The sequence below is a fragment of the Seleniivibrio woodruffii genome (assembly GCF_029267515.1).
GTDB lineage: Bacteria > Chrysiogenota > Deferribacteres > Deferribacterales > Geovibrionaceae > Seleniivibrio > Seleniivibrio woodruffii_A.
Map to the genome: position 1 here is coordinate 1 of NZ_JAJUIS010000005.1, position 57,671 is coordinate 57,671.

Below are 57,671 nucleotides of genomic sequence, written 5' to 3' on the forward strand. Positions count from 1 at the left end.
CGAAGAAATGTTTGGGATAGAGAATGATATGGGTAAAAAACAGCTATTTGCCGCAATATAAATCAGAAAAAGAGAATAAAAAGATAAAGAGACAAAAAACGCCGTACTTCTTTCGAAATACGGCGTTTGTCAGCAATCTGAGTGGGGCATCAGCCCCACTTTCAGTTACATATTAAACAGTTTCAGCCATTATCTTCGTTAACAATGAAGCGAATCTTGCGGTGTCCGCCGGCATGTTGCCTTCCAGTATAAGTGCCTGATTATAAAGGAGTTCGCTTATATCAGCCACTTTCCGGCTGTCTGCATTTTTTTCAAACTCCGCGTTCAGTTTTTCTATAAGTGCGTGGGCGGGGTTCAGTTCAAGAATTTTACTTCTTTTAGGTACAGGCTGTCCCATCTGTCTGAGCATTGCCTCAAGGTTCGGGTCGATGTCGGAATCGCCTGAAACAAGCACACAGGGTGAGTCTTTAAGTCTTGAGGAGAGCCTTACCTCGCTGACGCTGTCGCCGAGAACAGACTTAACCTTTTCGGTAAGTTTTGCAAAGTGCTCTTTCGCTTCTTTCTTCTCCTCTTCCTTGCCAAGGTCTATGTCCCCTTTCAGGATGGATTTGAATTTTTTGCCCTTATATTCCATCAGACCGGAAATTATTATGTCGTCCACCTCGTCCGTCATGAACAGCACTTCGAGTTCCTTCTCTTTCAGAGCCTCAAGATAGGGGGATTTTTCCAGTTCTGCCCGGCTTTTGCCTGTGATATAGTATATCTCCTGCTGTTCGGTTTTCATGCGTGCAAGATAATCGTCAAGACATGTTACTTTCCCGTTTTCCGTATCCGTTGACTCCATAACCATAAGAGACGCTATTTCCTCTTTACGTTTGAAATCAAAATGGACACCTTCTTTCAGCACTCTGCCGAACTCTTTAAAAAATGCCAGATATTTGTCCGGTTCAGAAGACTTCATTTTCGCTAAAGTTTCCAGAACCTTTTTGGTGATGTTGTTTTTAATGGTTTCAACCTGTCTGTTGTTTTGCAGTATCTCGCGGGAAACGTTCAGCGGCAGGTCGGAAGAATCCACAACACCTACGATAAAACGCAGCCAGTTGGGTATAAGCTCACCGCAGTGCTCCATTATCTGCACACGGCGCACATAGAGCGCGGGACCGGATTTAAAATCTGCATAAAGAATGTTCATGGGCGCTTTTGAAGGGATGAAAAGCAGCGCCGCAAACTCGGAAGTACCCTCCGCCCTGAAATGTATTGTTGCAGCCGGATCCTGATAGTCGTGGGAAACGTGGCGGTAGAACTGGTTATACTCATCCGCCTGAACCTCGCTTTTATCCTTCAGCCAGACAGCTTTCATGGAGTTAAGCGCCTCTTCAGTGACAACATCTTTGTCGTCTTCTTTCTTTGTTGTGTCCATCACAACCGGATAGCTTATATAATCAGAATATTTCCTGACGATCTCTTTTATCTCCCATTCGTCGGCATATTCTTTGCAGTCGTCTTTCAGATGCAGAACTATCTTTGTTCCGCGTTCGTTCTTTTCATATGGTTCAACAGTGAAAGAACCGTCGGCTGTGGATTCCCATTTTATACCGACGCTGGCATCTTCGCCCGCTTTTCTGGAATATACTGTGACTCTATCCGCCACCATGAACGAGGAATAAAAACCTACGCCGAACTGACCGATAAGCTCAGGGCTGTTCTCCTTTTTCTCAAGAAGCTGCATGAACTCTTTTGTACCGGAATGGGCAATGGTTCCGAGCGCTTTGACAGCTTCATCCTTTGTCATACCGATACCGTTGTCAATAACTGTGAGTGTGTTTTTGTCCTTGTCGGCAATGAGCTTTATCCTGTAATCAGCGTCGCCCTCTATAAGAGAATCGTTTGTCAGCGCATGAAAGCGAAGTTTGTCGATTGCATCGGACGCGTTTGAGATAAGCTCCCTGAGAAAAATCTCTTTGTGCGAGTAGAGCGAATGAATCATCAGCTCAAGAAGTTTATTCACCTCGGTTTTGAACTGCATTCTCTCCTGTGACATCTGGAAACCTCCTGATAATAATTTTTTACGCTTCTGAATATTATGTTTTTTATCAAAAAAATCAAGTTTGAGTTGAATAATTAAGAGAGATCGCCGCGTCGCTGTCGCTCCTCGCGAAGACAGTTGGCGGTCAGATGCAAGCAGAACAAGGAAAAACTTCCGAGCGGGCTGTGAGCATACAAGTAAGTATGTGAGCAGTTCCGAGGAAGGGGTGACACAGTTATGCGATGCATATCACCGCCAACCGTAAAAAACAAACGGGCACGGTGGTTAGTCGTGCCCGTGTTCCTCCAGTAATTAGGAGGGAGGAGGGTTATGTTTTACTGCCGGTTATTGCTATGTATCAATATATAACCTGCCATTCTTGTGTCAATGGTTTGTTTTATGTAAAAAATTAGTGTAGGATGTGTGTTTTACAGAGGAGAAGGATTCTGGACGGACTGACACTCACCAAAGCGGTGAACACTATAAAACAGAGATACGAAGGCGTACAGGTGACAAAAATCAACGTCACCGAGAACAGCGTCACCATCGGGCTGTTCGCGCCGGACAGAAAAAACCTGCACGTTCGCATCACTGGCGGCGCTCCCGCGCTGTTCACATCCGACACTCAGGAAGGCGTACCAGACCCGTTTCTGGACAGACTTTCCGGCGGAAAGATAGTCGAGATAGGCGGAAGACGCTACGACCGTCTTTTCTGGCTTTCCATAGCCAAGCGCAGACCAAGCGGCAAGATTGAGACCCATAAGCTGATATTCGAGCTTATAGGCAAGATGTCGAACGCCGCGCTGGTGAACGAAAACGGAAACATCATCTGGCTTTTTGCAAAGAACAACGCCGACCCCGACAGAAGTTTTTTTGTGGGCGACAGGTACCATGCGCCGAGGCTCAATAAGCGGGACACCCTTGAAAAGTATGCAGCAGGCAACTTTGCCGACCTGCTGGGGTTCTACCCTGTCACGGTGAAACACGCGGAAACCTACACGGCGAACGGATACAGCTTTGCGGAGACCGCCGCGCTTATAAACGAAAGCCTCACCGACGGCATCTTCCATGAGGATTCGCAGGGACGCGTAATCCCTTTTAAACCGTACGAAGACGGCGAAACCATCACCATAGACGACCTGAAAGACAGGATGTACAAGCCTGCTGTGAAAAAAGACGACGGCATCAGGATACGGCTCACCCGCTTTTTCGAGAAGCAGGCGGAAAAGTATATGGTGCTGAAAGACAAGCTGAAAGAAGAGTTTGCAGAGGCGGAAACTTTTCCTAAGGTTCGCACCAAGGCTGATTTGCTGAAAAGCAACCTGCATCTGCTGAAAGGCGGAAAAGGACGCGTCGAACTCACCAGCTACACCGAAAACGGCATAGAGACAGTGCCGTTTGACATACCGGAGCTTTTCGATCCTAACAAAGAGGTCAACAGACTGTACCGCCGCGCGGATAAGCTGGAACGCTCCGTGGCGCTCCTTACTTCACGCATGGGAGAAGTTGACAACATGATAGATTCCGCACTGGAACAGCTCTACTACATTGAGATATCGGCGAAGGAGGACGAACTGCGCGAGCTTGCCCTTGAGATGAAAAAATCCGAGCCGAAACAGAAAAAACAGATAAAGGAAAAGCAGTTCATACGCCTTGAGATAGGCGGCGGAACGGCATACATAGGGCGAAACTCCGTCAGCAACCACAGGCTTGTCTTCCAGTTCGCAAACCCCGAAGACATGTGGTTCCACGCTCAGAAGATACCCTCTTCCCACCTCATATTCCGCAAAAGCGGCGGCATAACGCAGGACGAGATCGGGCAGTGCGCCGCAATCGTAGCCGGAATGAGCAAAGCGAAGCAAAATCTGAAAGTTACCGTTGACTACACACAGAAAAAAAACGTAAAAAAGCCTAAGAACACACCGCCCGGCTTCGTCATATACCACAGGTTCAGGTCGGTGACGGTCACACCCGTTCATATTGACGAAAACAATGATTGATATATATTGCTAAACGGAGACACACATGGAAAGAATGGAAGCACTCAGGAAAAAAGCTATTTTTCAGGCGGCGCGCCGCGCGATACTGGAAAATGAGATGTTCCTTCGTGATTATGTCACAAATCACCTGCCCGAAAGCTACACAGAGGAAGACCTTGAAAACTTCATAGCCATGCTGGTGAGGATGTTTGACAACGATCTGTTCGACCTTGTGATGGGCGTTAAATCTGCGGAAGACCTTCAGCATCTTTATGACTACAGATTCATCAAAGATATACAGGACTTCGCCGAACAGCGCCGTACTGAAATTAAAAAAGCGAAGGGACTTATATAAAATGAACGAACGCTGGATGGCTGTTTTCGAAGATATGACATGGTACGACGCAAAACTCGACTGTGAAGGCGATGCCTGCGAACTGTACATCTATAACAAAAAACAGAAAATCAAAACAAAAAAGCTGAAAGAAAACGACTTCACAAAGGTTATCCGCCTTCAGGACAGAATGAGCGGCGACACCATCGACCTTGTGGATTTCAACGAAATGGACAGGTTCTTTGAACAGAATATGGTGATTTTTAAAAACAGACAGGGTCTGCACAAAGAAGTACGCAGATATATAGATTTCAGTCTTAAATAATGTCGAAAGTAGGATTCACAACAACAATTCCGGTTGAAATTGTTCTGGCGGCGGGGAAAACACCCGTTGACCTCAACAACGTGTTCATTACCGACGAAGACCCCGTTAAAATGGCGGAGGCGGCGGAGGATGAAGGTCTGCCCAGAAACCTCTGCGCGTGGATAAAAGGCATATACACCGCCGTTAAACAGGCGGAGATAGACGAGGTTGTCGCCGTTACTCAGGGCGATTGCAGCAACTCACACGCTCTGGCGGAGCTCTTTATCAGCGCCGGAATAAAAGTGCACTCGTTCAGCTATCCCTTTGAAAAAGAGAACAGATACGACCAGCTCAGGACAGAGATGGAGCGTTTCGCAAAATCTCTGGGAACCACACTGGATGCGGCTGTGGAATATACAAAAGTCACTGACCCTGTGCGCGAAAAACTGCGCAGACTGGACAGAATGACCACGGAAGGTCAGGTGACAGGCTTTGAAAACCACCTCTGGCTGGTAAGCTCCACCGATTTCAATACCTGCCTTCAAACATACGAAAAAGACCTCGACGACTTCCTTTCAATGACCGAAGGACGGTTTCTTGAGGAAGATGGTTTACGAATAGGCTTCATAGGCGTTCCGACTATATTTTCAGATATATACCAGTTCATAGAGTCAAAGGGTGCGCGGGTGGTCTATAACGAAATCCAACGGCAGTTCGCTATCCCGTCAGACGATCCGGACTACGTTCAGCGCTATGCAGACTACACCTACCCATATGACGTTTTCGGCAGGGTTGAAGACATACAGAAGGCTGTGGAAGAGCGGCAACTGGACGGTATAGTCCATTACGTTCAGTCATTCTGCTATCGCCAAATGCAGGATATCACCATCCGAAGGAACATCAAATGCCCAATCCTCACCATTGAGGGCGACGCACCGGGTGGCATAGACGCGCGCACGAAAATACGCATCGAATCGTTCCTTGAGATGCTTGAGGCGAGGAAAAAATGAAACTCGGCATAGACCTTGGCAGCAGATTCGTTAAAATTGCAGTGCAAAATGGCGAAACCGTCGAATTTCACCGTGAAGATACGGTGTTTTTCTATAAAAACCGCGTAAAACGGGATGAAAAAGGCGTAAAAATAGATCTTTCAGCATACGGAGCGGACGAAAATACCGTCATAACTGCAACCGGATACGGACGGAATATGCTGACGTTTGCGAACGCAAATGTGATATCCGAGATAAAAGCCCACTATCAGGGGGCATTGCAATCCACCGGCGAAAACGAGTTCATCCTCGTTGACGTTGGCGGGCAGGACAGCAAGGTAATCTATGTGCGGGACGGCTACATCGAAGATTTCGTCATGAACGATAAATGCGCAGCCAGCACAGGCAGATTCCTTGAAAACGCCTGCCGCATACTGGACATCACCCTTGAAGAGCTTTCCGGCATGACCGAAAACCCCGTTAAAATGAACTCCACCTGTGCGGTGTTCTCCGAAAGCGAGCTTGTGGGCAAAATAGCCGAGGGCATCCCCATGGAGCATATCGGCGCAGGGGTCAACGAGAGCATAGCCCGCCGACTGTTTCCGCTTATCCGCAAATACCGCCATAAGAAGCTGTATGCAGCGGGCGGTGTCGCAGAAAACAGAGGACTCATCCGCCTGCTTTCAGAGATGGCGGAGAGCGAGATTCAGGTCATCAAAAACCCGCAGTTCAACGGCTGTTTCGGGTGTTTATATTATTAATTGAGAGGTTTTAGATGTGTGACAAAACATCTGATACTAAAAATAGCCTTTATCAAGAACACTACAACAAGTGTTACACAAATATCAGAGAATCTGAAATGTTGATAGATAAAAATATTTTGTATTTATCATCAGGTGCTTTGGCAGTAACACTGGGAACGGTATCTCAATTGTCTGACAATTCGCATAAATACTTAATCATTTCTGCTTGGGTACTGTTTGTTTTAGCAATTTTGCTAACTTTTTTCTCTTTTTTCACAAGCATAGAAGCACATCAAAAATCAATAATTGATGCCGAAAATATATTAACTAAGGACAAAGAAACTGATACTGCAAAAACATATAATATAGCTACAAAAATTTTATCAATCTTAAGCTTTATGATTTTTGTTGCAGGTCTCATATGTACAGGGATATACTATACAATAAATCTCAAAGAGGGCACTCAAATGCCTAATACCAAAACTACTCAATTAACAGAAGGTTTTTCAGCGCCTAAAATTCAAGCAACCTCTATCGATAAAGGGCTATCTACTCCTAAAGTTCCATCAACATCAGGAACATCATCTGATAATAGTAATGGTGGTAAAAAGTAATACATTTTTAATTGGAAACCCTTTTTCTGTTATCTTGCATACCTTAATGTAAGTCTTAGTAACTCCAAATTAACAATAATGCAGCAACCGTAAAAACTCCTTTAACTTTAAAATTTAACACTTTATTTCCGATTCGTTTCCCGTATAATCCTATATGGAACTTATTCGCATAATTACGGCGGGGATAGCGTCCATGGCGATGGCGATGGGCATTGCGCGGTTCGCATACACCCCCATGATACAGATAATGACGGAAAGCGGCGTACTCACCGTTGCACAGGCGGGCGGTATCGCCTCGCTCAATTATCTGGGCTATCTCGCCGGCTCAATCTTCTTCATGGTTAAACCGATACGCAGCAAAAACGTATGGTTTGCCGCCATGTATTTCATAAACGCCACCACCCTCGGTCTTTTCGCACTCACTCAGGACATATACATATGGTCGGTTCTGCGCACGGTATCGGGCTTTGCCAGCGCCGGGATGTTCCTGCTCATGTCCGTTATTGTTTCAGAAGCCCTTGCAGCGAAAGGGCATTTACGCTTAGCCGGACTTATCTTCACAGGCATCGGCATCGGTATACTTATTTCCGGATTCACTGTGCTGGTGTTCGGCAATTTCATGGGATGGAAAGGGCTTTGGATAGTATTTTTCATCGGGATGCTGCTTACATCCCCCCTCTGTTTTTTTAAACAGGCAAATCCGCACGCAAATACTCAAACGGCTTCCGCACAGGAAGAGCCTATGCACCCGTTCATCTATTTCCTGTCCGCCGCATACTTCCTCATGGGCACGGCATACATAGTTTCCGGCACTTTTCTGGTACTTATCATCGGACGCGCCGGATTCAGCGGCTATTGGGCATGGATGATAACCGGACTGTGCGCCGTACCGGGCATAATATATTTCACCCTGAACGCCGGACGCACAGGATTTATTAAAAATCTCATTCCGGCATACGTCTTTCTGGGTCTGAGCTGCGCCCTGCCCGCACTTTACAGCTCTGCGCCAGCGCTGTTTCTCGCGGCGGGGATATACGGCGCAACCTTTCTCGGCATTGTGGCGCTCACTGTGGGATTTGCAAAAAAACTTGCAGGCTCCCACACCGCATACGCCATAGGGCTTGTAACGGTTGCATTCAGCATAGGACAGGTCATAGGTCCCGCTGCGGCTGGCTGGTCGGCGGAAAAGACGGGTAATTTCTCATATTCCCTGATGGCGGCATCCATACTCTGTGCCGCGGCGATTCTGATACTTCTGGCAGGATGCTTTATATATAGAAGGAGGTCAATATGCCGTATGTAAATATCAAGATAACAAAGGAAGGCGTTACGAAGGAGCAGAAGGACGAGCTTATCAAACGCGCCACACAAATGCTCGTGGACGTTCTGAACAAGAACCCCGAAACCACCGTGGTAGTCATTGACGAAGTTGATACGGACAACTGGGGAATCGGCGGAATAGCCGTTACGGAGCGGCGCAAGGCTGCGAAGTAAAAAGACCCCGCCTAAGCAAGCGGGGTCCGCACCGGAGAACTGCACCGTTTTTGTGTGTGTTTAATATAAGGCACAGTCTCAATTTATCCTGAACATTCGGGTAACGCTCATCTGGTCGTCCGCCTGCTTCTGCAGGTCGGCAACAGTCGCCGAGACCTGACTCAGCGCCGCCGAGCTTTGTTCCAGACCGGATGAGATTACCTGTGTATTGTCGTTTATGTTGTTAATTGCAGCAGTCTGTTCCTGCACCGCAGTGGTAATCATAAGGCTTGCGCTGCTGATTTCCTCGACAGCGCGCACTATCTTTTCGAAGATCTCATCCGTTGTGGCGAGTCTTTCCACGCCCTCGTTCACCCATGTTCCGGCAAGCTGCATGTCCTCGTTGGTCTTGTTGGTTTCAACCACAAAGGACGAAATAATCCGTTCAATTTCCGAAATGGACTGCTGTGTACGCTCCGCCAGTTTGCGTACTTCATCGGCAACAACGGCGAAACCTCTGCCGTGTTCCCCAGCTCTAGCCGCTTCTATTGCTGCGTTAAGCGCCAGCAGGTTCGTCTGGTCTGCGATATCGTTTATGACAAGCAGTATACTGCCTATCTCCTGCGATGATTTTGAAAGCCCTTCGACAGTGCTGCTCAGTGTGCTGACATTCTGCTGAATGTTGCTCATCACACTGTTCGCCATGACTATGCACTCCTTACCCTCGTCGGTAAGCTCTTTCGCCGCCTGAGATTTCTTTGTGACGTCGTTGATGGAAACAAGCACATGAGCGGATGTTGCGCTTATCTCCTCCACAGCGGATGCAACACCGCTGACCTGCCCCGTCTGCTCTGTAAAGGTGCTTGACAGCTCCTCTGTTGTGCTTGCAAGTTCAGTGCTGCCGGATGCCAGAGTGTTCGATGAGTTCACGATTCCCTCTATCACCTCATGGAGCTTCCCTTTCATATTTTCAAGGGAGCGGGCAAACTGCCCTATCTCGTCCTTCTGGTCTATATCCATCCTGACGGTAAAATCTCCATCTGAAAGCCTGTCTGCAAACCCAACAGCCTTTGCCATGGGCACAGTAACCGACTTCGTGATTATAATTCCGATGATTATTCCGCACACTATAGCTATAACAGAGAACACCCCCACAAACATCAGAGCAACTTTTATGGACGAATCCATGGCAGTGCGCTCCTGTGCGGAAACATCGCCGCATATCTTCTGGGCCGCCATGGCACTTTCCATCATGACCGTCTGATATTCAGCGCGCTTTCCAAGGCTTCCAGCGAGATTATGGAAATCAGCATCATAGCTTTTAAGCGATATTGTGAGTTTACCGATGTCCGTTGATGCGTCCTGCGACATGGGGTTTGCAGTTGCAGCGGTAAATGCCTTTTCATAGCTTTTCTGCTGCGAATCGAACAGATCCTGTTTCTGATACATTATATATCTGAACGCAAACAGACGCATCTGAAGCAGATGCTTTATTATATCGTCGGAACCTATCCTGTCGGCAATAGCAAAAACATTCTCAGCAGAGGCGTTCAGCCTTTCTCTCAGCCTGACTTCTTCTTTCGATTCATCAACATATCTGTTGAAATTATCTTTATATTGGTTAATACGCGCAGTAATCTCAGTTAACTTTTCCGCGTCATTTCCGGTTGCGTATTTCGCAAGGTCAATGCGGGCAATATTAACGGCGTCGTCCAGATTGTTAAGGACGGCGGAAATGTACTGTTCATCGTCAAACATTGTGAATTTTACCTGATTCAATCTTGCGTCATATATTAGCTTTTCAATATGTGTAAACATATCTCTCTTTTCAACCCGCTTGGAAACAGAGTACATTCTGCTGAAACTCAACAGACTTATAGCCGTTAGCAATGCCAGAACAAGCCCAAAGCCGACAAACAGCTTTCCTGAAAGTTTCATATTTTTCAACACATCTAACTCCTGAAAATACATACACAAAAGAACAATATAACACAGTGAATTTTAAGCTGTAACCGTAATACCCGTCATAATATTTTTTACACATAGCAAACACCATACCCCCAAGTGAAACTGCATTGCGTAAACTAAAACGTGATTTACTTTATCTCTGCAATATGATATAAGCGTTATGAAAGGATATAAATTAATTTTCTTACACCCTTATACATGGTCATTGAATTTATAGTGAACCTATTCACATGCTAGCCTCAAAAAAAGGACATACGTTGACCATAAACGTATAGACAATTAATTTGCATATTTAAGTTATTATCATAGGTTAAACCCTATGTCAAACCAAATATGACTCATTTTATCCTATTGGATATATCCCAGATAACGCTTATACATAGTGTCATGAGCAAACAAAATATACAAAACTCAACTCTTTTAATTTCAATCGGGGAGACCGTCAGAATGCTCAGAAAACAAAAAGGGTATTCACAGGAAAAACTTGCAGAAATGGCAGACCTGCACACGACCACCATCTCCGAAATTGAATGCGGAAAGAGCAACCTTACTATTATCAGTCTTGAGCGTATCGCACATGCGCTTGATTGTACTATTATTGCATTCTTCCCCAGTATTCAGGCGGAAGAGGACTCTGATTTTAACGAACAGATAAAAAGGCTGGTTTTAAACCATAGGCGTATGAAAGAAAGGGACAGACCCATCCACCAGAACGTTATTAAGGCGATAGCCGATGCATTCGACTGCCAGAAAGAGGCAAAAAAAAACCTGTCTTAAAGACAGGTTTTTCGAAAAGAGCGGGTAGCCGGACTCGAACCGGTGACCTCAACCTTGGCAAGGTCGCGCTCTACCAACTGAGCTATACCCGCGGGCGAGGTATTTTTATATTAGAATCTGCCCCGTGTGTCAACAACATTTTTAAGTTATTTGATAAGATTCTTAAATGTCGGCTTATAAAGGGAAAAGCCCGTCTTTGCCTTTCTCCTCATATCAACAACGGCAGAACCGTTTAGAACTCTGAAATACTGCGATTTCAGAGAATCACTTATCTTCATGAAGTCAAACCGCTCGGAACACGTTACACCTGATCCGGCGGGAACATTGCTGTAGTTTACCCTGAAATTATACGGGTCAATCTGTGTTACGGTCGTTGCATAAACATCCGTTTCAACAGTTTCAGCAACCATTTCTCCCTCGTCCAGAACAACCTGACCGCCATACTCAAAATAGAGGTCGTAATAGCTGTAATTACCGTCGTAAGCGTAATATGATGTGAACTCGGTGGTAAGAACGTCCGTGGACTTAACATCAACACCGTTAGTACAGGTCACGCTGGCATATACAATCTTATAAGTACCTTTAAGCGTGGCATCGTTGTCGAAATCGATTGCTGTCATGTTTGCATCCTGCTCAACAGCATCACCGGAACCACCGCCGGATCCGCAACCATAGAGAACAGCCATCAAACAAACTATCAGCAGTATCACATACTTTTTCATCTTGCACCCCCTGCATACCTTGTCCATATTATCTTCACATTTTTGGACAAATGTCAAATCAGTTTCAGATTGCAATCCGTTTATGGATTTATCTAAAGGAAATAAACATCCGTTCGATATGACCAATATGTCTTCATAATTTCTTCATATTGAGGCTTCATATGAAAATATCCGGTTCCGAAATATTCAATCATGTGAATCAGCCGGAAATCCAACTGACAAACAGCAGAAAGATATCTGCCAACCTGGTGCAGTCTGTGGGGCTTGAAACCGATATGATGCGCTCTGTCCGCCAGATGGTGGATAAGGTGGAGATAACCGCCATCCAGAAGATGAGGGCTGATTACAACACAGTAATTGTTGACGGCGGCGACGGGGACAATACGTTTAACGTATCAGATATAAAAAACTCATCGATTAAAAGCGGTAAAGGTGATGATACCTTCAATCTCTCCAACGTTCACAGTTCAGTCATTAACGGAGGGGACGGTGATAATGTTTTCAATGCATCCGACATACACAGTTCCAGCCTAAGAGGCGGAGACGGAAACGACACTTTTAACATTTCATCAGGACACAGCTCTGTTGTCAGAGGCGGAGATGGAGAAAATAATTTTTCTTCATCAAATACACAATCTTCTGTTTTTTTAGGCGGAAATGATAACGATACCTTTTCCCTTAAAAACCTGAGAAGTTCATCAGTAAATGGAGGAGAAGGCGATAACACATACACCGCATCCAATATGGAGTCTTCAGTTTTTATCGGTGGAAATGGCAGCGACACATTCGCATTATCAAAACTGGACAGTGTTGTCGTAAAAGGTGGAAACGGTGAGAACACTTACACCGGATCAAACTTTGAATACTCATCATTTAAAGGCGGAGAAGATGTCGATATTTATAATCTTTCAAAAGTATATGGGAGTGTTATAGACGGCGGTAACGGAAACAACACATACAATATTTCAAATACCAAAAGCACTGTATTTAAAGGCGGTAATGATGTTGATACATATACACTTTCAGATACAAGCTATTCAATTCTCAGAAGCGGTGACGGAAACGATATCATAAATGCCATAAATACAAATAGCTCCACTTTTGAAGTCGGCTCCGGGGACGACACCGTTCATCTCACAAATGTATCGGAGACTTCGGTTAAAGCAGATGAGGGAGACGATACGGTCATAATTGAAAATGCTGCAAACACAAGTATTTATGGAGGGGCTGGCAACGACTATCTGTCTTTGAGCGGATCTAATACGTCAATTGACGGCGGAGCAGGCGACGACACTATTATCGGTTCCGGCATGATCACAGGCGGCACAGGAAATGATTATATAACACTTGTATCAGCTTTAAGAAACGGTTCCGAAATACAAACATCAAACATGGTACGTTATGCAAAAGGCGATGGACACGACATATTGAATGCCGGAAGTCAGAACTTCGTCATGGATATGAGAAGTATGTCCAGGGATGATGTCGAAATCACAAATTCATTTAATGAAGAAACAGGAATGAACGAAACAATAATAAACATGAAAGACGGTAGCGGAAGTTTAACAGTAATATCTGACCCCAACAAGGATGCATTGAACGGTACTTCAACATTTCTCTTTTCGGAAAATATCAGAGCGACGGGAAACGGCACTCAAGATATTTTACTCACTAAACTCGCTATGTAATAAAAGAGGTCTATGGAAGCAAAAAATGATATGCTTTACGCAAACGCAGCCAAAGTAAGGAACGCACTTGAGGAACAGGGACTTATACCTGAAACACCGGATAAACCCGTTACCTTTATACCGGAATATATTCACTTCTCAGATGGTGTCGTTACGCTTGAGCGCTGAAAAGCTGACTTTAAAAAACTCCTTATTTACTGTATAGTGGATAAGGAGTTCATATTATGACTAACGATATCAGATGGATTCAACGTTTTTCAAACTTTAAAAAAGCTATGGAACAGCTCAGCGATGCTGTCGCCCTCTCCGAGCAGAGAGAACTCTCCCGACTTGAAAAACAAGGGATGATTCAGGCGTTTGAATTCACACATGAACTCGCATGGAAAACGATAAAAGATTTTCTCGTCAGCAGAGGGACAACATCTATTTTCGGCTCTAAAGATGCTACCAGAGAGGCGTTTAAACTTGAGCTTATCGAAGATGGTGAAGTCTGGATGAATATGATTAAAAGCCGCAACCTCACAGCACATACCTATGACGAAGCCACAGCAGACGAAATCGTCAAAGAAATTATATCCTCATACGCAGAAGCATTTGAAAAGATGCTGACGCGATTTTCCGAACTTGAAAAAGAAGAGAACGGACAATAATGCGTTTCGGACTGAAAGAAGAAACCATCAAAGCAATTAATGATGTTTTTGCGCAGTATCCGCAGATAAAAAAAGCTGTGGTGTTCGGTTCACGGGCAAAAGGTAACTACAGAGACGGTTCCGATATCGACATCTGCCTCTTCGGAGACATCGAACTGTCGCTTCTGCACCGCATAGAAGAATCATTGGACGAACTCTACCTGCCATATACCGTTGATTTGGTGGTCTACGACCGCATCCAGAATCAGGATTTGAAAGAGCATATTGATAGGGTCGGAGTCGGATTTTCATATTAAGTAGCACACTCCGCTAAAATCACGCATATTTATCCGTCATTTATCCATCATATCCGTCACCTATCCGTCAAAAATGACTAAATGAGCCTGTATATGGAGTTCTTTTTGTCTCCACTTCTAGTGATAAAGCCTTTATTCACAAGCTCTTCCAAGTCTCTTAGTGCTGTGCTGGGGGATACTTCATGTAATGAGCGATAAACAGAGTTGGTTAATTGCCCATTAGTTTTTAGATACAGCATAGCTGTGATTTGTCTTTGATTTAATCCTTTGTCTTTTAGTGACTGCTCGTTAAGTTGATCTTTGAATATAGTTATCTGAAAGCCGCCGAAAGCCTCAATAATTTCCGGTTCAGGCAAACCAGCTTCTTTACATGCATCAATGATTCTGGGGATCCCTGTTCCCCATGCTTCGATATAGCCAGCCTTAAGGCAAGCATCGGCTATCAGCCTGTTTCTTGGTCTGGAAGGGTGGCTCAGTTTGAGTGATTCTATAGTGAGTCCTTCAACAAGTTTGCCGTCATTCCAAATTTGTAATTTATCGTCATAAATACGAATTTGTGTCATGTTGCCCATGTAGTCTCTGTGTATCAAAGCGTTTAGAATTGCTTCACGAAGAGCAGGGAAGGGGAATTCAGGGGTTTCGATGCGGTGTACTCCTTCATAGGATATATTTTTTACAATGAATTTGGTCTCTATAATCTCAAACACTTTTTGTTGAAGAGTAATAATGTTACCTTCGATGATTTCATGGAATCTTGGGGATACTTCATTACCAACAAAACGCCCGATTTTGACATGGGAATGCGTATAAAAACTTTCAGGATTCTTGCCAAAAAGCATAATTGCGGCTCGCTTCAATTTGCCGTCTTTAAGCAGATTCAGTTGTGAAAAAAGCTCTTCAGTTGTGAGCTTGCCAGCATCGGGAATTCTTTTTGAACGTTCTGCATCTTTGAGATACAAAGCAACGCTTTCATTATCGATGTCATCGAATGTGGCGTTCTCTTCGATAACATCTCCCCATGTAATGCCTGATTTCTTAAGAAGGAATTCAGTCAAGGAATTGCCTGTAAGCTCTTTTGTGGTACTACCTGTTCTTTGGTAATACTGACCGCTAAGAGAGATCGCCATGTTGGACGGAGAAACCAGTATTTTTATATAATGCTTGTTATCAGATTCAAGCAATTCAACTTCCGCAAATATGCCGAGCTTGCTTTGAATCTTGTTTGGCAGGTCTTCCATCAGCTTTGCATAATTATCGACACCGATGATGTCGCCGTCGTCATTAATACCTATGAACATAGTGCCGCCTTGAGCATTGGCAAAACTACACAGTTGCTTCAGGTATTTATCATCCCAGCTGGCTTTATATTCGATGTTGATGTTTTCTGTCATAATGTACTTTTTATATCCAATGGCATAATTAATCAAACTAAAAAAATGACGCATATTTGATTTATGTGTATAATATTATAAGTTCGTGATAAGGATGATGGAGTAAAAGGAGCGACCATGTCAAAACATTATATAGGTAACAAAATTTCAGGTAAAGTAGGTTATGATAATAAGTTGTTTAAACCAAATAAGATGATATTTCCAAACACTAAAGCATTGGCATACTATAATTTCTATTCTCAAACAATCATGCTTAATTCCATAGAACAAAAAGATGTGATACTTCTAAATAATGCAGCAAATAATTATAATAAATTTGAAGCGGAAAAAAATATTTATACTCTTTACTATCATGAAGCATCACATTGGCTTGACCATACTTCAACTTATTGGGGAGTTAGACTTTTGGGAGAAATATATAGTATGAGTGAAAACCTTTTGAGAATACAAAAAGGACTTTTGAAAGAAAAAGAGTTTCATGATATAAAGAAATTTATAAACAAAATTGAGCTGATACATTTTCCTAAGTATTATTCAACAGTCCAGCAAAAAAGTATTAAAGATAATGTCTGGGGAATGAAAGAGACAGTTGGTCGGCTTTATGATGTGCATGGTCAAATATCAGAGCATCCTATTTTTTTTATAAATTTTAATAACACAGCTGGAAATATTGCAAGACAACCTTTTTCTCTTGCATCTATATTGGAGATGTCTGCAGTTGCTCAAGAAATCTCTTTTACAGAGTTAAAACTTAAATCTCTTTTGACTCCAGATGAACAACTTATTGAAGCAAAGCTATATAAAAAAGAGATAGAAAAAATATTATTATCACCAGAATTAACGACATATAGTGTGTCTGCACATTATACGGCCAATTATTTTAATTTAACGGATGCATTCGAAACTTATAAAATATGTGCTGTCTTAGGACGATTTGTATTAAATTTTCCTAATGACTTTTTTGATAAACTCAACGTTACCGATGTTGCACAAGTATATAGAGAACATTATAAAAAAGCATTTACATATAAGGATAGAGGGGCACTATTTAATTTTTTAGTGAGGGTTATAGCATCAAAAGCTGAAAAAAGAGTGACTTATAAAGATATTGTAGATTTAGTTTCAGATTACTTTCAACAATCAAATATAAGTCTGACTGAGATGTATGATGTTGTTCTTCATGAAATTAAGACAGTCTATAGTTCTCCTACAATGAAATATTATAATGGTCATATAGAGAACATAAGCATAAATAATTTTGAAATTCTTGGTTTATTTGGTAGTGCAGAATATCACTCGTTTGATGTGATCCTTCCTGATTGTATTCTTGGTGATGATTATATTTTATCGCCGTATGGACTCACAGATCCTTTCTTAGAAATTAGGCATTCAAAAATGTGTGACATTGAAATGATGATGAAAGAGTTTTCCGAAGCTTGCATAGTTTAATTGAATACTGGTTAGAAAAAAGGTTAGAAAAGTTGAAATAGAGATCTTCTAAGTCTTGTAACTTATTGATGTTTATGAAAGGCGACGCCCAGAATCGAACTGGGGTACGCGGATTTGCAGTCCGATGCCTAACCACTCGGCCACGTCGCCTTAAAAGGAAAAAAAAGACCGGTAAATCGAACCGGTCTCTTATGAAAAAGCGGGTAGCCGGACTCGAACCGGTGACCTCAACCTTGGCAAGGTCGCGCTCTACCAACTGAGCTATACCCGCGTGAGGTAGCTTTTATAACTTATCACAAACCTGTTGTCAACATCTTATTTCAAATTTTCTTTATTTTTGTCAGAACATAAAGCACGGTCAGACCTTATAAAAAACCGTACCCTCCTGAAAAGCGCCCTCCGGCTTAGGCGTCACCGTATACCGGAAACCCGCACGCACAAAGTCCTCCCTTATCTCCCTGCCGGAAGAGTAGGTAGCCGCCCTGCCAATGTCCGTGCAAAGCCGATAAACGTCTCTGAAAACAGCCTCCGTCCACATTTCAGGATTTTTCCGTTTGCCGAACGGGTCAAAGTAAACCACGTCAAATTTCAGCGGCATGTCGCGTATTATATTCCGCGCGTCGCCGATGGCGATATCAAGCCGCACATTCTCCGCCTGCCCATCACTGATAAGCCTTCTCAGAAGCTCATAGCCTCTGTACGGCCACATAAATCTGTTCTGTCTGATTGTATCAAAGAGCGATGATTGTCGCTCCACAGTGACGATATGGAGTCTGTGGCGGTGTTCAACGGACAGAAGGCGGTCAAGGGTAACGGCAAGGTTGCTGCCGCCTCCGAGGCAAATATCCAAAAGGCGCACGTCCTGCACCTGCAGAAGCTGCTCTATGCCGCTGGCGGTATAGAATTTGTGCAGGCTTTCGGTGAACGCGCCCACGCTTTTGGCTCTATACCCCTCGTTATAGTCCATACTATAGAGGGATATAGAGCCATCCGCTGTAATTAATGGTTTGTTCTTACTTTTTAACGGGATTAAATTCGGCATTATGGAAATAGATGTGCCAGTTGTCGGATATCCTGTCGGGATAGTCGTCTCTGTAGTGTCCACCTCTGCTGCCTTTGCGTTCGTCTGCAGCGGTCGCCATGAGCAGACCGACTGTCAGCATATTGCGTATCTCGGCTGTGGTTCTGTCTCTGGGTACATAGTTTTTGTATTTGGTAAGGTGCCCGCTCAGATATTCTTTCGCAATGGCAAGCCCTGCGGCATTGCGTGAAACGCTCACGCCATCCCACATACTCTCCTGAATCTCGCCAACCATGCCTTCGCCCTGCTCTTCGCTGACGGTTTCAAACTGAGGCATATCCACGGCTTTAACAACCCGGTCTTTGTTGTCAGCAGCGGCCGCGTCTGCGCTTCTTCCGCCGTATACCACGCCTTCGAGAAGGGAGTTGCTGGCGAGTCTGTTTGCGCCGTGAACGCCGTTGCAAGCCGCTTCGCCGCACGCATAAAGTCCTTTAAGACTGCTGCGTCCGAACTCGTCGGTGTATATTCCGCCCATATAATAGTGGGCGGCGGGGCTTACGGGTATGGGATTAACCGTGATGTCTATGTTATATTCCAGACATGTAGTGTAAATTTTCGGGAATCTGTTGCGCACAAAGTCTTTTTCAAGATGTGTCAGATCGAGGAAGACATGATCTGCATCTGTCTGCTTCATCTCGAAGAAAATAGCGCGGCTGACAACATCTCTTGGCGCAAGTTCGCCATCGGGGTGATACTTAGTTGCAAAGCGCTCCATATTTACGTTGCGCAGAATGCCGCCCTCGCCTCTCATAGCCTCGCTTAAAAGGAACGCAGGCGCGCCCTTAACGGAGAGTCCTGTGGGGTGGAACTGATAAAATTCCATATCGCGCATATCAGCACCCGCGCGGAAAGCCATGGCCATTCCGTCGCCTGTAACGACAGCGGGGTTTGTGGTGCGTCTGAAAAGTCTGCCCGCGCCGCCTGTGGCGACTATGACAGCCTTGGCGTAGTAGCATTTGAACTCGCCCGTTTTCTCGTCCAGAGCAAAAACACCGCATACGCTGTCAGGTGCATCTTTGATAAAATCAATGGCATAGGTATATTCAACTTTTTCTATATTGCTGAAATTTTTGGAATATTCTTTCAGAGTGCGCACAATCTCATGTCCGGTAGCGTCGCCTTTAGCGTGGATGATACGGTTGACGCTGTGCGCCGCCTCCCGTGAGAATTCCAGAACGCCTCCGTGCATGTCGAACTTCGCACCCCAAGAGATAAGCTGTTTGATATATTTGGGTCCTTCCTCAACCAGCGTCGAAACGGCTTTAAGATCGCAAAGCCCATCTCCTGCACGCAAAGTATCTTCAATGTGCAGAGTAATATCGTCGTCATCGGAAAGGGCGACTGCGACGCCGCCCTGTGCATACTCGGAGGAGCTTTCCCCCAGAAAACATTTTGTAACAACTGCAACGCTGCCGTATTCGGCAAGTTCAATCGCCGCACGGAGTCCGGCAACGCCGCTGCCAAGAACTATGTAATCGTAAAAGTAATTTTTCATTTAGAACCTGATGGCTGCTTTAAGCCCGTATTGGTTGACATCACCACCTCTTGCGGCTTCAATGTTAAGCACAATGAAGGGGAAGGGGCAGACCTGAAGACCGACCATACCTCTGACAGCATTAACGTTTTCGTCGTCAAGGTCAACGTTGTCGGAATCTTCGCTTGCCATTGTATAAACGTCCTCAACACCGGCATAGGGTGTCAGGATGAGAAAGCCCTTGCTGATGTATATTCCCACAAGACCGGACTGGAGGTCAACATCTTCCAGATCGAGAACTTTTGTATAGGCGGCTTTAACACTGACTGCGGGAGTCAGGACTGAACCCTCAAGGAGTGCGTACTTCGCTTCAAGGGTTACAGCAGTGAAGTCTATATTCGCGCCTTTCGTGATGCTCGCGCCAAGGTCAACTCCAAATGGCAGCCCCTTTTGGATATGTACTCTGTTCGCCCATATAGCGCTGTCGGGGTCGCCGTTGTCCCATGCGTTCTTCCATTTAGCGGAGTCTTCATCAATGTTTGTAAGCTGAGATTCGAGTGCAATGTCAAAGCCAAGACTACCGAGAGGTTCCGCAGGGCTGTTAGGCGTTGGTGTTGCAGCAAGGCTGATATCTTTCATAAGGTCGCTGAAATCATCCTGCGAAAGACCTGGCATCAGCTTAAAATCACCTGCAAATGCCGTCGCGCAGAGAAGTGTAAATACAATAACTAAAACCTTCTTCATTTAGTCCTCCTTTTCAGATCCGGCAGCCCGAAGTCCTTCTGAAAGTTCTCGCGGGTCCTGTTGAAATAGCCGAATTTCATATTTTTATGTTTCTTTTTTATCAGTTTCAGAAGATTTTTAAGTCCTAAAATCTCCTCTTTTTTGAATTTCATTCCGGCGAAAAGGAAATCCGGATCAATGTTCAGGTTGCGCAGTTGGATAAGGTCTATCCTGTACGCATCCAGAAAATCTATCAGTGTGTTCGCCTCGCTCTCCCTGTCGTTTATACCGGGCATAGTGAGGAAGTTCAGCGAGGTATACACGTTGTATCTGTTGGCAAGTTCAATGCTTTTCAGAACGTCGTCAAGTGTATAGCCCACAGGATTGTAATATGCGTCATATGTTGATTGTACCACTGAATTAAGGCTGACCCTAATACTATCTACACCAGCGTCGAAAATCATCTTCATTTTTTCAGGACTGGAGCAGTTCGAGTTGAAATTCACCGTGAGTTCCGGTGCCTGCGCCTTGATGATTTTTATAGCCTTTGCGATGGTGTCCGCAACGGTTATTGGGTCACCCTCACAACCCTGTCCGAAGCTGACGATTGGTTCCTCAGCCACCTCATAGTGGTTAAGAGCTACCTGAGCTATCTCCTCCGGTGTGGGTACGAATTTTATCCTGTCCTGCGGTGCGGTTATACGCTTGTCATCCTGCTTTGAAATACAGCCCATGCACCTGCTGTTGCAGGTGGGCGCTGTGGGCAGGGGGCATTCCCATCTGCCTATAAAGGCGTTCTTCGCCGCCGTGCAGTGGTATTCCAACGCGCAGGTGGAAAGCTGACCGTAAAGCCTGTTGTCCGGATACTTTTCAAGCATCCTGTCAACGGTGGGTTTGAAAGCGTCGGTATAGTCGAAGTTTGCGGGGTTCCATTTGCTGTCGTCGTCAACTTTTATGGCGGGAACAACGAACTTGTCGTTCAGCCAGCCAACGGCTGTGTATGCGTAAAGAGGGAGCACCTCTTCCGTGTTTTTTACATATGCGGGCAGAAACAGTCGGAGAAATCCGGGATCGAGGAACGCGCTCACCGCATAGCCGCCTGTGAAGGTCTCCATGCCCGCTGTCAGCGGGTTATATGCTACCGGATGGGTGTTCGGAACAAAATAAAGTCTTGAACATGGCGGCAGCTCAATAAGCTCCACCTCATAAGGAACGAAATTATAGTTCTCGCTCCTTACAGTCATTTTAAGATGCGGGTGATCATATATATTGCCCTGCCTGTCGGCAAAGAGAAGATTCGGAATAGCGTACATTGGCTGATGCTCCGTAGTTTTGAAAAATAATAGTTTTAGCGCGATGCAAAGTCAAGGTCATATAAACGGTTTTTTCATGGAGAAACACGCAAACTATAGGACGAATCTGATTTGATGTTGTTATTTTTCTTACTTTGTGCCTATAATTTATGGTTGAACATAGGGTGACACATAGTTCATTCCCCATAAACTTATAGAAAAATCAAATACATTCTAAGGAGACTTTTTATGACCGATATCATTGATGTTTTTGCCAGAGAAGTGCTTGATTCCAGAGGAAATCCCACTATCGAAGTTGACGTTGTAACAAGCGGCGGCGTTCTCGGACGTGCCATAGTTCCCTCCGGAGCATCAACAGGCGAATACGAAGCGGTGGAACTTCGCGACGGCGACAAAAGCAGATATATGGGCAAAGGCGTTCAAAAGGCGGTTCAGAACGTAAACGAGATAATCGCCCCCGAACTTGAAGGTATCGACGTTACCGAACAAAAGATGATCGACGAGATACTCATCGGGCTGGACGGAACAAAAAATAAAGGCAATCTCGGCGCAAACGCCATCCTCGGCGTATCGCTGGCATGTGCAAAGGCAGCAGCCGAATCTTGCGGTCTTCCCCTTTACAAATACATAGGCGGCACATTTGCAAACACCCTCCCCGCCCCCATGATGAACATCATCAACGGCGGCTCCCACGCAGACAACAACGTGGACATTCAGGAGTTCATGATAATGCCCCTCGGCGCTGAAAACTTTAAAGAAGCTCTGCGCATGGGTGCGGAAGTTTTCCATACTCTCAAGAAAGTTCTGAAAGACAAAGGTCTTAATACAGCAGTGGGCGACGAGGGCGGTTTCGCTCCCAACCTCGGTTCAAACGAAGAGGCTATCGAAGTTATCATCGACGCTATCAAAAAAGCCGGATACGAACCCGGAAAAGATATCTTCATCGCTCTGGACGCGGCTTCCAGCGAATTTTACAACAAAGAGAAAAAATGCTACGTTCTTGCTGCCGAGGCTAAACCCGAAAAAACGGCTGCGGAAATGGTTGCATATTATACATACCTTGTGGACAAATACCCCATCATCTCCATTGAAGACGGTCTTGACGAGAACGACTGGGACGGCTGGAAACTGCTGACAGAAGCTCTGGGCAAGAAAATTCAGCTTGTGGGCGACGACCTGTTCGTTACAAACACTGAAAAGCTGAAAATGGGCATCGAAAAAGGCATCGCAAACTCAATACTCGTCAAACTGAACCAGATAGGCACACTGACAGAGACTCTGGACGCTATCCAGACAGCGCGTGAGGCAGGATACACATGTGTTATCTCTCACCGTTCAGGCGAATCCGAAGACACAACAATTGCTGACCTCGCGGTTGCCGTTAACGCCGGACAAATCAAAACCGGCTCACTCTGCCGTACAGACAGAATCGCCAAATACAACCAGCTCCTCCGCATCGAAGAGGAACTGTTTGAGCAGGCTACGTTTAAGGGACTCAAGGGGTTCTATAACCTGAAAAAGTAGACTGTGAAAACAAGCCTGCACGATGCAGGCTCATGGAACGAAGTGAAATGTGAGGCTGGGCGGGCTTTGCCTGCCCAAGCCGTTGACGAAAATTTCTCAGGAAGGGAAATTTTCGCTGGTTATATGTGACAGGCTACGTTTAAGGGACTCAAAGGGTTCTATAACCTCAAGAAGTAGACTGCGAAAACAAGCCTGCACGATGCAGGCTCATGGAACGAAGTGAAATGTGAGGCTGGGCGGGCTTTGCCTGCCCAAGCCGTTGACGAAAATTTCTCAGGAAGGGAAATTTTCGCTGGTTATATGTGGCAGGCTACGTTTAAGGGACTCAAGGGGTTCTATAACCTGAAAAAGTAGACTGTGAAAACAAGCCTGCACGATGCAGGCTCAATGCAAAGTTTATAAACTATAACAAAGAGGCGGGGTTCAGCACCCGCCTTTTTCTTGTCTTGCATACCTGATAAAAATTATTATATAAATACTTAATCAATCTTATTACGGAGAATCATATGCAGTTAGAAAAAAAGATGGCAGACCTTATATGCGAATATTCCCTCAATCTGAAAGAGGATGACATATTTCTTATCCGCGCCGAAACGGTATCGGAGCCTCTGGTTAAAGCACTTATGGTGAAGGCGTTACAAATGGGCGCGCACCCTGTTCTGCGCATGGCGATTGCTGAGCAGCAGGCGGCATTTTACAGCCATGCCAACAACAAACAGCTTGAGTTCATAGCTCCAAGCATCATGGCAGACGCACACAATATCACCGCGCAGGTTTACATCGACAGCACAAGCAACACAAAACAGCTTACAAGAGCGGATAAATCGAAGATAGCACTTGCCAGCAAAACAATGCGCCAGGTACGCGACGTTCTCATGGAACGTGAGCAGAAAGGTGAATTCCGCTGGTCGCTCTGCCCCTACCCATCGCAGGCAATGGCGCAGGACGCTGAAATGTCGCTGGACGAATACACTGAGTTTGTCTACAACGCTTGCAAGCTGAACGAATCGGATCCAGTTGCGGCATGGCGCAAGGTGGACGAGTTCCAGAAAAAAGTTGTGGATATCCTCACAGGCACAAAAGAACTGCGCATCGTCGGCGAAAAGACCGACCTTACATATAACGTCGAGGGACGCAAATGGATAAACTGTAACGGTCACCACAACATGCCCGACGGTGAGGTTTTCACAAGCCCCGTTGAGGACGGCGTGAACGGTCAGATTTACTTTGACCTGCCCACATCATACATGGGTGTGGAAGCTGGCGGTATCCTGCTTAAAATTGAGAAGGGACGCATTGTTGAGGCATCCGCCGAGAAGGGCAATGACTTCCTGCAAAGCGTTCTGGAGACAGATGAAGGCTCAAGATTTATCGGTGAATGTGCTTTCGGTCTTAACGACAACATAGATAAACCCACGAAGAACATTCTGTTTGACGAAAAGATAGGACGCACAATCCACATGGCTGTGGGCGCAAGCTATCCCGAAGCAGGCGGAAAGAACAAATCCGGCATCCACTGGGATATGATAAAGTCCATGCAGGACGGAAAGGCATATGCAGACGGAAAGCTGATATACAGCGAAGGAAGATTTTTAGGTTTATAAGAGAGACTGCCGCGGGCTACGCCCTCTCAGGTACGAGAATGGTTTCAGGATGAAACCCGCTTGCGTAAGCGGAGTGAGGCTTCTGCCGAGCGGAGCGTTGGCGGAATTTCTCCAAGGACGGAAGAAGTTCCGTGGCGAATTGAGACTGCCGCGGGCTTTATTCGACAATTAATTAAAAGCGGACTCATTCAGCCTTCGGCTAGTGCCCCTCGCAGGGACGATGTATTAAAATTTGGCGGTTAGATGCGAGCAGAACAAGAAAGACCTTTTGAGCGGGCTGCGAGCATACTAAAGGTGTATGTGAGCAGTTCCGAAAAGGGTCTGACGCCGTAATGCGACGCATATAACCGCCAATAAAGTTATTTCGTTCCGAACAGCCTGTCGCCAGCGTCCCCAAGCCCGGGTACGATGTATCCGTTTTCATTGAGCCGCTCGTCAAGCCCTGCGGCAAACACCTTAACGTCAGGATACGCCTCACAGAACGCCTTAACACCTTCCGGTGCTGCTATCAGGCACATAAACTTGATGTTTTTAACACCCGCCTCTTTCAGCTTCGTAACGGCGGCAATAGCCGAACCGCCTGTGGCAAGCATCGGATCGATAAGTATAAAATCTCTGTCCTCGCTCTGGGGCGGTATTTTGAAATAGTAAGAAACAGGCTGGAGCGTTTCATGATCCCTGTAAAGACCGATATGCCCGACCCGTGCGGAAGGGATGAGCTTTAATATTCCGTCAACCATGCCGAGACCTGCGCGCAGGATAGGCACAAGAACAACCTTTTTGCCTGAAACTATCTTGGTTTTGGTTTTGCATATTGGAGTTTCGATTTCCACCTCTTCCAGAGGAAAATCCTTTGTTATCTCATACGCCATAAGCATGGCAACCTCATCCACAAGCTCCTTAAAGCCTTTTTTTGGGGTGGTCAGATCGCGTATGAAGGTAAGTTTATGCTCGATGAGCGGGTGGCTGATAACCTGAAAATTAGGGTAGTTCATTATTTATCCCTCGGAATTACAAGATTGAGCAGAATGCCCACGATACCGGAAAGACCGATGCCGCCAAGCGTCACGGAACCGAAAGTTATACTCATGTTTCCGATTCCGACAACAAGAACGACTGAAACTATGATAAGGTTGCGTGCTTTGGACATATCAAGGCGTTCACGGACTATTGTTCCGATACCTATTGCGGCAATCATGCCGAAAAGGAGTATCATGATACCGCCCATAACTGGAACAGGGATGGTTTTAAGCACTGCGCCCAGCTTGCCCACAAACGCAAGGATAATGGCCGTACATGCGGCGATGGTCATATAAACCACTCTGTATGCTTTCGTAAGAGCCACTGCGCCCGTAACTTCGGCATAAGTGGTATTGGGAGGACCGCCGCAAAGGCTGGCAAATGAGGTTGCAAGACCGTCGCCGATAAGGCTTCTGTGCAGTCCGGGTTCTTTTATGAAGTTTTTCCCTGCAACGTTAGAAATGGCGAGGATACCGCCAACGTGCTCAATAACCGGGGCTATAGCTACAGGCATAATATAAAGTATTGCCGCGATATCGAAAACGGGAAACGCGTATGTGCCGTGTTTAACAGCCTCAACCCACGGAATGGAAAACCATGCAGCGTCTTTTATGGGCTGAAAATTCACAACGCCGGCTGCAAGCGAAACAATGTAACCGACAATAACACCCATAAGTATTGGAATAAGACTGAGGAGTTTTTTTCCAAACATAACCGTTATGATTGCGGTTGCAAGGGATATCATTGCGATTATCATAGCTTTCCCGTCATAATTGCCTGAACCGTCGAAGCTCTTTGCCATGTTTACAGCAACCGGAGCAAGGTTAAGACCTATAACCATGATAACGGGACCTGTAACCACGGCGGGAATGTATCTGTCGATTATCTCAACCCCGCCCGCTTTAACTATGATTGCAAAAATGATATAAACAAGTCCTGCGCTTGCAAGACCGCCGAGTGTGGCGCCTATGCCGAACTGTTTGATACCGAACTGGATTGGAGCAATAAACGCGAAAGAACTTGCCAGAAAAACGGGAACCATCCGTTTTGTAACAACCTGATAAATCAGTGTTCCTGCGCCTGCCGTGAAAAGTGCAAGCGACGGATCCATACCTGTCAGCAGTGGTACAAGAACCAGCGCTCCGAAAGCGACGAACAGCATCTGCACACCGATAATAACGGTTTTCAGCTTGCTTTCTTCCATATAAAAACCCTCCGAAATATTAATTCAAACAATCAAGTTTAAAGGTTTTTCATATAGTTGTAAAGCCAAAACAGCACAGCACAAGATGCTGACAAATATAGTCTTTTTATGACCAAACTAATCCGTTGCCAATATTAACCGTTAATGCTATTATACCTCTTTTAAAACAAAACACAGGCATTATAAACATGGATATTTTATTTCTGAGCGACAACACAGCGCCCGCCGACCATAGAATTGTGCAGGCAGTGGCTGAAGCCGGTATTGGATATGCAAAATCATACGGCAGCGACAAATGGACAGACGAAGCGGACGAACTCTTTAAAAGAGAGTTCGGCGAACATACACTCTATTTCCCCGTGCTTACAGGCACAGGCGCAAACGTAATTTCTCTTGCGAGCGCTCTTTCGACATACCAGTCCATTCTCTGCGCGGAAACCGCACATATCGCCTGCGACGAATGCGGCGCAGTAGAGCGGTTCACCGGAAGCAAGCTGGTACCCATAAAAACACCGGACGGCAAGCTGACGCCGGAGATGCTGAAACCCTGTCTGGCACACATCGGTTTCGAACACCAGAGCCAGCCGAAGGTCGTTTCCATCAGCCAGACCACGGAAACCGGCGCAGCATACTCAACAGAAGAGCTCAAAGCATTATCTGATTTCACAAAGGAAAATAACCTTATACTACACATAGACGGTTCAAGAATCGCCAACGCAGCGGCAGGAATGTCACTTAGTCTTAATCAGGTCTGCGAAGGGGCGGATATCGTCAGCTTCGGCGGCACAAAGAACGGACTGATGATGGGAGAAGCAGTTCTTTTTCTGAACCCAAAACTCGCTGAAAGCGCAAAATACGTCAGGAAACAGTACGGACAGCTTTTTTCAAAAATGCGCTACGTCTCCGCGCAGTTCATCCCATACCTGCGTGAGAGCATATGGCTTGAAAACGCCCACCGTGCAAACACTGTTGCCGGCAGACTTGCAGAGGGCTTCACAGACAAAGGCATCACAATTAAATATCCGGTGGACGGAAATGCGGTTTTCGCACATCTTTCAGATGAACAGATAAAAAGACTGTCTGAAAAATACCTTTTTTATGTATGGGACAAAACGGAAAACCTTTGCAGGTTTGTCTGCCCATACACAGCGGACGAGTCCGACACAGAAAGGCTTCTGGCGCTTTTATAAGCAGAACAGGTCAGTTTTAAACATTTTCGCTTTATTTTTTAGCGGTTTTTTCTGTATAATTGAAGTTTAGAGCTACAATAAGGAGGCAGGAATGGCGGAAAAAGAAAAGGTTACCACCGTGGAAGTCAAGTGTCCACTCTGCGACCATACCCAGATAGTCTACATCCCTAAAGAGGAAATCCCCCTCTGCCCCATTCATAAAAAGAAAATGATAATTAAAGAAGTGCTTGAAGAAGGTAAATCTTGCTAAGGAGGCATATATGAAGAAATTCATCGTATCAGTGTTTTACGCTGCCGTGCTTATGCTGGCTCTGCTGGTTGCCGGTTGCGGTTCCGAAAAGAAAGACGCTGCAGCAACTGCCGCTCCCGCTGAAGGCGGCGCATCGTCAGGTATCTGGGAGCAGTCCACTCTCAACAAAATTCTGAAGAACAAAGTTCTCAGGGTCGGTCTTGAAGCAGGCTACATGCCCTTCGAACTGAAAAGCAAAAGCGGCGACATCGTAGGTTTCGACGTTGACATCGCAAAAATGATGGCTGAAGACATGGGCGTTAAGCTCGAACTTGTCAACACTGCATGGGACGGTATCATCCCCGCTCTGCTCACAGACAAATTCGACATCATTATGTCCGGTATGACAATCACACCCCAGAGAAACCTTCAGGTTAACTTCTGCGACCCCTACATCGTTGTAGGACAGACAATCTTCATCAGAAAAGACCTTGAAGGCAAAGTTAAGTCTTACAAAGACCTTGACGACCCCAAATACAACATTGCGACAAAACTCGGCGTAACTGCTGACTACGCTTCAAAAAAGTTTATGGGCAAAGCGAACATCAAACTTTATGAAACAGAGCAGGAAGGCGCCATGGAAGTTCTTAACGGCAAAGCAGACGCTTTCGTTTATGACCTTCCCTACAACGCTATTTTCTTCGCTCAGAACAAAGACAAACTCGTTTTCCTTGACCAGCCTTTCACATTCGAGCCTCTGGCTTGGGCTGTCCGCAAAGGCGACCCCGACTTTGTTAACTTCCTGAACAATTACCTTGCTCAGATCAAAGGCGATGGCAGATATCAGGCAGCTTACGACAAGTGGTTCGGCACCACAGACTGGCTGGCTGATATCCAGTAATTTAAACTCAGGAGTGCTTTCAAGTGACAGCGAAAACTAAAAACCTAATCTGGAACGGACTGCTTGCTGTTTTCCTATTCCTTGTCGGATTCGGAATTTACGGAGCATCCGTTAAAATCGATTATACTTGGCGTTGGGAGAGACTTCCTAAGTATATTTTCTATACGGAAACTCAGACCACTGCCGCACCTGTTGACGGAACTGTGACGATAGAAGGTTCGAAACTCAGCATCGTACCCTCCGGAAGGGGAGACGCGGCCAGCTTTGACAACCTTGAAGGAATCACCGTTAAAAACGGCGACACTGTCACGAAAGGAAGCACCATTGCTGAAACAAGTACAACGGAAGCAGGCCCGCTTGTGGTGGGCCTGTTTACCACTCTTTATATTTCGTTCTTTTCAATAATTTTTGCAATACTGCTCGGTATCCTTACAGGTCTTGCAAGGGTGTCCGGCAATCCGTTCTTTAAAAAACTTTCCGTCATATACATTGAACTCATCAGAGGCACCCCTCTTCTGGTGCAGATTTTTATCTTCTATTTCTTTATAGGAACAATCCTTAACCTTGACAGGGTTACGGCGGGAATAGCCGCTCTGTCGGTTTTCACGGGGGCATACATTGCTGAAATCGTCCGCGCGGGCATACAGTCCATCTCACGAGGACAGATGGAGGCGGCACGAAGCCTTGGTATGAGCTATACACAGGCAATGGCGCTGGTTATCCTGCCGCAGGCGTTCAAACGTACCCTCCCCCCCATGGCAGGTCAGTTTATATCTCTTATCAAAGATTCATCGCTGGTTTCCGTTATATCTATCACAGACCTTACGAAGGCAGGAAGAGAGGTTGTCGCCTCAACATTCAGCCCGTTCGAAGTCTGGTTCACGGTTGCTGCGCTCTATCTCATTCTGACATCCGGTCTGTCGTTCCTTGTCCAGCTTCTGGAAAAGAGAATGGCTGCGCAGGACAGGTAAGGAGGCTGTAACATGATTAAAGCGGAAAACGTAGTTAAAATATATCCCAACGGAGTGAAGGCGCTGAAAGGTGTTTCTCTGGACGTAGCAAAGAGCGAGGTTCTTGTTATCATCGGACCATCCGGTTCCGGCAAATCCACGATGCTTCGCACGCTGAACCTTCTGGAAGAGGTGCAGGAGGGTGAAATAGCCATCGACGGACAGTCGCTCACCCATCCGAAAACGAATATCAACCATCTGCGCGAAAACGTGGGCATGGTGTTTCAGGCGTTCAACCTGTTTCCCCACAAAACGGTTCTGCAGAATATCACCCTTGCCCCCATCAAGGTTAAAAAGCTGAAAAAGGAAGAAGCTGAAAACATAGCAACCGAACTTCTGAAAAAAGTCGGTCTATCCGACAAACGCGACTGCTATCCCAGCCAGCTTTCAGGCGGACAGCAGCAGAGGGTGGCAATTGCGCGCGCACTTGCAATGCGCCCAAAGGTAATGCTTTTCGATGAACCTACATCGGCACTTGACCCGGAGATGATAGGTGAGGTTCTGGACGTTATGAAGACCCTTGCAAAAGAGGGTATGACGATGGTGGTTGTTACTCACGAAATGGGCTTCGCCCGTGAAATGGCGGACAAGGTCATATTTATGGACGACGGTCTGAAGGTTGAGGAGGGAACGCCCTCCGAGGTGTTCAACAGCCCCAAGAGCGACAGGCTGAAACTGTTTTTAAGTCAGGTACTTTAAATAATAAAGGCGGTTCAAGCGAACCGCCTTTTTTGTTTGCAAAAGTTTACATTGATGAGATTGCCGCGTCACTTTGTTCCTCGCAATGACGGATGCAACTGTCACTGCGGGCGAATCGTGGTTCTCATTTTATTTATCTGTTATATCTTGAATACCCGTGTCCCGTCCATCTGATCATCCGCCTGCTTCTGCAGGTCGGCAACGGTATGGGAAACCTGCGTAATGGCTGCCGTGCTCTGCTCAAGTCCGCTGGAGATAACCTGCGCGTTATCGTTTATATTGGTTATAGCCTGCGACTGTTCGCTGACCGCAGTTGTTATCATAGCGCTTGAGTTCGAAATCTCATTTACGGAATCCACTATCTTTTCGAATATCTGATCGACAGCATTGAGCTTTTCGGCACCATTCTGTACCTTTTTGCCTGCCTCTATCATTTCAGTATTGGTTCTGGCGGTTTCCTTAATGAACTGGGAAATGATGTTGCGTATCTCCTCTGTGGACTGCTGGGTGCGTTCCGCCAGCTTGCGTACTTCGTCGGCAACAACTGCGAAACCGCGTCCGTGGTCGCCTGCTCTTGCTGCTTCAATAGCTGCATTCAGCGCCAGAAGGTTTGTCTGATCGGCAATATCGTTTATAACCAGCAGTATACTGCCGATGTCCTCGGATGATTTCGCAAGACCGGCAACTGTCGTGCTCAGCTCCGTAACGTTTCTGCGTATGTCGTCCATAACGACGTTGGCAGATTCGATATGTCTCTGTCCTTCCGCAGTAAGATTTTTCGCGGAAGCTGATTTATCTGAAACTTCATGTATAGACTGCATAACGAGGGCTGATGAGGTGCTTATCTCTTCAACGGCTGACGCAACTGAAGAAACCTGCTGCGACTGCTCGGAGAATGTACTTGCAAGCTCCTCTGTGGTACTTGCAAGCTCTGTGCTGCCGGATGCAAGTGAGCCTGCTGACATTATTATTCCTTCTATAATCTCTTTCAGTCTCAGCCTCATGTCTTCCAGAGCGGCTGCAAGATGTCCTATCTCATCTGTCTGCTTTATCTCAAGGGGTTTGGAGAAGTCGCCTTTTGAAAGGTTGCTGGCGAAATCCATTGCCTTACTCATGGGAACAACAAGTGAGCGTGTTATCAGTATTGATATCAGTATGCCCAAAGCAAGCGACACCATTGAGAATATAATTATAACAGCCACAGCAACTGTTATGCTGGAATCCATCGTTTCTTTTTCATGGTTAACAACAACGATTGTAAGATCCTGCGCACCACTTGCACTCTTCGCCAGTTCGTTTTGAAGATTGTTCTGTTCGCTGACAGCAACAGCCCACTTGTCGAAAGCCTGCTTATATTTTTCAATCAGCCCTGCCACAGCGGCAATATCTCCAGATGATGCCCGTGTCTTTACAAACTGTTTTGAGACTTCTTCTGTGCCGGAGTTTCTGCTGTTCATGAATCTGAGAACTTCAATACGCAGCAAAAGGAGATTTTTATATACGTTGTCGGCACCTGCAGCAGTCGCAGCATCCATAGCTTTCGAAGCCTCTTCGGTCATCTCATTCAGAAGCTGTTTCTTGGTTTTTTCCGCTTCAACAAATTTTTCAAAATTTGCTTTGTATTCACCGACAGCCTTCAGAATACTCTGAATATTCTGATCGTCCTTCATTTCAGGAAAATCAGTATAAGCGTCTTCAATCAGCTTATATGCAAGGCTCAGACTGTCTTCGGCTTTTCGAACATATGCTTCGTCGCCTGAGCTTGAATACATATATCTGGCAAGACGTGCCTCGTAAATTGCATTCTGCACGTTTGAAATTGTGTCCATTTTTCTGGACTGCGAAGCTATACCCGTTATTTTGGAATAGCTGATGACTCCCATCACAATAAGGAATAACAAGACGATTCCGAATCCGAATGTGAGCTTACGGGATAATTTGACGTTATTTAACATAACACACCTCAATAATAATGAGACCAATATTGTATATTTACGAATATGAGACTTTTTTTCTTTTCGTCAACGATAAAATTTATTTACTTAATTATACAGTATTAATCGGAACAATACTCAACAAATTTACTTAAAATTGTATTTGCAGCAGTAGTTTCACCGATTGAGCACAAAGTTGACTCTAAATTAATTATCTTGTCTTTCTGGGACAAAACATACTCTCTGCTGATAATGGTATCATACTCAGGATGGAACTGCACTCCCCACGCATTTTTGCCGAGTCGGTATGCGTGGTGCGGCTCGTAATCATTTTCAGCCAGAAGAACAGCACCCTCCGGAAGGGTAAGAACAGATTGAGTGTGGGAAACATGTACGCTGAACGTTTTCGGCATTGATTTGAATATCGGGTCTTTTTTCGCCTCGTCAGTAAGCGAGATGTCAACTGTTCCGATTTCGGGACCTTTGGGATGGTTGCCCACAACTCCGCCCATAGCGTGGGCAAGAAGCTGATGCCCGTAGCATACGCCGATGGTAGGCACTTCTTTTTCCACAGCGCCGCGCAGCCATTTTGCTGTGTTTTCGCTCCATTCATGACCATCAGTAACCATTTCGTGTGCGCCGGAGACAAGTATCCCGTCGAAATCATAATTATCAGGCAGAGGTTCTTTCTGAACATCAACAATCTTAACGTATTGACGCATTATCTCCATATACCTTATCATCCAGTCTTCAAAATCCCCGTAGTGTACGCAGAAGTCTTTCATAGTGCTGCCTGTTTTCAGTATCAGAAACATAGGCACCTCCTAAATAACTATTATTCCGTTTCATTATAGACGTTTTTGGTCAAAATAAAACAAAAAAGGTATGGAGATTCCTGGAGCAGAAAAAAGGGAAAGCAGTTCCGAGGAGTGGCTGACGCCGTAATGCGACACTGCAATTGACAGTTGGCGCTTAGATGCGAGCAGTACAAGGAAGGCTCTCCGAGAAGGCTGCGAGCATACATACGAAGTATGTGAGCAGACCCGAGGAGTGGCTGACGCCGTAATGCGACGCATATAAGCGCCAAAAAGAAAAGGCGGGGTAAAAACCCCGCCCCGCTTACTTAGCCATATTCCTTAAAACATAGGGCAATATGCCGCCATGCTTAAAGTATTCTATCTCTATCTCCGTATCCAGACGGCACATAGCGTCGAATTTAATCTGTTTGCCGTCGGGTTTCGTCGCTGTGACGCTCATGGTGCATCTTGGCGTAACCCTGTCAACACCTGTGATGTCGAAGGTTTCAGTTCCGTCCAGACCGAGTGTTTTCCAGCCGTCGCCGTTTGTAAACACCAGCGGCAGAACACCCATTCCAGCGAGGTTGCTTCTGTGGATACGCTCGAAACTCTCCGCAATAACGGCTTTCACCCCAAGAAGAACGGTACCCTTGGCAGCCCAGTCGCGTGATGAGCCGGAACCGTATTCTTTTCCGCCGAGGATTATTGTCGGAACGCCCTCCGCAATATATTTCATTGCGGCGTCATAGATATACATCTCTTCGCCGTCGGGCATATGCCGTGTGAGACCGCCCTCTTTCGGTTCCGCAAGTTTGTTCGCAATGCGCACGTTTGCCAGCGTTCCGCGCATCATGACCTCGTGGTTACCGCGTCGGGAACCGTATGAGTTGAAATCTGCTGGTTTAACGCCGTTCTCCTGCAGATATCTGCCTGCTGGGTAGTCAACCGGAATTGTTCCTGCGGGTGATATGTGGTCGGTTGTTATGGTGTCGCCAAGCATACAGAGGGGTTTCGCACCCTTGATGTCGCATGGTGCGACTGGTGTCAGGCTGAAATTTTCGAAGAACGGTGGTCTTCTGATGTATGTTGATTTTGAGTCCCAATCGTATATGCTGCCCTTGACAGAGGGAAGAGCACGCCAGTTCTCGTCGCCGTCCAGTATCTCGCTGTAGCGTCTTTTATACTGATCGTTGCTGACACACTTGCTGACCAGCGCCCACACTTCGTCGTTTGACGGGAAAACATCTTTCATATAAACGTCTTTACCGTCTTTTGACTTACCGATGGGATCTTTGTAAAGGTCAATGTCCATCGTGCCCGCAAGTGCATAAACTACAACGAGCATGGGCGACGCAAGATAGTTCTGACGAACGAGAGGGTGTATCCTCGCCTCAAAGTTTCTGTTGCCGGAAAGCACCGACGCAACGTTGAGCTTGTTCTCTTTTATAACTTTTTCAAGTTCGGGTTTCAGGGGTCCCGCGTTCCCGATACAGGTTGTGCAGCCGTATGCAGCAAGGTTAAAGCCTAGCTGATTGAAATACACATCAACACCAGCCTCGCGCAGATAGTCTGTAACAACCTGAGAACCGGGAGCAAGACTGGTCTTCACATAAGGCTTAACGGTGAGACCCAGCTCAACCGCTTTTTTAGCAACCAGTCCGGCACCAATCATTACATAGGGGTTTGATGTGTTTGTGCAGGAGGTGATGGCGGCTATGACCACATCGCTCTCTCTGAGAGTGAATTTTTTGCCGTCCATTTCAACATCAAATGTTCTGGGAGCCGCAACCTCGTTGGCAACAGTCGCCTTAACAGAGTCCAGCGGAACGTGCTGGTGGGGTTTTTTGGGACCTGCTATGCACTTTTTGACTGTGGAGAGGTCAAGTTCAAGCACCTGTGTATATTCAGGCTCCTGTGAATAGTCGTTGAACAGCAGGTTAGCTTTTGTATAGTTTTCAACAAAGTCCGCTACGTCGCTTCTGTTCGTATTGCGCAGATATCGCAGCGTTTCGTCGTCAACAGCAAAAAAGCCCATTGTGGAACCGAACTCAGGGGACATGTTGGATATAGTGGCTCTGTCGGGCAGAGTGAGTGATTTCAGTCCGGGTCCGAACACTTCCACGAATTTTTCAACAACCTTAGCCTTGCGCAGAAGCTCCGTGATGGAGAGCACCACGTCCGTACCTGTGATGCCTTCGGCTATTTTGCCTGTGAGTCGCAGACCGATAACCTCAGGAATAGGCATATAGTACGGCTGACCAAGCATAACCGCTTCCGCCTCAATACCGCCCACACCCCAGCCCAGAACTCCGATGGCGTTTATCATGGTGGTATGGGAGTCCGTACCCACGAGGGTATCGCAGAAGGCTGTTTTTTCGCCGTGTACGTCACCTTTCAGAACTACCTGACCGAGGTATTCAAGGTTAACCTGATGGCAGATACCGGATTTCGGGGGGACTATGCGCATGTTGTTAAAGCTCGCCTGAGCCCATTTAAGGAATGCGTAGCGTTCGCCGTTGCGTTCATATTCTTTTACAACGTTCTTATCCAGCGAATCAGGCGTCCCGTAATAGTCCACCTGAACTGAGTGGTCAACAATAAGGTCAACGGGCACAAGGGGATTAATGAAAGAAGCGTCTTTTCCCTTTTCAACAAGAGCATCACGCATCGCGGCAAGGTCAACAACGCCGGGAACGCCCGTGTAGTCCTGCATAATAACCCTTGCAGGGTGATATGGTATTTCATAAGGAACCGCATAGGACTTTTTCCACTTTCCAAGTTCCTTAACGGCGTCCTCCTTAACAATCCTTCCGTCGAAATTTCTCACAAGGTTTTCAAGCAACACTCTGATGGAAAAGGGCAGTTTCTGTATATCCGCAATTCCTGCGTCGCGCACTTTTTTCAGGTCGTAATAGGCGTAAATCTGACCGCCAAATTCAAAATGACTTCTGAATTGCTCTCTGTTCATCATTCGTCTCCTTGTTTTTTAATCAACCATGTATAATTTTACTCTTATTATTCTCAGACGCAAATAAATTAAATAAGTTTAAGGAAAAAAGGTATTAAATTGAAAGCACAGAAACTGCAAAGAACGCAAAAACTGAACATATCCATTGAAATGGCATGGGATTTTTTCTCATCCCCGATGAATCTGGCGGACATCACCCCGCCGTGGCTTGATTTCAGAGTAATGTCAGAAGTTCCGGACAGAATGTATGAAGGGATGATGGTACAGTATAAGGTTCACCCTTTCGCCGGACTGCCGGTTTGGTGGGTAACTGAAATAACCCATGTTAAAGAGCCGTTTTTCTTTGTGGACGAACAGCGGAAGGGACCTTATGCCCTCTGGCACCACGAGCACCATTTCAAAGAGACCGACGGAGGAGTGCTCATGACGGATACGGTACACTATATCCTGCCTTTCTCTGCTGCAGCACAGCCGCTTATGGGCCGGTACGTCGCGCGGAAGCTGGACGACATTTTCAATTACAGGGCGGAAACGCTTAAACATCTGTTTTTATAATTTATTTAATATTGCCTGACAATTTTATGACATATACCTACTATTTAGAGTGGTATGTTAAAAACAATGGAACTGCCCCTTGCATGGCAGAAAAGACTTATTCATCTTGAACATGCTTTTCAGCCCATAATAAACCCGCTGAGCGGGCGGCTTTTTGCCGTTGAGGCGCTTCTGCGAGGATGGGACAAAGCCGGATTCAGCAGTATCTTCGACCTTTTCGACGCGGCGTTTGAAGACGGAATACTTCTCCCGCTGGATCTTGAACTGAGGCGCAAGGCAGTCGAAAAATTCACCAAAATACCACACCACAAAAAGATAAAGCTCTTCTATAATTTCGACGTGCGCATCACTGACATGTGCGACTATCAGCCCGGAATGTCCGGACGCATAATGCAGGACATAGGACTTGACCCCGGCGTCTTCTGCTTCGAGATAAGCGAACGTCACAAGATGAACGACAAGAACATGAACTGCCTGCTGAACAGTGCAAAGACCTCCGGCTGCCGCATAGCCATAGACGATTTCGGTTCCGGATTCGCAAATTTTGAACTGTTCTATTTCAGTGAGCCGGACTACATAAAGCTGGACCGCTTCCTTGTCTCCGACATCCACAAGGATGTTCGCAAGCGTAAGTTCTGCACACATATAATAAACCTTGCACACTTTTTCGGAATCAGCATCATAGCCGAAGGCATAGAGACCGAGCGGGAGTTTCTCTCCTGCCGCGACATGGGCGTTGACCTGATACAGGGCTATTTCGTCGCCCGCCCCTCGCTGGAAACATCAGACATGCTGCCTGTTTTCGGGCACGTCGAATCGCTTTTTGCAAACAACAGACGGATGAACACTCAGGATGCGCACCTTGTCAGCAACGAAATGGTCTACATAGACCCCATAGACGTCAATGGTTCCGTTGAGGAGCTTCTGCAAAAGATAAGCGCAAAGCCCGACCTCAGCTTCGTACCGGTCGTTGACGCTAACAACATCCCGGTGGGGATAATCAGCGAAAACAACCTTAAACAATACCTTTACAAACCATACGGCAAAGAACTGCTCTTTAACCGCAGCCACACCCCCTCCATAAAAAAATTCATGAAGAAATGCCCAATAATAGAGATAACCATTCCGCTTGAGCAGATGCTTGAGATATATGTTGCTAACCCCGAATCTGAAGGCATAATCATCACAAAAGACCTTAAATATCATGGTTTTATGACAGCTCAATCACTGCTTAACACTCTTAACGAAAAGAATCTTGCCTTTGCGCGCGACATGAACCCTCTCACAAAACTGCCCGGCAACAGCCTTATCAACAACTATCTGAACAAAGCATACAAGGACGAGGACAGTTCCTACGTCTTCATATATTTTGACTTCGACAACTTCAAGCCGTTCAACGACCGCTTCGGATTCCGCCAGGGCGACCGCGCTATCATGATGTTCACGGAGATAATGCGCGAAAGGATAACCGAGGCAAACACATTCATAGGACACATAGGGGGCGACGATTTCTTCTGCGGTGTCTCGTTCAGCAGCAGCAACCCTGAAAGCGGTATAAACGTCATGGCGGTTATAAACAAAGTAATTTATGACTTTACAGACACAGCCGCTTCATTTTATGATCCCAACGAGGTTGAAGCAAAATGCTACAGCGCGAAGGACAGGGACGGCATCGAAAAACTCTTCCCGCTGCTCTCCGTCAGCGCCGCCATAATCAGGCTGCCCGAAGGAAAAAGGGACTACACATCCGACGACCTCAGCAACACCCTTGCGCTTTTGAAAAAAGAGGCGAAAAAATCAAAAACAAAAACAGCTTTCATTGATCTCGGTTCGGACACAAAGGCTGACACCCGCATCAATCTGCTGCTGAAACATGCGATAAATACTATTTAGTTGAACCCGACCCCTTGACATCCTGCGCCGTTCATCTTATAAAATCACACCAATCCGGTATCCTATCCGCCATGAGGTCAATATGTCAGAAGTAATCATCGTAGGACACAAAAACCCCGACAGCGACTCCGTCTGCTCTGCATACGCCTATGCACAGCTTAAAAACCGCATGAACGACGGCAACAGATATACTCCGGCCAGATGCGGCAACATAAACAAACAGACAAGGTTCATCTTCGAACGTTTCGGCGCAGACGTGCCGAAATTCATCAGCGACGTCTACCCGAAAGTTAAAGACGTTATGACCCACAAGGTCATAGCCATAGATGAAAACGACCCCATAAAGGGAGTTCTGCGCAATATCGAGGAACTCAAGATACGCATTACCCCTGTGACAACAGGCGGGGTAAAACTCTGCGGAGTGATAAGCATCCTCGAAATAGCGCATTTCTTCACTCCGGAAGATCCGTCAAAACGCCCTGAATACCTTTTCCGCGGTTCGAATTTTGAAAAATCAGTCAAAGGCTACACACACATCCGAGGCGAAAGAGAGGAGTTCACAGCAGGCTTTATGGTGGGAGCAATGCCATATGACCGCTTTGTGGAGCGCATGGAATCCGTTGACAAGGAACGTACCGTTCTGATAGTAGGCAAACGCCGCGACATAGTTGAATATGCAGTGGAAAACCAGCTCCCCGCAATCGTCCTCACAGGGATGCGCGGAGAACAGGACATAGATTTCGATTTTACTGACTTCAAAGGCTGGGTATACGTTTCAGAACTGGACACAGCGGAAACACTCCGCAACCTCCAGCTAAGTATACCGGCAAAGGCGTTCATGACCACCGACATACCTGAACTTTCCGCCGAAGATTACCTGGAAGCGGCCAGCACAACCCTCATGAGCGTTGACCACAAAGGTCTTCCTGTCACAAACGACGGAAGACTGACAGGCATACTCACCCGCTCCGATATCATCAAAAAAGCCCAGAAAGAGCTTATCCTTATGGATCACAACGAGCTTTCGCAGGCTGTTGACGGAGCAGAATCGGCACGCATAGTTGAAATCATAGACCACCACAGACTCGGTACGATAAAAACTAAAACCCCCATTCACTTTTTCGCAAAACCGGTGGGCAGCACCTGCACACTGGTCTATCAGCTCTTTAAAATCAACGGCGAAGCACCTGACAGGCTCACCGCTTCCATACTGCTTTCCGGTATACTTTCGGATACGGTTATCCTGAAATCACCAACTACAACACCGCAGGATGAACAGGCTGTCAGAGAGCTTGCGGAACTGGCGGAGCTTGAATACATGTCCTACGGAGTGGAGATGTTCTCATCCACCGACAGTCTGAAATCCAGAGAACCCAGAGATATCCTCGGAACGGATTTCAAAGTGTTCAACGAATACGAAATGTCCGTTGGAATAGGTCAGGTGGAGGTGGTAAACCTTGAAGAACTTGGCGACACTCAGGACGCTCTCTTCAAAGTTATCGACGAAGTTAAAAATGAAAAGGGGCTTAACTGGTGTATGCTCCTTGTTACGGACATAATAAAAGAGGAATCCGTGCTTCTGACCAGCGGTCACGAGGCGGCGGAAAAACTGCTCGCATACAAGCCCACGGCGGCAAAAAGATTTTTCCTGCCAGGCGTGCTTTCCAGAAAGAAACAGCTTCTGCCTGAGATACTCAGGGTTCTTGAAGAGCTCACCGCCTAAGATTTCTGATACGGCAGGCTTACGGTCATAACGGTGCCGACAGGCATTGATGCGGCCGTAAGTCTGCCGTTCATATGTTGTTCCACGATAACTTTCGACATATACAGACCGATACCGGATCCGCCTGTTTTCGTCGTAAAATAAGGGTCGAACATCTTTTCCGCAATGTCGCTGTTTATTCCGCATCCGTTGTCGGTTATATAGATATTCAGCGTATCGCCCGCCTCTTCCACCTTGATTGATATTCTGCCGTCGTTGGAGTTCTTTTCTATAATAGCATCAACCGCGTTGTTGATTATGTTAATGACAACCTGTTTAAACTCCGCCGGAACGCCTTTCAAGCGGATAAAATCGTTATTTTCGAGAGCCTGCTGAATGTTGGTCTCGTCCGCATGAAGAGTTCTTTCCGCTGCGAAACAACAGAAATTTATTGCCACATTGCTGTTCTTCATCCGAGCGCTTTGCAGTGAAATAACCTCAGCAAGCATCCTGAACATTGAAAAATTCTCTTCGTCCTGACCGGAACGGAAAAAGCTGCTGAGATCATCCATTGTCTTTGAAATGGTCTTTATGAGCGCCATGGAATCTTTTGTAAGATCCTTTATGTACGCCTCGTCCAGTTCGCCCGCGTTGTACGCATCCTCAAGGTCTTCGATATTTATACCCAGAGCAGAAAGGGGCTGCCTCCATTGATGAGCAATGGCGCTTATCATCTGTCCCATTGCGAGAAAGCGTGACTGTTCGAAAATTATCTGCTCATTCTTCTTCCGTTTGTCCGTTTCCTCAACAACTGCCTTCGCAAGCTCAAGGTTAACCGTTTCAAGCTCTTTCTGCTTGTCCATCAACTGTTTTTCAGCTTCCATCTTCTCCGTTATGTCGTGGAAGATGTGGACGATGCTGCCGGAGGGAAGCCTGTACAGATAGCTGTTGAACCAGCCGCGGATCATATCGTCTTCATAGAACATTTTGTCGGCTTTAAGGGGCTGTCCGGTCTGCTGCACCTGATTTATCGACTCAAGAAAGCCGTATTTCAGGGCGTTTTTGTAGATTGCTGTTATGGGTCTTGACACGAGATCGGTTCTCTCCCTTTTCAAAAGGGTACAGGCAGTGTTATTGACATCAGTGAAGATATATTTGCTGCCGAACTCTATCAGATCGTAAATTGCAACGCCGCTGGACATATTATTGAATAGTTCCCGGTATTTAAGCTCGCTCTCTTTAACAGAGGTGTCATTCTTGAACTTATGCAGTGCAAGCTCTATGGTGGTCTGCAGAGTGGATTCGTCTATGGGGGCATATATATAGCCGTAGTGATTGGTTTTCATGGTCTGATACAGCGTGCGGCTGTTTATCGCTTCGGTGTAATAGATAACAGGTACACCGAACTCCGCCTGAACCAGAGATGCTTTGGCGATTATATTCTTGTCCGCATTAACAGTCATATCGACAATGAGAATATCCGGCATGTATGATTTCACAGCGGCATTGAGATCGTCCGTTCTGAAATTAACTGTTTTAACGGCGTACATAAGCCCTTTCAGGGCGTTCTCAAGTGTTCCTGTGGAGCCGGATTTCGCCTCCACGATAATAACGTTCCTGCTTTTCATATCACCCCGGTTTAGCCTATAACAGCGCCAATAACAATAACAAAATGAGAATCCCCGGTTTACAGACCGTCTGTGTTGCGCACATTGAACAGTTTTATCAGGTTCAGATCCTCAAGCAGACTGTAAAGCCTGTTGTCATGCACCAGAAGCGACAGGTTTATGCCGTCTCTGTGGATTATCTTTGTAAAAAAGCCGATTATGGCTGACGTGATTGTCATGGAATCGGTTATCTCTATAATAAGCACCTTCTCGCCTGTGGCGATGAAGCTAAGCACAGCATTTTTAATATCGGTGTAGTTCTCGATGGTCTTGACCTCGCCGCTCAGCAGCATTGTGTTTTTGTTTGGAAAATCTATGTGCATACTCTGCCCCTGAAAAACTGAGAACCATTTTATTTTGATTTTTTCTCTTTGTTATTATAAACTGAAACTGACAGAAATTCATCAAAATAAAATTGTCAGCCCGACGGATATTTATGAACGAAATAAACATTATGAACGACCTTATGCGGGAACTGGTGGTTCTCTGCGTTGACGATGAACCCCTTGCTCTCGAATATCTCGGAGCAAAACTTGCGCGAAAGTTCAAATCCGTCTTAAAGGCTTCCGACGGTACAGAGGGACTTGAAATGTTCCTCGCATACCAGCCTGATCTTGTGATAACCGACAACAGAATGGGTTTCATGGACGGTATCGATATGATAAAAGAGATACGCAAGTCCAATCCGGACGTACCGATTATCCTCGTTACGGCTTATACGGAAAAAGACGCCCTTGTCGAAGCCATAAACAACAACGTAACCCAGTTTCTTTCCAAACCTATAGACACAAAAAAACTGAATCAGGCTATAGAAAAATCCATGCAGTCCTTCGTTAACCAGAGACTGCAGGAAAAGAACCTAAAACAGGAACTCGAACTTCTTAAATATCAGGAAAAATACCATTCCCAGCAAGAGCTTAACGCTTTTAAAAAAGAGCTGAGTCTGATACAGAACGATCTTTTCCTTGAAAAATTCGGACTGAAAAACACTTACGGCGACGAATACAGCGTTTATCTGAATATCTTTTACAAACCTCTGGACATCCTCAGCGGCGATATATATTCCATACGCAGACTGGACGACGGTTCGCTGTTCATTTTCCTTGCGGATTCCATGGGAAAGGGTCTCTCAGCATCGGTAACGTCGATTCTGACCTCCGCATATATGAACCACATCATAGACACGGAGCGGGAGGTCATCACAGGTCCGCTGAAGAACTCAGTACAGATATTCAACAACTATATCAGAGGTATACTTCTCGACGACGAGATACTTTCCATCACATTTCTGCGCATAAATTTTATTATGGAGACGATGGAGATAGCAAGTTTCAGCTCTCCACCTGTCTATGCGAAATACAGAGACGGCAAGGTTGAAACTATAAAATGCAACAACCCCCCGCTTACGAAATATATGACCGACTTCCGCACGGATGAATACAACATAAAGGACGTTCTGGGTATAATGGCCATCACCGACGGACTTTACGAGTGTAAAAGCCACGAGGGCGAAACCATGGTGGACAAAGTGACGGAAGGATACGAAGTGTGCGCCATGAAGACCGACTTCCACAAATACGTCGGCAGCTTCATGGAAACGCCGGAAGACGATATCTCCTGTATACATATTCTCAAGATAGACGAGAATATAGAGGATGCGCGGGAGTTCAGATTTCGTTCCTGTCTGAAAAACGTGGGAAAAGCTATCGAATGGGCGGAAGAGTGTTTCACAGAGATGCAGAGCGATTTTGAAACGATGAATATGCTCACTCTCGCATTTACCGAAATGGTCATGAACTCCTTTGAACACTCCGTTCTGGAACTGGACAACAGACAAAAATATATGATGATAAATCAGGGCGTTTACGACGACTTCATCGCCGCCGCCGATTCCGATAAAATGATAAAGACCACAATCGGCATCCAGAAACTCTGGAACAAAAAGGCAATCATGATACGCATTGAGGACGAGGGCACAGGCTTTAACCCGCATATTCTTAAAACATGGATGTACGACCGCGAAAAGAGCGACGGCAAAGGCATCAAGATATCACGCCGTATTACGGACGAGATATATTACGCCAAAGGCGGCAGAGAATCCATTATCATAAGAGTTCTCGACTGACATTCAAAAACAGACTGCTTCACCCAGTGAATGGGTTCGCAGAGACGGATATTTCTTTTTGCCTTCGCGAGAATGCGAGCTATGCAAGGAAGACGGCCAAGATGGCTGCGGACATACATATTAGTATGCGAGAAGTTTCGAGGGAGAACTGACGAAGCAGAGCGACGCATCTAAACGCCGGAATAAAGAGAATGGCCGCTTGCTCCGGCGGCCATCAACATAAGGGGACTGTGAGATTAAAACGTAAACCCTGCTGCTCAATTCAGGGCTTACGCCTGTAACTATAATATACCTGCCTAATAATAAAACAAGTCATTTCTTTGTTTCATTTTTATCGTGTTCCAATATCCGGCGGTCTCATGTATAAAGGATTCATGAAAAAAAATATACTATTTGATCTCGACGGCACCCTCACCGACCCTTCCGAGGGCATAACAAGCTGCATAGCCTATGCGCTTGAAAAACTGAAAGTCCCCTGCCCGCCTAAACAGCAGCTAATCAAATACATCGGTCCCCCTCTGTGGCAGAGTTTTGCGGAACTTCTGAACACATCAGACAAAGGCGAAGCACTGGCTGCGGTCGCCTTGTACCGTGAAAGATTCTCAACTGCTGGGCTGTTTGAAAACAAGCCGTATGAAGGAATAACCGAAGCGCTGGAGCGTATATCCTCATGCGGGTATGAGCTTTATGTCTGTACTTCGAAACCGGAAGTATTTGCTGCAAAAATTGTTGATCATTTCGGGCTGAGCGGCTTTTTCAGAAAGATATACGGAAGCGGTCTGGACGGAACCCACGTTGAGAAGAATGAACTGATAGCGCATCTTATCTCGGCGGAGGGGCTTGACTCTGCACATACGGTTATGATAGGCGACAGAATATACGACATATCCGGTGCCCGTGCGAACGGGATAAAGGGATATGGGGTATCTTACGGATTCGGTGAAAAGTCGGAGTTTGAAGGAGCTGAAACCGTTTTCGGATGCCCTTCAGAAATAGCAGACCATTTCACTGCACAAAACCGCTCTGCACCGGAACACGGACGGGAGTGAATCATCCGGAGCGGTGCAGAGAAGTTATATCAATGCCCTCAGGCGGGCAGTGAAATCAGTTTCAGACGGCTCTGGTGATCGTGAACTTGTCGTTTATAAAGGCGGCAAGGTCGGCAGCTATCATATTTATGTTGCCGACGTATGTCAGCGAATCCTCGCCGGAGAGGTAGAGTATCTCCTCTCTGGAAAGTCTTGTTTTTTCAAACTGGTTCACATAAGCCAGCTCTCTGTCTGTCCAGCGCTCAAATGTGGAAAGGCTCAGAAGAGTGAAGTGCTCCTTCTCAATGATGAATCTGGCAAGGACAACGAGCTTTTCTTTTTGCAGTCCCCTGTCAAAAACCCTGAAAATGTCTCCAACGCAGTACATTGCTTGACTGTGCATCATAACCTCATAGCCGGGTGTATCCCCGATATTCTTGTATAGCTTTACAATATGAATTATAAAGACTGTATCTATTTCTGCAAGCGAAAGTTTTTTCTAAATTAATAACCTCTTTATGAAATTGACCAATGCTTTCACTATGAATGTACATGAGCTTAAAACGGCTGAATGTTCAATATCTTCCGCAGGCGTATGAGAGAAAAGACGTTTTATTCAGAGAAAATCTGCATTAAAAAAAATTATAGACATGTGCTTTTTTAACTTTTGTCGAACAGATTATTTATTCCCGATAATGATATCCGTAATGGAAATGATCAATGTTCATATTATAAACACCCTCCGCTTATTTTTTGAACACCTATTTAATTATTATGAAACAATAACTTTTATTTTTAAGATTAAAACGCCCGTATATGTGCGCATACAGAAAATTGTTAGAAACATGACACTCCCCGCCTGTTTTGGCACAACGATTGCAAAACTACCAGAATGAGGAGGCGTACATGTGGGGAACGTCAGTAAATAAATTTAACAAATTATTATCATCGCTCGAAAAAATGATTTCAGGCAATCTCGATCTGAACACAAGATTTGAAGATTCTAAGAATGGTCAGTGCGCAGAAGCTGGCGGTCTTCTGAACAAGCTGTTCGAAAAGATACAATCGTCAGTGTTCGACATCTCTGCGGCATCCGTAAAACTTTCTAAAACTGCACCGGTGCTGGATTCAGCGGCGAAAACACTTAAAAGCGGCTCTGTTTCCCAGGCGGAACAGGTTATGCAGATAGCAGCGGCATCGAGGCAGCTCTCGGCAACTGTTGAAAGTGTCACCAACAGCACCGTGGAGGCAACGGAGTTTTCCGCAAGCATCATAAAGTCCGCCGATGCGGCCATGACAAAGAGCAAAAACTCATCAGACACCATGCAGGAAGTGAAAAAAAAGGTGGACGAGCTTCAGGCGCAGATGAAGTCCATGGAGGAATACTCCAAGAGCATCGGTTCGATCATGGAGATGATTAAAAAAATAGCAGACCAGACAAACCTGCTCTCCCTTAACGCCTCCATCGAAGCAGCAAGGGCGGGTGAAATGGGAAGAGGCTTCGCTGTGGTCGCCACAGAGGTGCGCAAGCTGGCGGAACAATCCATGGAAGCGACAAACGGTGTGGAAAAAATCCTTAACAGCATAAAATCCAGCATAACGACATCCGGCAGATCTGTGAACGAGGTGCTGAAATCCGTTGACGAAAGCGCGGAGATAAGCAGCGAAGCGGTGGTGCTGCTGGAAAGCGTCACCATGAGCATAGAGCAGCTTGACGAAAGACTTAAAGCCATAGCCCTTTCCGGCAAAGAACAGGAGGAAACCGTTCACAGTGTAGCGGATTCCATTGAGCATATCGCTGTTCAGGCGGACGAGCAGTCCGACCTTGCGGGCAGACTGGAGGAGATTGTTCACACCATAAATTCAGGCTGCGACGAACTGCTTCTTGGTGTTGGCAGATTCCGTCTCAAAGCTCACGAAAGATCAGCGCACACGGCAGAAACCGCCGCAAGGGAGCTTAAATCCATGGATTCCGGCTTTCTGGAATCGTTCCTTAACGGTTTCATATCCCGCAACAGTTTCATAGAGCTGGCATATGTTACCGACAGCCGCGGCAGACAGGTTTCTCCCAACGTGTGGAACAAATCCGTCAAACATGACAACGACCGCACAACCCTCGGCTCCGACTGGTCAACCCGCGACTGGTACAGGGTTCCGGCACGCACGGGGGAAACTTATACAAGCGACATATATCGCTCTTCGGCATCAGGCAGCTTCTGTTTCACAGTTTCCGTACCCGTTAAGGGGGATAACGGAGATTTAAAGGGTGTTTTTGCAGTGGATATTAACTTTTCCGCCATGATTGACATCTGAAATTAAATTTTTGACACATCTCAATTGAAACTGACGGAAAATAGTGCCATAACTTTGTTATAAACTATTTCCGAGGTTTTTATTCATGGATTTTTACAGAATGCTGTCGGAAGGTTACGATGAGATTTTCCCGTATTCAGCCGATGCGGGTTCACTGGTGAAGAGTTTTGCGCCGTCCGGAGGTTTTATTCTCGATGTGGGCAGCGCAACCGGACAATATGTCAAAAGATACACCAGAAGCGGCTATAAGGCATACGGACTGGAATATGTACCGGAACTGGTGCATTTCCGTGAGAATACCGCTGTGGGCGATATGACCGACCTGCCGTTTTCACCCGTTTTCGACGTTGTGTCGTGCATGGGTAACACCCTTGCCCACTGCCGCAACTACACACATGCGGAAAACATTGTCCGCGGGTTTTACGACGTTCTGAAACCACAGGGAACTGCTGTTGTGCAGATCCTTAACTATCACAGGATACTCACTGTCAAACCTGCATCACTCCCGGAAATACGCACTGAACATTATGTTTTCAGAAGGAATTACGAATATATTAAAAACCATATATCTTTCAAAGGTGTGCTGAAAGGCGGCAGACAGTCGAGAACATCGACTGTCACACTTTATCCGCTTACACCGCGTGAGCTTCTGGATGCCGGCATGGCGGCAGGGTTCCGTTTCATCGAATACATGGGAACATTCAAAGGCGCGGGATTTGACATGGCAGAAGATTTTATGCTGGTGGCGGTGCTTAAAAAATGAAAACTCCGGTTCTTTTCATAGGTCATGGTTCACCCATGAACATCATACAAAAGAATAAATTCACAATTAGCCTTGAAAAGCTGGGGCAGACCGTTCCCAAACCCAAGGCAATATGCGTTTTTTCAGCCCACTGGCAGACGCAGGGACTGAAAATCCACTGCGGGGACAGGGCAAAACAGATCTACGACTTTTTCGGATTTCCCGACGAGCTTTACAGGGTGAGCTATAACCCTGCCGGAGCACCAGCATATGCGAAAAAGGCGGCGGAGCTGACAGGCGAAAAATGCGACAGTTCATGGGGAAACGACCATGCGGCATGGAGCGTTCTTCACCACATGTACCCCGAAGCGGATATACCCGTTTTTTATATGAGCAGTGACATGACAGCGGATTACCGCACAATATTCGACACGGCGGCAAAGCTGAAGCCGCTGCGGGAGAGCGGTGTTCTGTTCATCGGCAGCGGAAACATCGTACACAACCTGCGCAACGCCGACTTTAACAACGAAAATGCCGAACCGAATTACCGAGGCGTGGAATTTGACAGCGCGATAAAGGGTGCAGTTATGGGCGCTAACGCCGACAGGATTTGCGACCCTATGAAGCTGGGTGAAAGCGCCAAATTTGCAATTCCAACCCGCGACCACTACATCCCCTTCGTGATGGCGTGCGGGCTGAGAGAGAAGAACGATACGGTCAGCTTTCCATGTGAAATATTCCAGAATGCAAGCGTATCCATGCGTTCGGTAATGTTCGCCTGATAATATCGTTTCTTGCAGTTGACAAATCTTTTCCAAGCCGTTTTAATTAAGGTAACAATATTTTATTTTCCGGTGAAACATGGATTTTAAAATCAGCCGAGAAGGAAAACTGTTTCTCCTGAAAGCAGCGAGAAACAGCATCAAGGACAAGCTCTACGGCTCCGTCACAGATAACGGCGACGCACCCGCCGATCTGGACTTTAAGAGCGGATGTTTCGTTACTCTGCATCTGCGAAAGCGCCTCAGAGGCTGCATTGGCAATTTCCGCAACGACATCGCCATTGCAGATAACGTGAAAGAAATGGCACGTCAGGCAGCATTCGCAGATCCGCGTTTCGGTCCCGTTTCAAGGGACGAATTTGCCATGTGCGAAATCGAAATTTCAGTTCTCTCTCCAATGATTCCCGCCACGGCGGAAGACATCACCGTCGGCAGGGACGGAATCTACATAATCAACGGTTACAGCAGAGGCGTCCTTCTGCCGCAGGTGGCAAAGGAACACTACTGGGACAGAGAAACATTTCTGGAGCAAACCTGCGTTAAGGCGGGACTGCCGCAGAATGCCTATAAAGACAAAGACACAACGATATTCAGGTTTGAAGCGCTGGTTTTCGGCGATGGCGACCTGTACCGTTCAGAGGAATGAACATGGAAAAAACTTTTGTCTGGAAAGTGGGCGGACCGGCCGGATTCGGCATAACCACCCTCGGACCCGTATTCGCAAAAATACTTAAAGACTGCGGATATTTTATTCACGGATATCTGGAATACCCCTCGCTTATCCGCGGCGGATACAACAGCTATCAGATGGTTTTCGGTAAAACACCAGTAACCGCGCCGAAAAAACGCATCGACCTTTACATCGCACTTGACGACGTATGTTTCGAAAGGGAGACCTTCGACGACGACACCGTAGTTATAGGCGATTTCGACAACCTGAAAAAAGCCGACGGCATAAAAGGCATTAAGGTCAACGTGCCGCTGAAAAAGATAGTCGAAGACCTCAGCGGCAAAGATATAATGCGTAACACAGCAGCGCTGGGCGCTTCCGTTGCGGCGCTCGGTCTGCCGGAAGAGGTTATGACATCCGTTGTTGCGGCAAGCTACCCCGGCAAGATATCAAAACCCAACGTTGACGCTGCGCAGGCAGGCTTTTCTCACTGTAAGCCTATGATAAAACTGGAAAAGACAGATAATGCCTCCTGCAAAAAGGCACCCGTAATGACTGGTAACGAAGCCGTTTCCATAGGCGCCATCCGCGCTGGAGTGTCCTTTTTCAGCACCTATCCAATGACCCCCGCATCATCTATTCTGCACTATCTTGCAAAAGAGGCGCGGGACTACCACGTTACGGTTAAACACGCAGAGGACGAAATCGCGGGCATCCTCATGGCTATCGGCGCGGCACACGCAGGCGCAAGAGCCATGACGGGAACGTCAGGCGGCGGTTTCGCACTGATGAACGAGGGCTTCGGTCTGGCGGCTATCACAGAGATACCGCTGGTTGTGGCGCTTTCACAGCGTCCGGGACCCGCAACCGGTATGCCCACATGGACGGAACAGGCAGACCTGCAATACGCACTCCATGCGTCACAGGGTGAGTTCCTGAGAGCCATCTACTCCCCCGCGGACCTCGACGAGGCATACAAATTCACAATTGACGCATTCAATCTCGCGGAAAAATATCAGATACCCGTCATCGTACTTCTGGACAAATTCCTCTCCGAATCGCACTTCATGGCGCACGACATGGACACGAACTACGGAAATATGGACAGAGGACTGATTTTCAAAGGAAATCCCGAAAAGCCATACGAGCATTTCAAACGATATGAAGAGACGGAGAACGGCGTGCCCACAAGGAGCATACCCGGAACACCCGGCGGTCTTTTCGTCGCCGGCAGCAACGAGCATGACAAGACAGGTTTCGTCACGGATGCCGCCGACAACAGGGTATATCAGACTGACAGACGCTTTAAAAAGCAGCCTTTCGTAGCGGTTGAAATGCCCCACCCGTATCTCATAGGCAAAGAGGATGCACCCCTGACCTTCGTCTGCTTCGGTTCCATGAAACAGGTTCTGCTTGAGGCGATGAAATATGACGACAGGTTTAACTTCATCTATTTCCCGGCAGTACATCCGCTGGAGTGGGAGAAAGTGGCAGAGCTTTTCAAAGGCAGAAACCTCGTGGCTTTCGAAAACAACAGAACAGCACAGCTTCGCGCACTTATCGCGGAGAATACCGGCATATACATTCAGAAGACTTTTCTGAAATACGACGGACGCCCTTTCTTCACCGAAGAAGTAATCGAATACGTCGGGGAGGCGCTCAAATGAAACCCGTTGAATATAACACCGGAAAAGTTCCTAACTGGTGCCCAGGATGCGGCAACTTCGCCATCTGGAACAGCATTAAGAAAGCGCTCTCAAACCTTGAGATAGAGCCGCATAAACTGGCTCTGGTCTCCGGAATCGGCTGTTCAGGCAAAATGGTAAACTACGTCCGAAGCTATGCGCTGCAAACGCTGCACGGCAGAACAATGCCCATCGCGACTGGTATCAAGCTGGCAAACCCTGATATGACCGTTCTGGTTAACGGCGGCGACGGCGACGGATACGGTATGGGCGTCGGGCATCTAATCCACGCCATCAGACGCAATATAAACGTCACATACATAGTGCACCACAACAAGGTATACGGACTGACCACAGGTCAGGCGGCTCCTACCTCCCCGGAAGGCACCATAACAAAATCCACCCCCTTCGGAGTAGTGGACGCAACCATAAACCCGCTGATTATGGCTATGGCTGCTGGCGCAACCTTCGTTGCAAGGGGCTATTCCGGCGAGTCCGAGCATCTTACAGACCTTATCATGCAGGGAATAAACCATCAGGGATTCGCTCTCATCGACGTTTTCCAACCCTGCGTTACGTTCGGCGGTCAGTACAAGTACGAATATTACGACGAGCGCGTTGTTAAGATGGACAAAATGCCCTCCCACGACGAAGCTGTGGCGCTGGCAGCCGATCAGGAAAAGCTGTCCATCGGCGTATATTCGCAGTATGAACGCGCACCCTATGAGGCGCGCCACCCTGAAATAAGCCGTACGGTGGAGATGAAGGATATTTCAAAACTTATAGATGCTTATATCTAAATAATAACTGGGCGGCACTCAGGTGCCGCTTTTTTATTCCCGGACACAACAGGTCGTTATTTAAAAACATATCAAATCACATATCCTTTCTCATCAAACATTTCCGTAAATTTTTTTTAACACGGCCCTGCCTCTGTTTTATAAAATCACATCAGATATTTAAATCCGGTTAATTATAAACTATATTTTTTGATAATAATATTCGGCTTGACAAAAGCCAGATAAAGTGGAATTATTTGTTAACGATAATTTTTATCGCAAAAACCAACTAATCTAAGAGGTGGAACATGAAAGTTATTTCCATGGGTAAATGGGCTGATTTACTCACTCTCGCTTCATTTTTCGCGCTCGTTCTGAGCTTCGGAACAGCGAACGCAGCGGATGCACTTATGAAAGAGGCACAAGGCACATTTAAACCTATTCCTGCCAAGGCTCCTGCTATAAAAGGCAACGCGGCAACCCCGGAAAAAGTTGAACTCGGTAAAATGCTTTTCTTTGATCCCAGACTTTCAAAAAGCGGCTTCATAAGCTGTAACTCCTGCCACAACGTTGGCATGGGCGGAGGGGACTACCAGCCTACATCAACCGGACACGGCTGGAAACAGGGTCCCAGAAACGCTCCCACAGTGCTTAACTCTGTTTTCAACGTTGCACAGTTCTGGGACGGACGTGCGAAAGACCTTGCAGAACAGGCTAAAGGTCCCGTTCAGGCCGGCGTTGAAATGAACAACACTCCCGCAAACGTTGTTAAAACTCTTAACAGTATGCCCGAATACGTTGCTCTTTTCAAAAAATCTTTCCCCGGCGAGAAGGATCCTGTAACTTTCGACAACATGGCTAAGGCTATAGAAGTTTTTGAAGCAACTCTTATCACACCCGATTCGAGATTTGACAAATATCTGAAAGGTGATGCAAAAGCTCTGACAAAAGTTGAAAAAGAAGGTCTGAAACTCTTCATGGACAACGGATGCGCAGGCTGCCACTCAGGTGTTAACATGGGCGGCGACGACTATTACACAATGGGCGTTGTTGAAAAACCTTCAGACAGCATCATGAAAGGTGACAAAGGAAGGGTTGCGGTTACTCACGCTGAGGCTGATGAATTTGCATTCAAATCACCCTCTCTGAGAAACATTGATCTGACAGCTCCCTATTTCCACTCCGGCGCGGTTTACAGCCTTCTGGAAGCTATCGAGGTTATGAACGTTTCCCAGCTTGGCTCTAAAATGTCTAAAGAAGACATGGCTAAAGTTGAAGCGTTCCTTAAATCCGCAACAGGCAAACAGCCCAAGGTTGTTTACCCGATACTTCCCGCTCCCACCGACGCAACGCTGAAACCCGCTCTCGACTGATAACAACAAGAAGTATCTTATGAAAAGGAGCAGGCAACCCTGCTCCTTTTTTTTGTAAAGCGCCTTTTTAGTGTTCAAATTACCATTTTCATCCTTTTTCAACTGTCAACAATATGATAAACTTATGTCAGTAATTATTCGCTTTCTCAGGGGGTTTTTTATGAACATCAGGACCAAGCTAATCGGCGTTGTTATCGCAGTAAATATCATTATCATTGCGATATATGTATTTTATGCTGCATCAATAAAAAAAGACGCTGTTTATCAGAAAATTGACTCAACGTTGATATCTGCGGCGTATTCTCTTTCACCATATCTCAGAGAATATCATGAACAGACAGCAAAACGTCAGCCCACGGAGGAAGAATATAAACAGCTTATTTTCACTCTCGGCAAACCGGCAGAGGAGATAGGCGTCAAATATCTTTACTCTGTTATTGAAAAGGATGGAAAATTCTATTTCACTTCGGATTCGGGAACACCGGAGGAATATGCCTCCGGCGACTACAGCCCCTATATGAGCGAATATACGGACGCAAGCCCCAAGATTTCCGAAGCTGTCAGCACCGGAAAGATACAGTTTGACGAATACACGGACGAATGGGGGACTTTCCGCTCGGTATTTCTGCCTCTCGGCACAATAGGAGGAAATCCGGCGGTAATCTGCGTTGACTACTCCATGGAAGCTCTGAAGACAGAGGTTAACTCCGCTATTTTCGGCGCACTGTGGCGCGGAGGCATCCTTTTCGTACTCTCCACCTGCATTTTCATCCTGCTGCTGAACCCCATCATAAAAAATGCGCAGAAGATAATAGACAGGCTGGAAAATATGTCCAGCGGCGGACTGGATCTCAGAACAAAGGTGGATGTGGCGTCTACGGACGAGTTCGGACGTATAGCCGATCATTTCAACCTTTTCATAGATACCACGCGTGCGGCACTTTCCGACATCCTGTCGCAGGTGGATATAATAACAAAATCCGGTGAAAGACTAAAAACCAGTGTCAGTGACATATCCGGTGGTATTTCATCGCAGGGAAACGAAGTCGAAATGCTTATGCTGTCGCTGAACGAACTTAACCAGAGCATAGGACAGATAGCGGAAAACGCTGTGGAAACCTCTCACAAATCCTCCGATACACTGAACATCACCAACGAAAGCAAAAAATCTGTTGATATCACCGTGCAGCAGATAGAAGAGATATCCAAAAGCGTTGAACAGAATAAACAGTTCATAGAAAACCTGAGAGCATCTGCGGAGGCGATAGGTTCCATAAGCAGTGTTATCAACGATATAGCCGACCAGACAAACCTATTGGCACTTAATGCAGCCATCGAGGCGGCAAGAGCGGGAGAACACGGGCGCGGGTTTGCCGTTGTTGCGGACGAAGTGCGCAAGCTGGCGGAAAAAACTCAAAGCTCCACCAAGGAGATCGACAGCATGATAGCCTCTCTGCGCGGCGAGATGCAGGGTATCGTTGAGAATTTCTCTGAAACAACAAAGAAATCTGCACAAGGGAAAGAGATAGCCTCTGTGATAGGCTACAGCATCAGCACCATAACAGAACATACCACAGTGACCTCAGACATGATAACTCAGATAGCTGCGGCGGCTGAACAGCAGTCAAGCTCTACCGGAGAGATAACGGACAAGGTAGCCAACATAAACAGCATATCCCACAAGAACACCGAAGACCTCGAAGAGATAAACCATTCCGCAGAAGAACTTAACAACGTTGTAACGGAACTTAAAAGAGCCGTTTCGGTTTTCAGAATTTAAAGGTACGGGATATATTGCAACTGCCTTTGACCAGCGGAGCAAAGACGGTTTTCTCCCCGTCTCTGCAAGCTCCAAAGGGGGAAGCAGTCCCGTTTTTCAATATGCGTCACTAATCATAAGAAATAATCTGATGAAAAAAAGACCCCGCTGCGCTCAGGCAAACGGGGTCTTTCCAATTTTATAAGTCTGTTATGCTTATTTAACTACAGTTTCTATTCTGCGGTTTTTAAGCATGTTTTCAGGAGTGTCGTTGGGAGCGATAGGCTGAGATTCGCCGTAGCCGACTGCTGTCAGTGTGGAAGAATCAACGCCGTATTTGTTTACAAGTTCGCTTACAATAGACTCAGCTCTTTTCTGAGAGAGTTTCTGATTGTATTTGTCTGAACCTGCGCTGTCGGTGTGACCCTGAATTTCAACTTTAACAGAGGGGTTAGCTTTCAGGAATGCTGCGAAATCGCTGATTTCCTGATCATATCCATCCGCGATAACTGCGCTGTTAGTTTTGAAGTTTACATTCAGAGTTGCAGCAATGAAGCATCCCTCAGCATTAACTTTGTAGCCTTTTTTGGTACCGGGGCATTTGTCGAGATAGTCGTAAACGCCGTCGCCGTCGGAATCAAGAGGGCAGCCCATAGAATCAACAGGAGCGCCTGCGGGTGTTCCGGGGCATTTGTCAGCGTCATCGATAACGCCGTCTTTGTCGCTGTCAGCGGGAGCAACTGCAACAGCCGCGGGAGCGGGTGCTTTTTCAACAACTGCGGGAGCAGGTGCCGGCTCTTCTTTAACAGGTGCCGGAGCGGGTGCAGCCTTAGCAACGGGTGCGGGTTTGCCGAAAGCAACTGTAAGGGCGACAGAGGGAACGATATCATTGCGTGTGTCTGTCATGAACATATCTTTAACGCGAAGGTCAAGACCGACTGTGTCGTTAAAGGGAACTTTCGCACCGACACCGCCGATAACGCCTGCGTGGTTGTCGTCATAGAACATACCGCCTACGCCAAGCAGAAGGTAAGGTCTTACAGCACCGTTAAGGTTGAAGTGGATAAGAGAGTTAAGGCTGAGTGTGGTCGCGCTGACCTCTCCGCCGTTGTCTTTGTCTGCATCAGCATACGCAAACTCCCCTTCGAGTGCGTATCTTTCGGAAAGAAACTTTCCGAATCTGAACGCAGGTTCCGCCGCATCGTCAAGATCGTGCTCGGAATCAAAGAAGTGATACCCCAGTGCAGGTGCAATGTACATTTCGCCTTTATCATAGGCAAACGCCGTCGTCATACATGATGCGGCAAGGACAGATATAAGAAATTTTTTCATTGTCCTGAATTCCTCCTATATGATTGATGAAAAAAATATTACCACATATAAGAAAATCTTCAAACAATCATTTACGGTAGGTAGGTGCTTTTTCACAATAATGAAAGCCCCGAAATGTCGGGGCTTAACTCAGATATCTTCTTTCGCTTTATACTCAATCACTTGGACATATTTATCAACGTCCTGTTTTGG

At 46.3% G+C, this 57,671-nt stretch carries 52 protein-coding genes and 3 tRNA genes (1 of these 55 running past the window's edge); 34 read left to right on the forward strand and 21 right to left on the reverse strand.

The features are described from left to right. Nucleotides 1–172: 172 nt before the first annotated feature. Complete coding sequence (htpG, locus tag Q7P67_RS06500) at nucleotides 173–2,041, reverse strand: molecular chaperone HtpG (RefSeq protein ID WP_303851136.1); 1,869 nt, start codon at nucleotides 2,039–2,041, stop codon at nucleotides 173–175. A 404-nt stretch (nucleotides 2,042–2,445) separates the two neighbouring features. Here htpG and Q7P67_RS06505 point away from each other — a divergent pair, with 404 nt between their 5' ends. From Q7P67_RS06505 to Q7P67_RS06540, 8 genes are all read left to right on the forward strand, one after another. Continuing rightward, the gene (locus tag Q7P67_RS06505; RefSeq protein WP_303851137.1) at nucleotides 2,446–4,026 is read left to right on the forward strand and encodes an NFACT RNA binding domain-containing protein; all 1,581 of its coding nucleotides are present in this window, start codon (nucleotides 2,446–2,448) and stop codon (nucleotides 4,024–4,026) included. A gap of 25 nt (nucleotides 4,027–4,051) precedes the next feature. Beyond that, nucleotides 4,052–4,360, forward strand: coding sequence for a succinate dehydrogenase assembly factor 2 (locus Q7P67_RS06510; protein WP_303851139.1), 309 nt, complete (start codon nucleotides 4,052–4,054; stop codon nucleotides 4,358–4,360). A 1-nt stretch (nucleotide 4,361) separates the two neighbouring features. Next, a complete protein-coding gene (locus tag Q7P67_RS06515; protein ID WP_303851140.1) occupies nucleotides 4,362–4,664 on the forward strand; it encodes a hypothetical protein in 303 nt (100 codons plus the stop codon). After that, nucleotides 4,664–5,653, forward strand: coding sequence for a 2-hydroxyacyl-CoA dehydratase (locus Q7P67_RS06520; RefSeq protein WP_303851142.1), 990 nt, complete (start codon nucleotides 4,664–4,666; stop codon nucleotides 5,651–5,653). The genes Q7P67_RS06515 and Q7P67_RS06520 overlap by 1 nt, the downstream gene beginning before the upstream one ends. Then, entirely contained in the window at nucleotides 5,650–6,393 is a 744-nt protein-coding gene (locus tag Q7P67_RS06525; protein WP_303851144.1) for an acyl-CoA dehydratase activase, read from the forward strand. The genes Q7P67_RS06520 and Q7P67_RS06525 overlap by 4 nt, the downstream gene beginning before the upstream one ends. A gap of 14 nt (nucleotides 6,394–6,407) precedes the next feature. After that, on the forward strand, nucleotides 6,408–6,989 hold the full coding sequence (locus Q7P67_RS06530) for a hypothetical protein (protein ID WP_303851146.1): 582 nt from the start codon (nucleotides 6,408–6,410) through the stop codon (nucleotides 6,987–6,989). A 154-nt stretch (nucleotides 6,990–7,143) separates the two neighbouring features. Continuing rightward, nucleotides 7,144–8,292 (forward strand): YbfB/YjiJ family MFS transporter, encoded by a 1,149-nt coding sequence (locus Q7P67_RS06535; protein ID WP_303851147.1) that lies wholly within the window; start codon nucleotides 7,144–7,146, stop codon nucleotides 8,290–8,292. After that, nucleotides 8,280–8,483: a 4-oxalocrotonate tautomerase family protein gene (locus Q7P67_RS06540; protein ID WP_303851149.1), complete on the forward strand. Its 204-nt coding sequence runs from the start codon at nucleotides 8,280–8,282 to the stop codon at nucleotides 8,481–8,483. Before Q7P67_RS06535 ends, Q7P67_RS06540 begins: the two co-directional genes overlap by 13 nt. A gap of 78 nt (nucleotides 8,484–8,561) precedes the next feature. Here the strand turns inward: Q7P67_RS06540 and Q7P67_RS06545 are convergent, their stop codons facing one another. After that, on the reverse strand, nucleotides 8,562–10,412 hold the full coding sequence (locus tag Q7P67_RS06545) for a methyl-accepting chemotaxis protein (RefSeq protein ID WP_303851150.1): 1,851 nt from the start codon (nucleotides 10,410–10,412) through the stop codon (nucleotides 8,562–8,564). 405 nt (nucleotides 10,413–10,817) lie between these two features. Here Q7P67_RS06545 and Q7P67_RS06550 point away from each other — a divergent pair, with 405 nt between their 5' ends. Further along, the gene (locus tag Q7P67_RS06550) at nucleotides 10,818–11,207 is read left to right on the forward strand and encodes a helix-turn-helix domain-containing protein (protein ID WP_303851151.1); all 390 of its coding nucleotides are present in this window, start codon (nucleotides 10,818–10,820) and stop codon (nucleotides 11,205–11,207) included. Nucleotides 11,208–11,226: 19 nt separating this feature from the next. Here Q7P67_RS06550 and Q7P67_RS06555 read toward each other — a convergent pair. Beyond that, nucleotides 11,227–11,299, reverse strand: a tRNA-Gly gene (locus tag Q7P67_RS06555). A gap of 54 nt (nucleotides 11,300–11,353) precedes the next feature. Further along, the gene (locus tag Q7P67_RS06560; RefSeq protein WP_303851152.1) at nucleotides 11,354–11,929 is read right to left on the reverse strand and encodes a hypothetical protein; all 576 of its coding nucleotides are present in this window, start codon (nucleotides 11,927–11,929) and stop codon (nucleotides 11,354–11,356) included. A 161-nt stretch (nucleotides 11,930–12,090) separates the two neighbouring features. Here Q7P67_RS06560 and Q7P67_RS06565 point away from each other — a divergent pair, with 161 nt between their 5' ends. The 4 genes from Q7P67_RS06565 to Q7P67_RS06580 are packed head-to-tail and all read left to right on the forward strand — an operon-like array spanning nucleotide 12,091 to nucleotide 14,563. Beyond that, a complete protein-coding gene (locus Q7P67_RS06565; protein ID WP_303851153.1) occupies nucleotides 12,091–13,617 on the forward strand; it encodes a calcium-binding protein in 1,527 nt (508 codons plus the stop codon). A 12-nt stretch (nucleotides 13,618–13,629) separates the two neighbouring features. After that, nucleotides 13,630–13,785, forward strand: a complete 156-nt coding sequence (locus Q7P67_RS06570) for a hypothetical protein (RefSeq protein ID WP_303851154.1) — start codon at nucleotides 13,630–13,632, stop codon at nucleotides 13,783–13,785. A gap of 56 nt (nucleotides 13,786–13,841) precedes the next feature. Next, complete coding sequence (locus Q7P67_RS06575; RefSeq protein WP_303851155.1) at nucleotides 13,842–14,267, forward strand: nucleotidyltransferase substrate binding protein; 426 nt, start codon at nucleotides 13,842–13,844, stop codon at nucleotides 14,265–14,267. Beyond that, entirely contained in the window at nucleotides 14,267–14,563 is a 297-nt protein-coding gene (locus Q7P67_RS06580) for a nucleotidyltransferase family protein (protein WP_303851156.1), read from the forward strand. Before Q7P67_RS06575 ends, Q7P67_RS06580 begins: the two co-directional genes overlap by 1 nt. 77 nt (nucleotides 14,564–14,640) lie before the next feature. Here the strand turns inward: Q7P67_RS06580 and Q7P67_RS06585 are convergent, their stop codons facing one another. Continuing rightward, nucleotides 14,641–16,008 carry an ATP-binding protein gene (locus Q7P67_RS06585; protein WP_303851157.1) on the reverse strand — a complete coding sequence of 456 codons (1,368 nt, stop codon included), beginning with the start codon at nucleotides 16,006–16,008 and terminating at the stop codon, nucleotides 14,641–14,643. A gap of 63 nt (nucleotides 16,009–16,071) precedes the next feature. Here Q7P67_RS06585 and Q7P67_RS06590 point away from each other — a divergent pair, with 63 nt between their 5' ends. After that, on the forward strand, nucleotides 16,072–17,403 hold the full coding sequence (locus tag Q7P67_RS06590; RefSeq protein WP_303851158.1) for a hypothetical protein: 1,332 nt from the start codon (nucleotides 16,072–16,074) through the stop codon (nucleotides 17,401–17,403). Between the two features lie 79 nt (nucleotides 17,404–17,482). On the opposite strand, the gene Q7P67_RS06595 is transcribed toward Q7P67_RS06590, so the two are convergent. From Q7P67_RS06595 to Q7P67_RS06620, 6 genes are all read right to left on the reverse strand, one after another. Then, nucleotides 17,483–17,553 (reverse strand) — tRNA-Cys (locus Q7P67_RS06595). A 48-nt stretch (nucleotides 17,554–17,601) separates the two neighbouring features. Beyond that, a tRNA-Gly gene (locus Q7P67_RS06600) sits at nucleotides 17,602–17,674 on the reverse strand. A gap of 87 nt (nucleotides 17,675–17,761) precedes the next feature. Beyond that, nucleotides 17,762–18,370, reverse strand: a complete 609-nt coding sequence (locus tag Q7P67_RS06605; RefSeq protein ID WP_303851159.1) for an MnmC family methyltransferase — start codon at nucleotides 18,368–18,370, stop codon at nucleotides 17,762–17,764. 46 nt (nucleotides 18,371–18,416) lie between these two features. Then, entirely contained in the window at nucleotides 18,417–19,979 is a 1,563-nt protein-coding gene (gene nadB, locus Q7P67_RS06610) for an L-aspartate oxidase (RefSeq protein ID WP_303851160.1), read from the reverse strand. Further along, nucleotides 19,980–20,702 carry a hypothetical protein gene (locus tag Q7P67_RS06615; protein ID WP_303851161.1) on the reverse strand — a complete coding sequence of 241 codons (723 nt, stop codon included), beginning with the start codon at nucleotides 20,700–20,702 and terminating at the stop codon, nucleotides 19,980–19,982. Then, nucleotides 20,699–21,994: a radical SAM protein gene (locus Q7P67_RS06620; RefSeq protein ID WP_303851162.1), complete on the reverse strand. Its 1,296-nt coding sequence runs from the start codon at nucleotides 21,992–21,994 to the stop codon at nucleotides 20,699–20,701. Before Q7P67_RS06620 ends, Q7P67_RS06615 begins: the two co-directional genes overlap by 4 nt. Before the next feature lie 228 nt (nucleotides 21,995–22,222). On the opposite strand from Q7P67_RS06620, the gene eno reads away from it, so the two are divergent. After that, nucleotides 22,223–23,518, forward strand: a complete 1,296-nt coding sequence (gene eno / locus Q7P67_RS06625) for a phosphopyruvate hydratase (RefSeq protein WP_303851164.1) — start codon at nucleotides 22,223–22,225, stop codon at nucleotides 23,516–23,518. A gap of 506 nt (nucleotides 23,519–24,024) precedes the next feature. Continuing rightward, nucleotides 24,025–25,122, forward strand: coding sequence for an aminopeptidase (locus Q7P67_RS06630; RefSeq protein WP_303851165.1), 1,098 nt, complete (start codon nucleotides 24,025–24,027; stop codon nucleotides 25,120–25,122). A 359-nt stretch (nucleotides 25,123–25,481) separates the two neighbouring features. Here the strand turns inward: Q7P67_RS06630 and upp are convergent, their stop codons facing one another. Further along, nucleotides 25,482–26,117, reverse strand: coding sequence for a uracil phosphoribosyltransferase (upp, locus tag Q7P67_RS06635; protein ID WP_303851166.1), 636 nt, complete (start codon nucleotides 26,115–26,117; stop codon nucleotides 25,482–25,484). Further along, on the reverse strand, nucleotides 26,117–27,346 hold the full coding sequence (locus tag Q7P67_RS06640; RefSeq protein ID WP_303851167.1) for a uracil-xanthine permease family protein: 1,230 nt from the start codon (nucleotides 27,344–27,346) through the stop codon (nucleotides 26,117–26,119). Before Q7P67_RS06640 ends, upp begins: the two co-directional genes overlap by 1 nt. A 188-nt stretch (nucleotides 27,347–27,534) precedes the next feature. Between Q7P67_RS06640 and Q7P67_RS06645 the strand changes: the two genes are divergently transcribed. The 5 genes from Q7P67_RS06645 to Q7P67_RS06665 all read left to right on the forward strand — a co-directional run bounded on the left by Q7P67_RS06645 (nucleotide 27,535) and on the right by Q7P67_RS06665 (nucleotide 31,375). Then, on the forward strand, nucleotides 27,535–28,536 hold the full coding sequence (locus Q7P67_RS06645) for a low specificity L-threonine aldolase (protein WP_303851168.1): 1,002 nt from the start codon (nucleotides 27,535–27,537) through the stop codon (nucleotides 28,534–28,536). A 91-nt stretch (nucleotides 28,537–28,627) separates the two neighbouring features. Continuing rightward, nucleotides 28,628–28,786: a hypothetical protein gene (locus Q7P67_RS06650; protein ID WP_295223772.1), complete on the forward strand. Its 159-nt coding sequence runs from the start codon at nucleotides 28,628–28,630 to the stop codon at nucleotides 28,784–28,786. Nucleotides 28,787–28,796: 10 nt separating this feature from the next. After that, entirely contained in the window at nucleotides 28,797–29,666 is an 870-nt protein-coding gene (locus Q7P67_RS06655) for a transporter substrate-binding domain-containing protein (protein WP_303851169.1), read from the forward strand. Nucleotides 29,667–29,689: 23 nt separating this feature from the next. After that, nucleotides 29,690–30,637: an amino acid ABC transporter permease gene (locus Q7P67_RS06660; protein WP_303851170.1), complete on the forward strand. Its 948-nt coding sequence runs from the start codon at nucleotides 29,690–29,692 to the stop codon at nucleotides 30,635–30,637. Between the two features lie 12 nt (nucleotides 30,638–30,649). Next, nucleotides 30,650–31,375: an amino acid ABC transporter ATP-binding protein gene (locus Q7P67_RS06665; protein WP_303851171.1), complete on the forward strand. Its 726-nt coding sequence runs from the start codon at nucleotides 30,650–30,652 to the stop codon at nucleotides 31,373–31,375. Nucleotides 31,376–31,515: 140 nt separating this feature from the next. Here the strand turns inward: Q7P67_RS06665 and Q7P67_RS06670 are convergent, their stop codons facing one another. From Q7P67_RS06670 to acnA, 3 genes are all read right to left on the reverse strand, one after another. Beyond that, a complete protein-coding gene (locus Q7P67_RS06670) occupies nucleotides 31,516–33,330 on the reverse strand; it encodes a methyl-accepting chemotaxis protein (RefSeq protein WP_303851172.1) in 1,815 nt (604 codons plus the stop codon). Nucleotides 33,331–33,431: 101 nt separating this feature from the next. Further along, a complete protein-coding gene (locus Q7P67_RS06675; RefSeq protein WP_303851173.1) occupies nucleotides 33,432–34,124 on the reverse strand; it encodes a glutamine amidotransferase in 693 nt (230 codons plus the stop codon). Between the two features lie 304 nt (nucleotides 34,125–34,428). Beyond that, nucleotides 34,429–37,074: an aconitate hydratase AcnA gene (acnA, locus tag Q7P67_RS06680; RefSeq protein WP_369696010.1), complete on the reverse strand. Its 2,646-nt coding sequence runs from the start codon at nucleotides 37,072–37,074 to the stop codon at nucleotides 34,429–34,431. Between the two features lie 99 nt (nucleotides 37,075–37,173). On the opposite strand from acnA, the gene Q7P67_RS06685 reads away from it, so the two are divergent. The 3 genes from Q7P67_RS06685 to Q7P67_RS06695 all read left to right on the forward strand — a co-directional run bounded on the left by Q7P67_RS06685 (nucleotide 37,174) and on the right by Q7P67_RS06695 (nucleotide 41,245). Beyond that, entirely contained in the window at nucleotides 37,174–37,629 is a 456-nt protein-coding gene (locus Q7P67_RS06685; RefSeq protein WP_303851175.1) for an SRPBCC family protein, read from the forward strand. Nucleotides 37,630–37,683: 54 nt separating this feature from the next. Further along, nucleotides 37,684–39,522, forward strand: a complete 1,839-nt coding sequence (locus Q7P67_RS06690) for a GGDEF domain-containing protein (protein WP_303851176.1) — start codon at nucleotides 37,684–37,686, stop codon at nucleotides 39,520–39,522. An 82-nt stretch (nucleotides 39,523–39,604) separates the two neighbouring features. Beyond that, nucleotides 39,605–41,245: a putative manganese-dependent inorganic diphosphatase gene (locus Q7P67_RS06695; RefSeq protein WP_303851177.1), complete on the forward strand. Its 1,641-nt coding sequence runs from the start codon at nucleotides 39,605–39,607 to the stop codon at nucleotides 41,243–41,245. Here the strand turns inward: Q7P67_RS06695 and Q7P67_RS06700 are convergent. Together Q7P67_RS06700 and Q7P67_RS06705 are read right to left on the reverse strand one after the other, a co-directional pair. Further along, nucleotides 41,242–42,852 carry an ATP-binding protein gene (locus tag Q7P67_RS06700; protein WP_303851178.1) on the reverse strand — a complete coding sequence of 537 codons (1,611 nt, stop codon included), beginning with the start codon at nucleotides 42,850–42,852 and terminating at the stop codon, nucleotides 41,242–41,244. The two genes, Q7P67_RS06695 and Q7P67_RS06700, sit on opposite strands and share 4 nt — an antisense overlap. Nucleotides 42,853–42,911: 59 nt before the next feature. Further along, the gene (locus Q7P67_RS06705) at nucleotides 42,912–43,214 is read right to left on the reverse strand and encodes a hypothetical protein (protein ID WP_303851179.1); all 303 of its coding nucleotides are present in this window, start codon (nucleotides 43,212–43,214) and stop codon (nucleotides 42,912–42,914) included. Nucleotides 43,215–43,327: 113 nt separating this feature from the next. Between Q7P67_RS06705 and Q7P67_RS06710 the strand changes: the two genes are divergently transcribed. Beyond that, nucleotides 43,328–45,016, forward strand: coding sequence for a response regulator (locus tag Q7P67_RS06710; protein WP_303851180.1), 1,689 nt, complete (start codon nucleotides 43,328–43,330; stop codon nucleotides 45,014–45,016). A gap of 374 nt (nucleotides 45,017–45,390) precedes the next feature. Further along, on the forward strand, nucleotides 45,391–46,065 hold the full coding sequence (locus Q7P67_RS06715) for an HAD hydrolase-like protein (RefSeq protein WP_303851181.1): 675 nt from the start codon (nucleotides 45,391–45,393) through the stop codon (nucleotides 46,063–46,065). A gap of 61 nt (nucleotides 46,066–46,126) precedes the next feature. Here Q7P67_RS06715 and Q7P67_RS06720 read toward each other — a convergent pair whose 3' ends face one another. Continuing rightward, nucleotides 46,127–46,432 carry a hypothetical protein gene (locus Q7P67_RS06720; RefSeq protein ID WP_303851182.1) on the reverse strand — a complete coding sequence of 102 codons (306 nt, stop codon included), beginning with the start codon at nucleotides 46,430–46,432 and terminating at the stop codon, nucleotides 46,127–46,129. A 572-nt stretch (nucleotides 46,433–47,004) separates the two neighbouring features. On the opposite strand from Q7P67_RS06720, the gene Q7P67_RS06725 reads away from it, so the two are divergent. The 8 genes from Q7P67_RS06725 (at nucleotide 47,005) to Q7P67_RS06760 (ending at nucleotide 56,168) form a co-directional block, all read left to right on the forward strand. After that, nucleotides 47,005–48,357 carry a methyl-accepting chemotaxis protein gene (locus Q7P67_RS06725; protein WP_303851183.1) on the forward strand — a complete coding sequence of 451 codons (1,353 nt, stop codon included), beginning with the start codon at nucleotides 47,005–47,007 and terminating at the stop codon, nucleotides 48,355–48,357. Nucleotides 48,358–48,442: 85 nt separating this feature from the next. After that, a complete protein-coding gene (locus tag Q7P67_RS06730; protein WP_303851184.1) occupies nucleotides 48,443–49,120 on the forward strand; it encodes a bifunctional 2-polyprenyl-6-hydroxyphenol methylase/3-demethylubiquinol 3-O-methyltransferase UbiG in 678 nt (225 codons plus the stop codon). Continuing rightward, the gene (locus Q7P67_RS06735; protein ID WP_303851185.1) at nucleotides 49,117–49,881 is read left to right on the forward strand and encodes a dioxygenase; all 765 of its coding nucleotides are present in this window, start codon (nucleotides 49,117–49,119) and stop codon (nucleotides 49,879–49,881) included. Before Q7P67_RS06730 ends, Q7P67_RS06735 begins: the two co-directional genes overlap by 4 nt. A gap of 79 nt (nucleotides 49,882–49,960) precedes the next feature. After that, complete coding sequence (amrA, locus tag Q7P67_RS06740; protein WP_303851187.1) at nucleotides 49,961–50,527, forward strand: AmmeMemoRadiSam system protein A; 567 nt, start codon at nucleotides 49,961–49,963, stop codon at nucleotides 50,525–50,527. Nucleotides 50,528–50,529: 2 nt separating this feature from the next. After that, complete coding sequence (locus Q7P67_RS06745) at nucleotides 50,530–52,218, forward strand: 2-oxoacid:acceptor oxidoreductase subunit alpha (RefSeq protein ID WP_303851188.1); 1,689 nt, start codon at nucleotides 50,530–50,532, stop codon at nucleotides 52,216–52,218. Next, nucleotides 52,215–53,036, forward strand: a complete 822-nt coding sequence (locus Q7P67_RS06750) for a thiamine pyrophosphate-dependent enzyme (RefSeq protein ID WP_303851189.1) — start codon at nucleotides 52,215–52,217, stop codon at nucleotides 53,034–53,036. Before Q7P67_RS06745 ends, Q7P67_RS06750 begins: the two co-directional genes overlap by 4 nt. A 287-nt stretch (nucleotides 53,037–53,323) precedes the next feature. Next, nucleotides 53,324–54,388 carry a cytochrome-c peroxidase gene (locus Q7P67_RS06755; RefSeq protein WP_303851190.1) on the forward strand — a complete coding sequence of 355 codons (1,065 nt, stop codon included), beginning with the start codon at nucleotides 53,324–53,326 and terminating at the stop codon, nucleotides 54,386–54,388. A 160-nt stretch (nucleotides 54,389–54,548) separates the two neighbouring features. Then, nucleotides 54,549–56,168, forward strand: a complete 1,620-nt coding sequence (locus tag Q7P67_RS06760; protein ID WP_303851191.1) for a methyl-accepting chemotaxis protein — start codon at nucleotides 54,549–54,551, stop codon at nucleotides 56,166–56,168. Between the two features lie 195 nt (nucleotides 56,169–56,363). Here the strand turns inward: Q7P67_RS06760 and Q7P67_RS06765 are convergent, their stop codons facing one another. Together Q7P67_RS06765 and Q7P67_RS06770 are read right to left on the reverse strand one after the other, a co-directional pair. Beyond that, nucleotides 56,364–57,479, reverse strand: a complete 1,116-nt coding sequence (locus tag Q7P67_RS06765; RefSeq protein WP_303851192.1) for an OmpA family protein — start codon at nucleotides 57,477–57,479, stop codon at nucleotides 56,364–56,366. Between the two features lie 129 nt (nucleotides 57,480–57,608). Continuing rightward, on the reverse strand, nucleotides 57,609–57,671 hold the end of the coding sequence (locus tag Q7P67_RS06770; RefSeq protein ID WP_303851193.1) for an RNA-binding S4 domain-containing protein. 207 nt of this gene lie beyond the right edge of the window; the window shows 63 of its 270 coding nt (coding positions 208–270); its start codon lies off the right edge, out of view; it ends in the stop codon at nucleotides 57,609–57,611.

What these genes read in the sequence shown, in the direction of transcription:
- Q7P67_RS06585 (WP_303851157.1), bottom strand. Translation starts at nt 16,008, where the DNA reads ATGCGTCATTTTTTTAGTTTGATTAATTATGCCATTGGATATAAAAAG.
- Q7P67_RS06640 (WP_303851167.1), bottom strand. Translation starts at nt 27,346, where the DNA reads ATGGAAGAAAGCAAGCTGAAAACCGTTATTATCGGTGTGCAGATGCTG.
- Q7P67_RS06535 (WP_303851147.1), top strand. Translation starts at nt 7,144, where the DNA reads ATGGAACTTATTCGCATAATTACGGCGGGGATAGCGTCCATGGCGATG.
- Q7P67_RS06730 (WP_303851184.1), top strand. Translation starts at nt 48,443, where the DNA reads ATGGATTTTTACAGAATGCTGTCGGAAGGTTACGATGAGATTTTCCCG.
- acnA (WP_369696010.1), bottom strand. Translation starts at nt 37,074, where the DNA reads ATGAACAGAGAGCAATTCAGAAGTCATTTTGAATTTGGCGGTCAGATT.
- Q7P67_RS06750 (WP_303851189.1), top strand. Translation starts at nt 52,215, where the DNA reads ATGAAACCCGTTGAATATAACACCGGAAAAGTTCCTAACTGGTGCCCA.
- Q7P67_RS06745 (WP_303851188.1), top strand. Translation starts at nt 50,530, where the DNA reads ATGGAAAAAACTTTTGTCTGGAAAGTGGGCGGACCGGCCGGATTCGGC.
- Q7P67_RS06565 (WP_303851153.1), top strand. Translation starts at nt 12,091, where the DNA reads ATGAAAATATCCGGTTCCGAAATATTCAATCATGTGAATCAGCCGGAA.
- Q7P67_RS06510 (WP_303851139.1), top strand. Translation starts at nt 4,052, where the DNA reads ATGGAAAGAATGGAAGCACTCAGGAAAAAAGCTATTTTTCAGGCGGCG.
- Q7P67_RS06665 (WP_303851171.1), top strand. Translation starts at nt 30,650, where the DNA reads ATGATTAAAGCGGAAAACGTAGTTAAAATATATCCCAACGGAGTGAAG.
- Q7P67_RS06580 (WP_303851156.1), top strand. Translation starts at nt 14,267, where the DNA reads ATGCGTTTCGGACTGAAAGAAGAAACCATCAAAGCAATTAATGATGTT.
- Q7P67_RS06590 (WP_303851158.1), top strand. Translation starts at nt 16,072, where the DNA reads ATGTCAAAACATTATATAGGTAACAAAATTTCAGGTAAAGTAGGTTAT.
- Q7P67_RS06650 (WP_295223772.1), top strand. Translation starts at nt 28,628, where the DNA reads ATGGCGGAAAAAGAAAAGGTTACCACCGTGGAAGTCAAGTGTCCACTC.
- Q7P67_RS06615 (WP_303851161.1), bottom strand. Translation starts at nt 20,702, where the DNA reads ATGAAGAAGGTTTTAGTTATTGTATTTACACTTCTCTGCGCGACGGCA.
- Q7P67_RS06560 (WP_303851152.1), bottom strand. Translation starts at nt 11,929, where the DNA reads ATGAAAAAGTATGTGATACTGCTGATAGTTTGTTTGATGGCTGTTCTC.
- Q7P67_RS06705 (WP_303851179.1), bottom strand. Translation starts at nt 43,214, where the DNA reads ATGCACATAGATTTTCCAAACAAAAACACAATGCTGCTGAGCGGCGAG.
- Q7P67_RS06675 (WP_303851173.1), bottom strand. Translation starts at nt 34,124, where the DNA reads ATGTTTCTGATACTGAAAACAGGCAGCACTATGAAAGACTTCTGCGTA.
- Q7P67_RS06760 (WP_303851191.1), top strand. Translation starts at nt 54,549, where the DNA reads ATGAACATCAGGACCAAGCTAATCGGCGTTGTTATCGCAGTAAATATC.
- Q7P67_RS06710 (WP_303851180.1), top strand. Translation starts at nt 43,328, where the DNA reads ATGAACGAAATAAACATTATGAACGACCTTATGCGGGAACTGGTGGTT.
- eno (WP_303851164.1), top strand. Translation starts at nt 22,223, where the DNA reads ATGACCGATATCATTGATGTTTTTGCCAGAGAAGTGCTTGATTCCAGA.
- Q7P67_RS06515 (WP_303851140.1), top strand. Translation starts at nt 4,362, where the DNA reads ATGAACGAACGCTGGATGGCTGTTTTCGAAGATATGACATGGTACGAC.
- amrA (WP_303851187.1), top strand. Translation starts at nt 49,961, where the DNA reads ATGGATTTTAAAATCAGCCGAGAAGGAAAACTGTTTCTCCTGAAAGCA.
- Q7P67_RS06670 (WP_303851172.1), bottom strand. Translation starts at nt 33,330, where the DNA reads ATGTTAAATAACGTCAAATTATCCCGTAAGCTCACATTCGGATTCGGA.
- Q7P67_RS06605 (WP_303851159.1), bottom strand. Translation starts at nt 18,370, where the DNA reads ATGGACTATAACGAGGGGTATAGAGCCAAAAGCGTGGGCGCGTTCACC.
- upp (WP_303851166.1), bottom strand. Translation starts at nt 26,117, where the DNA reads ATGAACTACCCTAATTTTCAGGTTATCAGCCACCCGCTCATCGAGCAT.
- Q7P67_RS06550 (WP_303851151.1), top strand. Translation starts at nt 10,818, where the DNA reads ATGAGCAAACAAAATATACAAAACTCAACTCTTTTAATTTCAATCGGG.
- Q7P67_RS06695 (WP_303851177.1), top strand. Translation starts at nt 39,605, where the DNA reads ATGTCAGAAGTAATCATCGTAGGACACAAAAACCCCGACAGCGACTCC.
- Q7P67_RS06700 (WP_303851178.1), bottom strand. Translation starts at nt 42,852, where the DNA reads ATGAAAAGCAGGAACGTTATTATCGTGGAGGCGAAATCCGGCTCCACA.
- Q7P67_RS06540 (WP_303851149.1), top strand. Translation starts at nt 8,280, where the DNA reads ATGCCGTATGTAAATATCAAGATAACAAAGGAAGGCGTTACGAAGGAG.
- Q7P67_RS06620 (WP_303851162.1), bottom strand. Translation starts at nt 21,994, where the DNA reads ATGTACGCTATTCCGAATCTTCTCTTTGCCGACAGGCAGGGCAATATA.
- Q7P67_RS06715 (WP_303851181.1), top strand. Translation starts at nt 45,391, where the DNA reads ATGAAAAAAAATATACTATTTGATCTCGACGGCACCCTCACCGACCCT.
- Q7P67_RS06755 (WP_303851190.1), top strand. Translation starts at nt 53,324, where the DNA reads ATGAAAGTTATTTCCATGGGTAAATGGGCTGATTTACTCACTCTCGCT.
- htpG (WP_303851136.1), bottom strand. Translation starts at nt 2,041, where the DNA reads ATGTCACAGGAGAGAATGCAGTTCAAAACCGAGGTGAATAAACTTCTT.
- Q7P67_RS06630 (WP_303851165.1), top strand. Translation starts at nt 24,025, where the DNA reads ATGCAGTTAGAAAAAAAGATGGCAGACCTTATATGCGAATATTCCCTC.
- Q7P67_RS06765 (WP_303851192.1), bottom strand. Translation starts at nt 57,479, where the DNA reads ATGAAAAAATTTCTTATATCTGTCCTTGCCGCATCATGTATGACGACG.
- nadB (WP_303851160.1), bottom strand. Translation starts at nt 19,979, where the DNA reads ATGAAAAATTACTTTTACGATTACATAGTTCTTGGCAGCGGCGTTGCC.
- Q7P67_RS06505 (WP_303851137.1), top strand. Translation starts at nt 2,446, where the DNA reads ATGTGTGTTTTACAGAGGAGAAGGATTCTGGACGGACTGACACTCACC.
- Q7P67_RS06520 (WP_303851142.1), top strand. Translation starts at nt 4,664, where the DNA reads ATGTCGAAAGTAGGATTCACAACAACAATTCCGGTTGAAATTGTTCTG.
- Q7P67_RS06575 (WP_303851155.1), top strand. Translation starts at nt 13,842, where the DNA reads ATGACTAACGATATCAGATGGATTCAACGTTTTTCAAACTTTAAAAAA.
- Q7P67_RS06525 (WP_303851144.1), top strand. Translation starts at nt 5,650, where the DNA reads ATGAAACTCGGCATAGACCTTGGCAGCAGATTCGTTAAAATTGCAGTG.
- Q7P67_RS06530 (WP_303851146.1), top strand. Translation starts at nt 6,408, where the DNA reads ATGTGTGACAAAACATCTGATACTAAAAATAGCCTTTATCAAGAACAC.
- Q7P67_RS06655 (WP_303851169.1), top strand. Translation starts at nt 28,797, where the DNA reads ATGAAGAAATTCATCGTATCAGTGTTTTACGCTGCCGTGCTTATGCTG.
- Q7P67_RS06645 (WP_303851168.1), top strand. Translation starts at nt 27,535, where the DNA reads ATGGATATTTTATTTCTGAGCGACAACACAGCGCCCGCCGACCATAGA.
- Q7P67_RS06735 (WP_303851185.1), top strand. Translation starts at nt 49,117, where the DNA reads ATGAAAACTCCGGTTCTTTTCATAGGTCATGGTTCACCCATGAACATC.
- Q7P67_RS06690 (WP_303851176.1), top strand. Translation starts at nt 37,684, where the DNA reads ATGTTAAAAACAATGGAACTGCCCCTTGCATGGCAGAAAAGACTTATT.
- Q7P67_RS06725 (WP_303851183.1), top strand. Translation starts at nt 47,005, where the DNA reads ATGATTTCAGGCAATCTCGATCTGAACACAAGATTTGAAGATTCTAAG.
- Q7P67_RS06720 (WP_303851182.1), bottom strand. Translation starts at nt 46,432, where the DNA reads ATGTACTGCGTTGGAGACATTTTCAGGGTTTTTGACAGGGGACTGCAA.
- Q7P67_RS06570 (WP_303851154.1), top strand. Translation starts at nt 13,630, where the DNA reads ATGGAAGCAAAAAATGATATGCTTTACGCAAACGCAGCCAAAGTAAGG.